At 64.9% G+C, this 55,454-nt stretch carries 56 protein-coding genes and 1 pseudogene (2 of these 57 running past the window's edge); 27 read left to right on the top strand and 30 right to left on the bottom strand.

The window, feature by feature from the left end; all coding sequences use genetic code 11:
* The 7 genes from BDOA9_RS12030 to BDOA9_RS12005 all read left to right on the top strand — a co-directional run.
* On the top strand, positions 1-918 hold the 3' portion of the coding sequence (locus BDOA9_RS12030; protein WP_042336487.1) for an alpha/beta fold hydrolase. 90 nt of this gene lie to the left of the window's left edge; only the last 918 of its 1,008 coding nucleotides appear in the window; its start codon lies off the left edge, out of view; it ends in the stop codon at positions 916-918.
* A gap of 182 nt (positions 919-1,100) precedes the next feature.
* The gene (locus BDOA9_RS12025) at positions 1,101-2,069 is read left to right on the top strand and encodes an MBL fold metallo-hydrolase (protein WP_025034183.1); all 969 of its coding nucleotides are present in this window, start codon (positions 1,101-1,103) and stop codon (positions 2,067-2,069) included.
* Between the two features lie 140 nt (positions 2,070-2,209).
* A complete protein-coding gene (locus BDOA9_RS12020; RefSeq protein ID WP_025034182.1) occupies positions 2,210-3,565 on the top strand; it encodes an esterase-like activity of phytase family protein in 1,356 nt (451 codons plus the stop codon).
* 167 nt (positions 3,566-3,732) lie between these two features.
* Positions 3,733-3,939 carry a hemin uptake protein HemP gene (locus BDOA9_RS39405; protein WP_025034181.1) on the top strand — a complete coding sequence of 69 codons (207 nt, stop codon included), beginning with the start codon at positions 3,733-3,735 and terminating at the stop codon, positions 3,937-3,939.
* Positions 3,940-3,944: 5 nt separating this feature from the next.
* Positions 3,945-4,895 (top strand): heme/hemin ABC transporter substrate-binding protein, encoded by a 951-nt coding sequence (locus BDOA9_RS12010; RefSeq protein ID WP_025034180.1) that lies wholly within the window; start codon positions 3,945-3,947, stop codon positions 4,893-4,895.
* Positions 4,896-5,182: 287 nt separating this feature from the next.
* Positions 5,183-5,347, top strand: a complete 165-nt coding sequence (locus tag BDOA9_RS39400; protein ID WP_244521470.1) for a hypothetical protein — start codon at positions 5,183-5,185, stop codon at positions 5,345-5,347.
* Between the two features lie 9 nt (positions 5,348-5,356).
* Positions 5,357-6,196 (top strand): IS5 family transposase, encoded by an 840-nt coding sequence (locus BDOA9_RS12005; protein ID WP_052363079.1) that lies wholly within the window; start codon positions 5,357-5,359, stop codon positions 6,194-6,196.
* Positions 6,197-6,367: 171 nt separating this feature from the next.
* On the opposite strand, the gene BDOA9_RS12000 is transcribed toward BDOA9_RS12005, so the two are convergent.
* Together BDOA9_RS12000 and BDOA9_RS11995 are read right to left on the bottom strand one after the other, a co-directional pair.
* The gene (locus tag BDOA9_RS12000; protein WP_025034179.1) at positions 6,368-8,047 is read right to left on the bottom strand and encodes a mucoidy inhibitor MuiA family protein; all 1,680 of its coding nucleotides are present in this window, start codon (positions 8,045-8,047) and stop codon (positions 6,368-6,370) included.
* A 180-nt stretch (positions 8,048-8,227) separates the two neighbouring features.
* Positions 8,228-8,836 (bottom strand): response regulator transcription factor, encoded by a 609-nt coding sequence (locus BDOA9_RS11995; RefSeq protein ID WP_042335984.1) that lies wholly within the window; start codon positions 8,834-8,836, stop codon positions 8,228-8,230.
* A gap of 201 nt (positions 8,837-9,037) precedes the next feature.
* Here BDOA9_RS11995 and BDOA9_RS11990 point away from each other — a divergent pair, with 201 nt between their 5' ends.
* Entirely contained in the window at positions 9,038-10,066 is a 1,029-nt protein-coding gene (locus BDOA9_RS11990; RefSeq protein ID WP_025034178.1) for an AraC family transcriptional regulator, read from the top strand.
* A 2-nt stretch (positions 10,067-10,068) separates the two neighbouring features.
* Here the strand turns inward: BDOA9_RS11990 and BDOA9_RS11985 are convergent, their stop codons facing one another.
* The gene (locus BDOA9_RS11985) at positions 10,069-11,280 is read right to left on the bottom strand and encodes an NnrS family protein (RefSeq protein ID WP_025034177.1); all 1,212 of its coding nucleotides are present in this window, start codon (positions 11,278-11,280) and stop codon (positions 10,069-10,071) included.
* 128 nt (positions 11,281-11,408) lie between these two features.
* On the opposite strand from BDOA9_RS11985, the gene BDOA9_RS11980 reads away from it, so the two are divergent.
* Positions 11,409-12,119: a Crp/Fnr family transcriptional regulator gene (locus BDOA9_RS11980; protein WP_025034176.1), complete on the top strand. Its 711-nt coding sequence runs from the start codon at positions 11,409-11,411 to the stop codon at positions 12,117-12,119.
* A 106-nt stretch (positions 12,120-12,225) separates the two neighbouring features.
* Here the strand turns inward: BDOA9_RS11980 and BDOA9_RS11975 are convergent, their stop codons facing one another.
* Positions 12,226-12,423: a DUF1858 domain-containing protein gene (locus BDOA9_RS11975; protein ID WP_025034175.1), complete on the bottom strand. Its 198-nt coding sequence runs from the start codon at positions 12,421-12,423 to the stop codon at positions 12,226-12,228.
* Positions 12,424-12,528: 105 nt separating this feature from the next.
* Positions 12,529-13,881 (bottom strand): oxygen-independent coproporphyrinogen III oxidase, encoded by a 1,353-nt coding sequence (gene hemN / locus BDOA9_RS11970; protein ID WP_025034174.1) that lies wholly within the window; start codon positions 13,879-13,881, stop codon positions 12,529-12,531.
* Positions 13,882-14,043: 162 nt separating this feature from the next.
* On the opposite strand from hemN, the gene BDOA9_RS11965 reads away from it, so the two are divergent.
* The 5 genes from BDOA9_RS11965 (at position 14,044) to BDOA9_RS11945 (ending at position 19,339) form a co-directional block, all read left to right on the top strand.
* Complete coding sequence (locus BDOA9_RS11965; RefSeq protein WP_025034173.1) at positions 14,044-14,244, top strand: hypothetical protein; 201 nt, start codon at positions 14,044-14,046, stop codon at positions 14,242-14,244.
* 166 nt (positions 14,245-14,410) lie between these two features.
* Positions 14,411-15,508: a copper-containing nitrite reductase gene (gene nirK, locus BDOA9_RS11960; RefSeq protein ID WP_025034172.1), complete on the top strand. Its 1,098-nt coding sequence runs from the start codon at positions 14,411-14,413 to the stop codon at positions 15,506-15,508.
* Between the two features lie 55 nt (positions 15,509-15,563).
* Positions 15,564-16,481, top strand: coding sequence for an SUMF1/EgtB/PvdO family nonheme iron enzyme (locus BDOA9_RS11955; protein WP_025034171.1), 918 nt, complete (start codon positions 15,564-15,566; stop codon positions 16,479-16,481).
* A 181-nt stretch (positions 16,482-16,662) separates the two neighbouring features.
* The gene (locus BDOA9_RS11950) at positions 16,663-17,637 is read left to right on the top strand and encodes a Fe(3+) ABC transporter substrate-binding protein (protein ID WP_445291819.1); all 975 of its coding nucleotides are present in this window, start codon (positions 16,663-16,665) and stop codon (positions 17,635-17,637) included.
* 130 nt (positions 17,638-17,767) lie between these two features.
* Complete coding sequence (locus tag BDOA9_RS11945) at positions 17,768-19,339, top strand: ABC transporter permease (protein ID WP_244521469.1); 1,572 nt, start codon at positions 17,768-17,770, stop codon at positions 19,337-19,339.
* A gap of 55 nt (positions 19,340-19,394) precedes the next feature.
* Here BDOA9_RS11945 and BDOA9_RS11940 read toward each other — a convergent pair whose 3' ends face one another.
* The 3 genes from BDOA9_RS11940 to BDOA9_RS11930 are packed head-to-tail and all read right to left on the bottom strand — an operon-like array spanning position 19,395 to position 21,428.
* On the bottom strand, positions 19,395-20,030 hold the full coding sequence (locus tag BDOA9_RS11940; RefSeq protein WP_025034168.1) for a GNAT family N-acetyltransferase: 636 nt from the start codon (positions 20,028-20,030) through the stop codon (positions 19,395-19,397).
* A 21-nt stretch (positions 20,031-20,051) separates the two neighbouring features.
* Entirely contained in the window at positions 20,052-20,702 is a 651-nt protein-coding gene (locus tag BDOA9_RS11935) for a CoA transferase subunit B (RefSeq protein ID WP_025034167.1), read from the bottom strand.
* Between the two features lie 18 nt (positions 20,703-20,720).
* Positions 20,721-21,428 carry a CoA transferase subunit A gene (locus tag BDOA9_RS11930; RefSeq protein WP_025034166.1) on the bottom strand — a complete coding sequence of 236 codons (708 nt, stop codon included), beginning with the start codon at positions 21,426-21,428 and terminating at the stop codon, positions 20,721-20,723.
* A 286-nt stretch (positions 21,429-21,714) separates the two neighbouring features.
* Here BDOA9_RS11930 and BDOA9_RS11925 point away from each other — a divergent pair, with 286 nt between their 5' ends.
* On the top strand, positions 21,715-23,613 hold the full coding sequence (locus BDOA9_RS11925; protein ID WP_025034165.1) for an AsmA family protein: 1,899 nt from the start codon (positions 21,715-21,717) through the stop codon (positions 23,611-23,613).
* A 121-nt stretch (positions 23,614-23,734) separates the two neighbouring features.
* Here BDOA9_RS11925 and dctA read toward each other — a convergent pair whose 3' ends face one another.
* The gene (gene dctA / locus BDOA9_RS11920) at positions 23,735-25,120 is read right to left on the bottom strand and encodes a C4-dicarboxylate transporter DctA (RefSeq protein ID WP_025034164.1); all 1,386 of its coding nucleotides are present in this window, start codon (positions 25,118-25,120) and stop codon (positions 23,735-23,737) included.
* 54 nt (positions 25,121-25,174) lie between these two features.
* The gene (locus BDOA9_RS11915) at positions 25,175-26,248 is read right to left on the bottom strand and encodes a 4-oxalomesaconate tautomerase (protein ID WP_025034163.1); all 1,074 of its coding nucleotides are present in this window, start codon (positions 26,246-26,248) and stop codon (positions 25,175-25,177) included.
* A gap of 118 nt (positions 26,249-26,366) precedes the next feature.
* On the opposite strand from BDOA9_RS11915, the gene BDOA9_RS11910 reads away from it, so the two are divergent.
* The 4 genes from BDOA9_RS11910 to BDOA9_RS11895 all read left to right on the top strand — a co-directional run bounded on the left by BDOA9_RS11910 (position 26,367) and on the right by BDOA9_RS11895 (position 30,724).
* Positions 26,367-27,326 (top strand): LysR family transcriptional regulator, encoded by a 960-nt coding sequence (locus tag BDOA9_RS11910; RefSeq protein ID WP_025034162.1) that lies wholly within the window; start codon positions 26,367-26,369, stop codon positions 27,324-27,326.
* A gap of 194 nt (positions 27,327-27,520) precedes the next feature.
* Positions 27,521-28,906 (top strand): ABC transporter substrate-binding protein, encoded by a 1,386-nt coding sequence (locus BDOA9_RS11905; protein ID WP_025034161.1) that lies wholly within the window; start codon positions 27,521-27,523, stop codon positions 28,904-28,906.
* A 97-nt stretch (positions 28,907-29,003) separates the two neighbouring features.
* Positions 29,004-29,876: a carbohydrate ABC transporter permease gene (locus BDOA9_RS11900; RefSeq protein ID WP_025034160.1), complete on the top strand. Its 873-nt coding sequence runs from the start codon at positions 29,004-29,006 to the stop codon at positions 29,874-29,876.
* The gene (locus tag BDOA9_RS11895; RefSeq protein WP_025034159.1) at positions 29,873-30,724 is read left to right on the top strand and encodes a carbohydrate ABC transporter permease; all 852 of its coding nucleotides are present in this window, start codon (positions 29,873-29,875) and stop codon (positions 30,722-30,724) included. The genes BDOA9_RS11900 and BDOA9_RS11895 overlap by 4 nt, the downstream gene beginning before the upstream one ends.
* A 99-nt stretch (positions 30,725-30,823) precedes the next feature.
* On the opposite strand, the gene BDOA9_RS11890 is transcribed toward BDOA9_RS11895, so the two are convergent.
* From BDOA9_RS11890 to BDOA9_RS11870, 5 genes are read right to left on the bottom strand one after another with little or no spacing between them, the layout of a single operon-like run.
* Positions 30,824-31,636, bottom strand: coding sequence for an ABC transporter permease (locus BDOA9_RS11890; protein ID WP_025034158.1), 813 nt, complete (start codon positions 31,634-31,636; stop codon positions 30,824-30,826).
* 4 nt (positions 31,637-31,640) lie between these two features.
* A complete protein-coding gene (locus BDOA9_RS11885; protein WP_025034157.1) occupies positions 31,641-32,555 on the bottom strand; it encodes an ABC transporter permease in 915 nt (304 codons plus the stop codon).
* Positions 32,552-33,724, bottom strand: a complete 1,173-nt coding sequence (locus BDOA9_RS11880; protein WP_025034156.1) for an ABC transporter ATP-binding protein — start codon at positions 33,722-33,724, stop codon at positions 32,552-32,554. Before BDOA9_RS11880 ends, BDOA9_RS11885 begins: the two co-directional genes overlap by 4 nt.
* 52 nt (positions 33,725-33,776) lie before the next feature.
* Entirely contained in the window at positions 33,777-35,255 is a 1,479-nt protein-coding gene (locus BDOA9_RS11875) for a glycerol-3-phosphate dehydrogenase (RefSeq protein ID WP_025034155.1), read from the bottom strand.
* Positions 35,256-35,288: 33 nt separating this feature from the next.
* Positions 35,289-37,973, bottom strand: a complete 2,685-nt coding sequence (locus BDOA9_RS11870) for a sensor domain-containing protein (RefSeq protein ID WP_025034154.1) — start codon at positions 37,971-37,973, stop codon at positions 35,289-35,291.
* A 202-nt stretch (positions 37,974-38,175) separates the two neighbouring features.
* Between BDOA9_RS11870 and BDOA9_RS11865 the strand changes: the two genes are divergently transcribed.
* Complete coding sequence (locus BDOA9_RS11865; protein ID WP_025034153.1) at positions 38,176-39,300, top strand: NAD(P)/FAD-dependent oxidoreductase; 1,125 nt, start codon at positions 38,176-38,178, stop codon at positions 39,298-39,300.
* Between the two features lie 145 nt (positions 39,301-39,445).
* Here the strand turns inward: BDOA9_RS11865 and BDOA9_RS11860 are convergent, their stop codons facing one another.
* Positions 39,446-39,625, bottom strand: a complete 180-nt coding sequence (locus tag BDOA9_RS11860) for a YdcH family protein (RefSeq protein ID WP_025034152.1) — start codon at positions 39,623-39,625, stop codon at positions 39,446-39,448.
* Between the two features lie 331 nt (positions 39,626-39,956).
* Between BDOA9_RS11860 and BDOA9_RS11855 the strand changes: the two genes are divergently transcribed.
* The 3 genes from BDOA9_RS11855 (at position 39,957) to BDOA9_RS11845 (ending at position 40,783) form a co-directional block, all read left to right on the top strand.
* A complete protein-coding gene (locus BDOA9_RS11855) occupies positions 39,957-40,163 on the top strand; it encodes a YdcH family protein (protein ID WP_008546179.1) in 207 nt (68 codons plus the stop codon).
* A gap of 127 nt (positions 40,164-40,290) precedes the next feature.
* Positions 40,291-40,509 (top strand): hypothetical protein, encoded by a 219-nt coding sequence (locus BDOA9_RS11850; protein WP_025034151.1) that lies wholly within the window; start codon positions 40,291-40,293, stop codon positions 40,507-40,509.
* 22 nt (positions 40,510-40,531) lie between these two features.
* Entirely contained in the window at positions 40,532-40,783 is a 252-nt protein-coding gene (locus BDOA9_RS11845; protein WP_025034150.1) for a hypothetical protein, read from the top strand.
* Positions 40,784-40,864: 81 nt separating this feature from the next.
* Here BDOA9_RS11845 and BDOA9_RS11840 read toward each other — a convergent pair.
* Positions 40,865-41,594, bottom strand: a pseudogene (locus BDOA9_RS11840) (GGDEF domain-containing protein).
* 142 nt (positions 41,595-41,736) lie between these two features.
* Between BDOA9_RS11840 and purE the strand changes: the two are divergent.
* Both purE and BDOA9_RS11830 read left to right on the top strand, forming a co-directional pair.
* The gene (gene purE / locus BDOA9_RS11835) at positions 41,737-42,225 is read left to right on the top strand and encodes a 5-(carboxyamino)imidazole ribonucleotide mutase (RefSeq protein WP_025034149.1); all 489 of its coding nucleotides are present in this window, start codon (positions 41,737-41,739) and stop codon (positions 42,223-42,225) included.
* A complete protein-coding gene (locus BDOA9_RS11830; protein WP_025034148.1) occupies positions 42,222-43,328 on the top strand; it encodes a 5-(carboxyamino)imidazole ribonucleotide synthase in 1,107 nt (368 codons plus the stop codon). The genes purE and BDOA9_RS11830 overlap by 4 nt, the downstream gene beginning before the upstream one ends.
* A 43-nt stretch (positions 43,329-43,371) precedes the next feature.
* Here BDOA9_RS11830 and aqpZ read toward each other — a convergent pair whose 3' ends face one another.
* The gene (gene aqpZ / locus BDOA9_RS11825) at positions 43,372-44,094 is read right to left on the bottom strand and encodes an aquaporin Z (protein ID WP_025034147.1); all 723 of its coding nucleotides are present in this window, start codon (positions 44,092-44,094) and stop codon (positions 43,372-43,374) included.
* A gap of 260 nt (positions 44,095-44,354) precedes the next feature.
* Here aqpZ and rpsU point away from each other — a divergent pair, with 260 nt between their 5' ends.
* Positions 44,355-44,651 (top strand): 30S ribosomal protein S21, encoded by a 297-nt coding sequence (gene rpsU / locus BDOA9_RS11820; protein ID WP_008546194.1) that lies wholly within the window; start codon positions 44,355-44,357, stop codon positions 44,649-44,651.
* 101 nt (positions 44,652-44,752) lie between these two features.
* A complete protein-coding gene (locus BDOA9_RS11815; RefSeq protein WP_025034146.1) occupies positions 44,753-45,403 on the top strand; it encodes a tetratricopeptide repeat protein in 651 nt (216 codons plus the stop codon).
* 26 nt (positions 45,404-45,429) lie between these two features.
* Here the strand turns inward: BDOA9_RS11815 and BDOA9_RS11810 are convergent, their stop codons facing one another.
* From BDOA9_RS11810 to BDOA9_RS11755, 12 genes are all read right to left on the bottom strand, one after another.
* A complete protein-coding gene (locus tag BDOA9_RS11810; protein ID WP_025034145.1) occupies positions 45,430-46,392 on the bottom strand; it encodes a hypothetical protein in 963 nt (320 codons plus the stop codon).
* 93 nt (positions 46,393-46,485) lie between these two features.
* Positions 46,486-46,770, bottom strand: a complete 285-nt coding sequence (locus BDOA9_RS11805) for a cupin domain-containing protein (protein ID WP_025034144.1) — start codon at positions 46,768-46,770, stop codon at positions 46,486-46,488.
* 10 nt (positions 46,771-46,780) lie between these two features.
* Positions 46,781-47,878, bottom strand: coding sequence for a calcium:proton antiporter (locus BDOA9_RS11800; protein WP_025034143.1), 1,098 nt, complete (start codon positions 47,876-47,878; stop codon positions 46,781-46,783).
* A 49-nt stretch (positions 47,879-47,927) separates the two neighbouring features.
* Positions 47,928-49,262: a sodium:proton antiporter gene (locus tag BDOA9_RS11795; protein ID WP_025034142.1), complete on the bottom strand. Its 1,335-nt coding sequence runs from the start codon at positions 49,260-49,262 to the stop codon at positions 47,928-47,930.
* 97 nt (positions 49,263-49,359) lie between these two features.
* Positions 49,360-50,157, bottom strand: coding sequence for an alpha/beta hydrolase (locus BDOA9_RS11790; RefSeq protein ID WP_025034141.1), 798 nt, complete (start codon positions 50,155-50,157; stop codon positions 49,360-49,362).
* 210 nt (positions 50,158-50,367) lie between these two features.
* Positions 50,368-51,765, bottom strand: a complete 1,398-nt coding sequence (locus tag BDOA9_RS11785; protein WP_025034140.1) for an NAD(P)(+) transhydrogenase (Re/Si-specific) subunit beta — start codon at positions 51,763-51,765, stop codon at positions 50,368-50,370.
* A 39-nt stretch (positions 51,766-51,804) separates the two neighbouring features.
* On the bottom strand, positions 51,805-52,122 hold the full coding sequence (locus BDOA9_RS11780; RefSeq protein ID WP_025034139.1) for a proton-translocating transhydrogenase family protein: 318 nt from the start codon (positions 52,120-52,122) through the stop codon (positions 51,805-51,807).
* Between the two features lie 12 nt (positions 52,123-52,134).
* Positions 52,135-53,262, bottom strand: coding sequence for a Re/Si-specific NAD(P)(+) transhydrogenase subunit alpha (locus tag BDOA9_RS11775; RefSeq protein WP_025034138.1), 1,128 nt, complete (start codon positions 53,260-53,262; stop codon positions 52,135-52,137).
* A 137-nt stretch (positions 53,263-53,399) separates the two neighbouring features.
* Positions 53,400-53,552, bottom strand: coding sequence for an aa3-type cytochrome c oxidase subunit IV (locus BDOA9_RS11770; RefSeq protein WP_008136857.1), 153 nt, complete (start codon positions 53,550-53,552; stop codon positions 53,400-53,402).
* 97 nt (positions 53,553-53,649) lie between these two features.
* The gene (locus BDOA9_RS11765; protein ID WP_025034137.1) at positions 53,650-54,045 is read right to left on the bottom strand and encodes a type II toxin-antitoxin system death-on-curing family toxin; all 396 of its coding nucleotides are present in this window, start codon (positions 54,043-54,045) and stop codon (positions 53,650-53,652) included.
* An 11-nt stretch (positions 54,046-54,056) separates the two neighbouring features.
* A complete protein-coding gene (locus BDOA9_RS11760) occupies positions 54,057-54,281 on the bottom strand; it encodes an AbrB family transcriptional regulator (protein ID WP_018641564.1) in 225 nt (74 codons plus the stop codon).
* Positions 54,282-54,380: 99 nt separating this feature from the next.
* Positions 54,381-55,454: the 3' portion of a M3 family oligoendopeptidase gene (locus BDOA9_RS11755; RefSeq protein WP_025034136.1), read on the bottom strand. It continues 864 nt past the right edge of the window; 1,074 of the gene's 1,938 nt are visible here — the last part of the coding sequence; its start codon lies off the right edge, out of view; it ends in the stop codon at positions 54,381-54,383.

Raw genomic sequence — 55,454 nt, 5'->3', positions numbered from 1 at the left:
ACGCCGGCCTCCGCGGCGAAGCCGCAACGCGATCGCTCCGGGACCGGCGCCGCCTATCCGGTCACGTTTCATCGGACCAAGACCATCGACGGGATCAAGATCTTCTACCGCGAGGCAGGGCCGAAGGATGCACCCGTGGTGCTGCTGCTGCACGGCTTTCCGACCTCCTCCCACATGTTCCGCAACCTGATCCCTGCGCTGGCGGATCGGTATCACGTGATCGCTCCCGATTATCCCGGCTACGGCCAGAGCGACATGCCGCCGCGCACGACATTCAAGTACACGTTCGATCGCTTCGGCGAGCTCGTCGACGGCCTGCTGGACCAGCTCGGCGTCAAGCGCTACGCGATGTACGTCATGGACTACGGTGCTCCCGTGGGCTGGCGGCTGGCGCTGAAGCATCCCGAGCGCGTCAGCGGCCTCATCGTCCAGAATGGCAACGCCTACGACGAAGGACTGAAGGAGTTCTGGAATCCGATCAAGCAATACTGGGCCGACGGGTCCGCGACGAGCCGTCAGGCCCTGCTGAAGCTGTTGACGCTGGAGACGACCAAGTTCCAGTACACCGACGGCATGTCCGACGTGAGCCGAATCTCGCCCGACAACTGGATCCACGACCAGGCACTTCTGGACCGGCCGGGCAACAATGACGTCCAGCTCGACATGTTCTACGACTATCGAACCAATCTGCCGCTATATCCGGCGGTGCAGGCCTACTTTCGCAAGCACAAGCCGCCGACGCTGATCGTCTGGGGCAAGAACGATTTCATCTTTCCTGCCGACGGTGCCCATCCCTACAAGCGCGACCTGCCCCAGGCGGAATTTCATCTGATCAATTCCGGTCATTTCCTGCTCGAGGACAGGTTCGACGAGGTCACGCCCCTGATCCGCGATTTCCTGGCCCGCAAAATCGCCTGACCCTGTCGGATTTCGCGAGGGCGCCGCACCTGCGGCTGCCCTCGTGAGATTCGACAGCGTCCGCGCGACCATAATCGTGCCATCCTGGTAGATCGCTTGCCTTCTTTGGTGCTATCCCCCGGTCCTTGCGGCCGGTTCGATCATAGGCGCCGCCAACAAGTATCGAGGAAAGCGAGGATTGCATGGGATCGTCAGAGCTTCCTTCGTTGTCACGACGCGGCTTTTGTCTGTGCTGTATCGGCGGCGCTTTCACTGCCACCGCCGGGTGGCTCACGCCGCGACAGGCCTTCGCAGAGGCGCGAGGCCTCGTCAGCGTGATCAAGGACAGTGCGGCAACGTCCCCGATCACGACCACCAAGCTGCGCAACAATATCAGCGTGCTGGAAGGATCCGGCGGCAACATCGCCGTCCTCACGGGACCTGACGGCAAGCTTCTGGTCGACGCCGGCATCGGCGTCTCGCGCCCTCAGCTCACCAAGGCGCTGGCCGAACTCGGCAAGGAGCCGATCGCGCACCTCATCAATACGCACTGGCACTTCGACCACGCCGACGGCAATGAATGGCTGCAGGCGGCCGGCGCCAAGATCATTGCCCACGAAAATACCCGCAAGCACCTCTCCGTCGTTCAGCGCGTCGAGGACTGGGACTATAATTTCCTCGCCCTGCCCGCCAGCGCCGTCCCGGCCGAGGTGTTCGCCAAGGAGCATCATCTCAAGGTCAACGGCGCATCGATTGCATTGAATTACTATGGGCCGGCACATACCGACGGCGACATCTCGGTGATGTTTACCGAGGCCAACATCCTGCATGCCGGTGACACCTACTGGAACCGCATCTATCCGTTCATCGATTATTCGACCGGCGGCAGCATCAACGGCATGATCGCGGCGTCGGATGCCAATCTGGCGGCGGCCAACAACGACACCATCATCATTCCCGGTCACGGCAAGCCCGTCAGCAACAAGGCGGAGCTGCAGGCATTCCGCGACATGCTGGTCGCGATCAGGGACAATGTCGGCAATCTCAAGAAACAGGGAAAGTCGCGCGACGAGATTGTTGCCGCCAAGCCCACGGCCGCATTCGACGCGATATGGGGGCAGTTCTTGGTGGATCCCGGCTACTTCACCAGGCTGGTCTATGAGGGCGTGTGATGCCGGCTGCGGCGCTTGCGATGCGCTGCGACTCACCCGCGCGATAAAGGAGTAACCGGGCCCTGCGGCCTTTGGCCCGGCTTCACAATACTGCAACATGCGATCCGCATAAGCGTTGCGTCCGCCAACAGGAGACGCACATGCGCGCGACTTTTCTTTGCACCGTCGCCACGATCATTCTCACCGCGAGCACTGCGCTCGCGCAGAGCGAGGGCGAATTCCCCGCCAGGCTCGCCGGCCACGTGGTGATGCCGGCCGAAACGTTCATCGAGGCGCCGGCCGATGCCCCCGCCGATCTGAAGACGGCGGGCAAATATACCACCGGCAAGCGGGTCGACGCGCTCGGCACCGTCATGGGCAAGTCCTTCGAGCGTCCGACCGGCGTGACGCTGCCGTTCAAGGGCCAGCCGCTGCAGGGCCATTCCGGCATCAAGACCATGCCCGACGGCACGTTCTGGGTCCTCACCGACAACGGCATGGGCGCGCGCGCCAACTCGCCGGATTCGATGCTTTACCTCAACCGCTACAAGATGGATTGGGCCGGCGGCAAGATCGAGCGGCTGGAGAGCATCTTCCTGCACGACCCCGACAAGAAGGTCCCCTTCCGCATCCTGCACGAGGACACCCAGAAGCGCTATCTCACCGGCTCCGATTTCGACACCGAAGGTTTCCAGATCATCGGCGATACCTTCTGGATCGGCGACGAGTTCGGCCCCTACATCCTGAAGGCGGACAAGACCGGCAAGGTTCTCGGCGTGTTCGACACGATCGCCGACGGCAAGCCGGTGCGCTCGCCGGACAATTGGGCGGTGGGCACGCCGGCAGCGCCCGGCGCAACCTACACCAATGTCAATCTTCGCCGCTCGAAGGGATACGAGGGCTTTGCCGCGTCGAAGGACGGCAAGTTCCTCTACGGCCTGCTCGAAGGACCGCTGTGGGACGCCGAGAAGAAGGATTGGGAGAAGGTCGACGGCAGGGAAGCCGCCCGCATCCTCGAATTCGACGTCGCCGCGGAAAAATTCACCGGCCGCTTTTGGCACTATGTGTTCGAGCAGAACGGCAACGCCATCGGCGACTTCAACATGATCGACCAGGCCTCCGGCCTGATCATCGAGCGCGACAACGGCGAAGGCACCGCCGACAAGGCCTGCCCGCAGGGCCAGCGCGGCGAGAGCTGCTTCCCCGACCTCGCCAAGTTCAAGCGCGTCTACAAGATCGAGCTCACCGACGCCAATGTCGGCAAGCCCGTGCGCAAGATCGGCTATATCGACCTGATGAAGATCAGGGATCCCGACAAGAAGGCGAAGAAGCCGCTCAACGACGGCGTCTACACCTTCCCGTTCTTCACCATCGAGAACGTCGATCGCGTCGACGACACCCACATCATCGTCGGCAACGACAACAACCTACCGTTCTCTTCCAGCCGCGATCCCAACAAGGCCGACGACAACGAGTTCGTGCTGCTCGAGGTCGCGGATTTCCTGAAGGCGAAGTAGCCGCAGCTCGCTCTCCCTCCCGCTTTTCCGCGGGAGGGAGAGTCATGGCGGTCAATGACATCAGGTTACAGTTTATATCGATTGTAAATTGCGACGGTTGGAATGCGCTTGGCGCCGCCTGTACAAACGGGCGGTACTCCAGCTTTCGAAAGCGCATCGCACCGACAATGTCAGCAACGTCAGGAGACAGCAGCGGCAATGCGGCAGGACCGGCACAAAGCCCTCCTGCGGCAACGCGAACCCTCACCATGCGAGGGAGCCGGATCGACAGCCGGGAGCTGTTTGCAGCCGAACGCGAGATCATCATCGCGCATGGCGAGGACAGCTATCGCCTGCGGCTGACGTCGCAGAACAAGCTGATCCTGACGAAGTAACTGCAATGACATCTTGCAGCACCCTCGCCAGTCTCCTGCTCTCCGGCGGACTCGCGTTCGGGTCTATCGCTCACGCCGCGGGCATCATTGTGCATGACGCGCGCAATCGCGACGTCGCTGTTACCGATTTTGCCCGCACGGTGTCGATCGGCGGCGCCATCACCGAGATCCTCTACGCGCTCGGGCTGGAGAGCCGGCTGGTCGGCGTCGACACCACGAGCCTCTATCCGGCGGCAGCACTGCAAGACAAGCCGAATGTCGGCTATATGCGCCAGATCTCGGCCGAAGGCGTGCTCGGTCTCAACCCGACGCTGATCCTGGCGATCCAGGGCTCGGGCCCGCGCGAGACCATGGACATCCTGGAGAGGGCGAAGGTGCCGCTGGTGCTGGTACCCGAGACCTTTTCCGAGGAAGGCCTGATCGAGAAGATCAAGCTGGTCGGCCACGCCATGGGCGTCGATGCGCGTGCCGGATGTCTCAGCGCCGCGGTCGGCGCCGATCTTGCGCAGCTCCGTGTCCTGCGCGCCAAGGTGACGAAGCCGGTGCGGGTGCTGTTCGTGATGTCGCTCCAGAACGGGCGAGCGATGGTGGCGGGCCACAAGACCGCGGCGGACGAGATCATCCAGCTCGCGCGCGCGGCCAACGCGGTCCACGATTACGACGGCTATAAAGTCATCAGCGACGAGGCGATCGTGGCCGCGAGGCCCGATGTCGTGCTGTCGATCGAGCGCGGCAAGGATTCGCTGCAGGCCGATGCGGTCTACACGCATCCCGCCTTTGCGCTGACGCCGGTCGCGGCCAACAAGAGCTTCATCACCATGGATGGGCTTTATCTGCTCGGCTTCGGGCCGCGCACCGCGGCCGCGGCGCGCGATCTCTCGGTCAAGCTCTATCCGGCCCTGGCCGCGGACGGCGCGTTCACGTCGGCGCTGTCGACGGCGAATTGCCGGCAATGAGCGTGGCCGTCGGGATCGAAGCACGGCGCATCAGGTTGACGGCGTGCCGTATGTGCTGCCGCAGTCGATGCGGGCGGTACAGACTGGAATTTAGCCAATCCTGTTTCTGGCAAAGACGGTGCGCTCCCTCCCCCGCTTTGCGGGGGAGTGTTGGGGAGAGGGTGTCTCCACAACGGGACAATCCCCGAGAGGTGAGAGCCCTCACCCCAGCCCTCTCCCGCAAGCGAGAGCTTTGCACAAGAGGAGGATTTGCGATTCTCTAGGGCCTGTGGTGGAGGCGGATTCGGATGGCATATCGAGAGGTTGGGCAACCGAGCTTCGCGGACGCGCTGGTATCGCGGCAGGGGAAGGGTAATGCGGTGCTGAAGCGGATTGGCGAACTGGTCGACTGGGCGGCTGTGGAAAGAGTGCTGGGTGGTCTTCCGGAGCCGGAGCGCGGCCCTCCGCCCTAACCGCGACTGGTGCTGTTCAAGGCGCTGCTGCTGCAGCAATGGTATGGGCTTTCCGATCCGGCGCTCGAGGAAGCGCTCGACGACCGGGCCTCGTTCCGAGCCTTCTGCGGCTTTGTGCTGAGCGACGAGACGCCTGACCACACGACGATCTGGCGATTCCGCGAGGCTTTGCAGCGAGCCGGTCTGGACGAGAAGCTGTTCGCCGAGATCCTGCATCAGATCGACGCCCGCGGGCTGGTGCTGCGCCGGGGCACATTGATCGATGCGAGCCTGATCTCGGCAGCAGTAAAGCCGCCGAAGCCGCCAGAGGACCCGCAGCCGCCCGGCCCGGACGGTCGTGAACCGAGCAAGCTGGTCAACAGCAAGCGCGATCCAGATGCGCGCTGGACCAAGAAGGGCGGCAAGCGGTACTTCGGCTACAAAGCCCATATCGGCATGGATCAGGGTTCGGCCATCGTCCGCCGCAGCAAGCTGACCGACGCTGCGGTCAACGACACAGTGCCCGCCGACGAACTGGTCTGTGGTGATGAGAAGGCGGTCTATGCCGACCAAGCCTATGACAAGCACAAGCGCCGCAGCGGGCTCGCCGCGCGAGGAATCAAGCCGAGGCTGATGTTCCGGCCGAACAAGCATCATCCGCTCACCGAGCGGCAGAAGCGCTTCAACAATGCCGTGGGAAAGCGCCGCGCACCGGTCGAGCAGGTCTTCGCGCGCCTCAAGGGCAGCTACCGCTGGGCGCGCGCTCGCTATCTGGGTTTGGCGCGCAATCAGACGCATCTGCGCCTGATCTGCCTCGCCATGAACCTCAAACGATGGGCGGTGCTGTGCCCGATAGGAGCCGCAGCGTGACCACCACCCGCCGCTACCCCGCGGCCACGAAAAACAGACGCCCCACCCCTCTGGGGCTACGCGAGGCCGTTCAAAAAAAGCCCCATATCGAACTTCACTCCAGCACAACTCATTACGCAAAGCTCTCGCAAGCGGGAGAGGGAGCGCACCTCCTTTGTGGCGCGACCGGGGCTACCCCGCCGGGACGATCACCATGCTCTTGTCCTTCGGCCAGCGGATGCGCCAGGCGAAGTTGATGTCGCGGGCCTCGCCGGGCTTGGCGTCGAACGACCATTCCAGCACGCCGCGCTTGTCGCGGATATTGGTTGCGGTCGGCTGGGTGCTCGAGGGCAGCATCTCGACGACGATGTCCTCGTTCTCGCTGACCGGCAGCTGATCCTCGATCGCGACACGAATCGGGAAATCGTGGCCGTTGCGGATCGTGGTCTTGAACGCGCGCTCGTCGGTCTTCGACGTCGTCACGAGCAGGCCGGCCGAACCCTCGTTGCGCTTGAGCACCGCGCGCTCGATTCTGACCTTGTCGTCGGCGCCGAAGCCGAGCCGCACGATGTCGTCCTTGGCGGACGCGGTGATCTTGCCGCGGCCGACGAAGGTGCCATCGCGATAGATCGCGACCTTGCCCGGCAGCAGGGTCGCATCGTCGGTCTGCTTGAAGCTGGCTTCGAGGAACGCGGTCGGATCCAGCACCGGCGCGGCGCGCACCGCGAGATCGGCCGGCACGTTCACCGACGCGATGCGAAGGCTCTTGGCGCCCTCGGCGGCGCCGAGGCTGACGCGGCCGGGAATTTTGAAGGTGGCCTGGAAGTCGCCGATCTCGGCAACCGCCTGCTGTTCGTCGGCGCGCTCGCGCGACTCGGCCGCCTCAGCGATCTTGGCCATGGCCGGCGATTGCGCCTGGCGCGTCATTGGCGCAGGCCGCGCCAGATCCGACGCAGTCCCGAGCGCCAGTGGCTTCGGCACGTGGGGGTATTGTGCGACCAGCGAGCCCAGCTCCGGGGCACTGCCGCCGCGGCTGATGCGGACGGTGGAGACGCCGAGCGTCACGTTCGACCAGTCCTCGCCGGTGGATTGCGTCACCTCGGCGCGACGAACCAGCTCGAGCTGCGGCTTGCGGTCCTTGGCGCCGGTGTCGAGCCGGGCGTCGTAGAGCGGCACCCAGCGCGCGTTGCGCACGGCATAGGTCACGCGCAGCGTCGCCTTGGTCGCGGCGGCCGAGGCGACGTCGATCCGTACTTCCAGCTTGCTCGGCGGCTTGGCCGAGCGCTCGGCCTCCAGCTCGGCGATCTGGCGGTCGAGCTCGCGCTGTTTTCGCGTGGCCTCGCGAATGGCGCTGTCGGCGGTCGCGACCTCCTCGGCGACCGCGGCGAAGGCCGCGCGCCATTCGGCGATCGGGCGCGCCTCGCCCTTCTCGCCGAGGCCGGCCGGCGAAGCCTCGGCAAAATGCTGTGCGAACTTGCGCCGGGCATTGGCCGAGTCGATCGCACCCTGCAGATCGGCCCGTTGATCCTTCAGCGCTTCGAGGCGCTTGTCGAGCTCGGGCAGGTTGACCGGCGGCGCGGCCTTCGGCGGGCGCGCATCGATCGTGCCGATGGTGAGCTTGGCGCCCGCCTCGCCTTCGACGCGGAGGGAAGACGGATCAAGCGAGAGCGGAAAGTCCTTGGCGACGAGCGTCGAATCGCCGGAGGCGAGATCCAAGGAAATGATGCGGGTGATGGTGGCGCCGTCGGGATAGACGGTCACCGTGTCGATCGCCGATGTGGCGTCCACGTTGGCCGCCCGTGACGGGGCTGCGAGGGCCGTGGTCACCAGGACCAGGCCCGTGGTTGCCAAATATCTGGCGGTGATGCGCATGAAGTCCCTCCTGCCGGTATCGCCGCGCCGCCAGCCGGACGCGCGCGATGAGATGCCTCGCCATCGTGGTTGGACGCGGCAGGGAAGGAACCGGTTCGATTGAGGTTTCCATGGGGCGTCGCCGCGGCGGCACCGTGGCCGCGGAACGCTGGGCGGGCCGCGGCAGGTTCAGGCCTTAGCCTACGAGCCCTGGCCGAAGATGCGCCGGAGCAGATCGGTGACGTTCTTGGCGCCGGCCTTCTTCAGGACGCTGGCGCGGTAACCTTCAACCGTCCGTGCGCTCAGATGCATCCGCCGGGCGATCTCCTTGTTGGTGAGGCCGGCGGCAAGATGCTCGAGCACGTCGCCTTCGCGCGCCGTCAGAGCTTCGCAGCCCGACAGCCAGCGTTGCCGGATCGGGCCGGGCTGCGCGAATTCATCGATGGCGGCGTCGATCCGGCCGACGACGTCGTGGGTGCGGAACGGCTTTTCGATGAAGTCGGTCGCGCCGCTCTTGATGGCGTCCACCGCCATGGCGATGCTGCCATTCGCCGACGTCACCAGCACCGGCGCCATGCAATTCTCCTCGCGCAGCCGCCTGAGCACGTCGAGAGCGGAACGATCCGGCGGCATCTCCAGCAGCACACAGGCCGGCATCCGGGCCTTGGCTTCCGAGAGCAGAGACGCGCCGTCTGCAAAGCAGATCACATCATAGGCACTCTGTTGGAGCGCGGCGGCAAGTTGTTCGCGGGAGGCGGCGTCAGTGTCGATGACGAATACCTCGCCCTTGGAAAGCATGTTTCCCGGCATAATCCCGATCCAGCAATGTCTTGGTCAAATGGCCCGAGACGGCCGGGGGCCCCGTCGCGCCCCGCCGTCATGTGCACGGCATTCACGCCAGTGCTTCGGTTTCCCTTATGTATGCGCCACCCGGTTCCCGGATTTGACGGATGGAGACAGAAACTTTACATTTCGGGACATCTGCGGGAATGGCTGGCAGGAACGGTTTGCATGACCGACCTCATTCGCAGCGCAGGCTTGAGCTATTACCCCGAGGTCGCCCGGTCGGTCGGGCTCGACCCCAGCCAGATGATGCGCAAGGTCAGGCTGCCGCTGGCCTGTCTCGACAAGCCGGACATCCCCATCGCCGTCACCGGCCTGCGCCGCCTGCTCGAATTGTCGGCCGAGGCGTCCGGTGCCGAGGATTTCGGCCTGCGGCTCGCCGAGCGCGGCGGCCTCACCAATTTCGGCCCGGTCGGCCTGATCGTGCGCGAACAGGCGACCATCGGCGAAGCGATCGAGGCGTTCTCGCGCTTCATCCCCATCCATCATGACGGCATGCGGCTCGACGTCACGCGTGACAAGCGGACCGTCACCATCGCGCTGCGCCTGCGCGGCCGGCAGCCGCGCGCGCCGCGGCAGTCGATCGACATGGCGCTCGGCAGCGTCCATCGCATCATCCAATCGCTGTTCGGCAGCGATTGGCGGCCGCTGGAGGTGCATCTGCATTACCCGCCCCCGCACGACCGCAAGCGCTACCGCGACTTCTTCGGCTGCCGGGTGACCTTCAATGCGGACGACGATGCGATCCTGCTGTCGGCGCACGATTTGGAGCGCCGGATCCCGAGCGCGCATCCTCTGATCGCGAATTACTTGCGCAAGCGGATCGAGGCGATCGAGAGCAGGCCGGCAAGCTGGGAGTCGAAGGTCGACGAGGTGGTACGGACCCTGCTCGCCAGCGGCGATTGCACGGTCGAGCGGGTCGCCGAGCACCTGGCCTGCACCCGCCGCACCATCCACCGCCGCCTCGCCGCATCGGGCACCAGCTTCTCGGCCATTCTGGACGCGCAACGCGCCGATCTCGTGGTGCAGCTGATCGAGGATCCCGCCCGGCCGCTGGCCGACATCGCGGTGCAGCTCGGCTTCTCCGCGCAGAGCGCCATGGCGCGCTGGTTTCGCGGCCGCTTCGGCTGCACCATCACCGATTGGCGCAAGGGCGTGCGGCCTCTGTCAGCGCCGCCCTCGGCGACCGCCGCCTGAATTCAGCGCGCGGCAGCGGGCACGCCCATCGTGGCGAGCGCCCGCCGCCCGCTGCCGGCGAGCAGCGGACCGAACGCGACGGCAAATCCGAGGAAGGCGATGGTCCAGCCGCAGGCGGCGATGTGCAGCAGCACACCATTATGCGCGGGCAACACGACGGCAGCGACGCGGGCCAGGGCCGCGATGACGATCGCAGCATAGATTGCCTGGATCGCCGGCGAAGCCGTCAACGCCTGTCCGCTATGGCCGAGGCAGGCGCGGGTCATCACCGCGAGCGTCATCGTTCCCGCCGCACCGGCCGTCCAGGCATGGATGCCGGCGCTTGGCGGCAGCTCGCCGAAGGCGGCCGCAGCGTTCAGGATGAAGCCGAGCGGCACGAAGACATAACCGACATGAAGGATCAGCAGCAGCCGCTCCCGCGTGGTGCGATCGCCGGCCCAGCGTGCAAGCCGAACCAGATGCAGCACGCCAACCACCGCCATCGCGACCCCGGCGATCCTGTTCAGCGGCGCCGCGATCCATGCGATCAGCGCGAGGGCACTCAAGCCGATCACCGCGCCGTCGAAGCCTCTGAACGGCACCGGCAGGCGGCCGGGATTGAACTTGACCAGCCAGTTGCGGGTGAAGCTCGGAATGATGCGGCCGCCGATCAGGCCGATCAGCAGAATGACCACGCCGATGCCGACGCGGATGCTGATGTCGGCCGCACCTTCGTAATGCGTCTCGGCGTGGAAGGCGACGTTGCCGGCAAGCAGAGCCAGCACCAATCCCACCACGGGCAGGTTGCGCCAGTTGCCGCCTGCGATGATCTCGCGCGTCGCAGCGGCAACGACCAATGCCAGGAACGCCGCATCGATGACCAGCGCGAAAGCCCAGCCGATATTCGCCGACACCGTCACCACGACGCGCCCGGCAAGCCAGACCGCCAGCAAGGCCGCGAGCGGCCCGCCCTGGATCGGCAGCCGCCCCGTCCAGTTCGGGATGGCGGTGAACAGAAACCCGGTGATGACGGCCGGCAGGAAGCCATAGAGCATCTCGTGGATGTGCCAGTCGCGCGCCGCGAATGCGGAACTCACCGACAATTCGCCGTAGAACATCGGCAGCCAGGCCAGGATCGACAGCGCCGCCTGGATTGCAGCGAGCAGGAAAAAGGGGCGAAAGCTGTTCGCAAACAGCGGCCAGCCCGCAAAGTTGCGGGATCGGGCGCCAGCCATGGGATCAACTCCAATCAATTCAGACCGTTACCTGAAAAATACTGCCGCGGGGCCACCCTGTTTTGCGCTAACGCAAACTGGTTGACGATTGCAGGTGCCATCACACTCCCTGATGCCAGGGAGGCAGAATGGCCAAGGTCGACACATCGTTGGTTGCGCATCTGCCGCTGTTTGCGGGGATGACGCCGGAAGCTCTCGACGAGATCCTGCGCGAGGCCCGCTCGGCACGCTATCCCAGGAACAGTGCGATCTTCGAGCAGGGGGCGGACGCGCAGTGCTTCTTCCTGCTGCTGCACGGCCATGTCCGCGCGGCCAAGACCACGCCGGCCGGCGAGCAGATCGTGGTGCGCTATGTCGCGCCCGGCGAGACGTTCGGGCTTGCGATGGCGATCGGAGCCGCGCGCTATCCGGCGACGGCGACCGCGGTCGACGACAGCGTCGTGCTGATCTGGCCGACCTCGGCCTGGCCGCGGCTGGTCGAGCGATTTCCGGCGCTTGCCGCCAACACGCTGCAGACCGTCGGCACGCGGCTGCAGGAAAGTCACACCCGCATCCTGGAAATGTCGACGCAGCAGGTCGAGCAACGCATCGCGCACGCGCTGCTGCGCCTCGCCAAGCAGTCCGGCAAGAAGCTCGACCACGGCATCGAGATCGACTTTCCGATCAGCCGCCAGGACATCGCGCAGATGACCGGCACCACGCTGCACACCGTCAGCCGCATCCTGAGCGGCTGGGAGAGCCAGGGCCTCGTCGAGAGCGGCCGCCAGCGCATCATCCTGCGCGAGCCGCACAGAATCGTGGTGCTGGCGGAGCGGAGCGCCGACAACGGCGCGGCGTGAGGACTGACACTTCTCTGTTCAAGATAGGGATGAGGGGCGCTTCCGCTTACGGCGAAAGCGCGCCTTCATCCGGGAATCCGCGCGGTCGGCGCGATTCCTGACCGTTTCACGCCGGCACGCACTCGCTGAGCGCTGCGAGGAATTTCCCGCGGTCGATGCCATGCTCACGGCAGGCGTCATCGACCGTGTGGAAGGTCGCGATCGGACAGCCGACACAAGCCATCCTGAAGGCGAGAAACACGCGGATCGTGTGCGGCGCCGAATGCATGATGTCATCGACCAGATCGTCGGACCGGAAAGGCATGGACAACTCCATTCCGATCAACGATAGCGGCGCGGGACCGGGCTTCTTTGTTGGAGCGCAATCTCTTGGCTGCTTCGCCTCTGCCCACCAGCGGGAAGAGATGAACTACACCGCCCTGCTGTGCAACTGCCTGCCCGGATCCAGATGCGCGTCGAACGCGGCGGCGACGCTGCGGACCAGGAAGCGCGAATCCCCGGCGACGGCGAGCCGCTCGCCGTCCAGCCTCACGACGCCGTCGGAGATCAGCGGCTTCAGGCGCGACGCCGCTTTCAGCATGGCGCCGGCCTCCGCGCCATGGCGTGCGCAGATGTCGCCGAGATCGGCACCGAACTCGCACATGATGCGTTCGATGATGTCGGCGCGCAGCCGGTCGTCGTCGGTGAGGCCATAGCCCTTCGCGGTGGCGAGGCGGCCGGCAGCGATGCTCTGCGCATAGGTGCCGATCTGCACCTCGTTCTGGACATAGCCCTGCGGCAGATGCCCGATCGCGCTGGCGCCGAAGCCGAGCAGGACTTCGCTCCGGTCGGTGGTGTAGCCCTGAAAGTTGCGCCGCAGCGTGCCCTGCTCGAACGCCACGGCCATGGCATCGTCAGCCTGCGCGAAATGATCGAGCCCGATCTGCACGTAACCGGCCTCCTTCAGCGCATTGGCGATGGCGCAGGCCTGGTCGTGCCGCGCAAGGCTGTCGGGCAACACGCTTTCGTTGATCATGCGCTGGTGCTTCTTGAAGTCCGGCACGTGAGCATAGCCGAACACCGAGAAGCGGCTGGGCGCCAGCGCGAGGCTGCGCCGCACCGTCTCCAGGCACGAGGCCATTGTCTGGTGCGGCAGCCCGTAGATCAGGTCGAAATTGATGCCCTCGATCCCGGCGCCGCGGAGCATCTCGACCACGGACGCCGTCTGCGCGAAGCTCTGCACGCGGTTGATCGCCCGCTGCACCACGGGATCGAAGCTCTGCACGCCGAGGCTCGCGCGGTTGACGCCCGAGAGCCGCATCGCCTCGACCATGTCCGCCGTCAACGTCCGGGGATCGATCTCGACCGCGATTTCGGCCGAAGGCAGCACGAAGAATTCCCGGCGCATCGTCGCCATCAGTTCGACAAAGGCGTCCGGCGCCATGATGGTCGGCGTACCGCCGCCGAAATGGATGTGCTCGACCTTGAGGCGATGGCCGATGGCTTCGGCGGTCAGAGCGATCTCGCTGCACAGCGTCCGCTGGTAGCCGGCGACGAGCTCGTCGCGGCGGACGATCTGGGTATGGCAGCCGCAATACCAGCACATCTCGCGGCAGAACGGCACGTGCAGATAAAGCGAGGCGCTGGCGGCCACCGGCAGCTCTGCCAGCCAGCGGGCATAGGTGTCCCGACCGATCGCGGCCGTGAAATGCGGTGCGGTCGGATAGCTGGTGTAGCGTGGCAGGCGTTCCTCGCCATAGATCGCCGCAAGATCAGCTCTCATAAGTTACCCATTCGTAAATGCCCGCCGCGTGCAGACATCGCGGCAAATCACGGAATGAATTCAAATAACCCGGATCCAGGGCAGCGACTTTGCGCTCGCGCAAAGCGCGGCCGCCGGTTCCCGGCCATGGTGGGACAATCGCGGCCATCCGGATCGTTTGCCATGAGGCTTTTCGCACTCGAACTCATTCTCTCCCTGCTCGACGTCCGCGGCCATATCCCGCGTTTCGACGATTTCCGGCCCACGCCGGCCGCGCCCGCCCCCGCCGGGGTGGTGCGCGCCTTGGCTGCCGCGATCGCCGTCTTCGCCGCGCTGTCGCTGGCGATCTGGGGATTGGTCTGGCTCGCCGTGAACCTGCTCTGACCGGCCGCGTCTTCTCCAAAGCTTGCCTTGCCTGCCCTTTCGCGAAACCAGGTCCTTCTGCCGAGGTGAATCCGGCGAAAGCTTGTCGCAGCACAAACACGCTTGCCGTAACAGGCGCACACTGCACTCCGTCATCAAAAACCATTTCAGATGAAGGATGCTTCCAATGTTCACCCGCAGAGCCGCATTGATCAGCGCCGCCGCGACAGCCCTGATGTTGGCGACCCCGGCTTTCGCCGCCAGCGATCTCAAGCTGCCGCGTCAGAAGGTGGAGCTGGTCGCTCCGCCCTTCGTGCACGCGCACGAGCAGGCCACGACACAGGGCCCCAAGATTGTCGAGTTCAGGATGACGGTCGAGGAGAAGAAGGTCGTCATCGACGACAAGGGCACCACCTTCCAGGCGATGACGTTCAACGGCTCGATGCCGGGCCCGCTCATGGTCGTGCACGAGGGTGACTATGTCGAGCTGACACTGGTCAATCCCGCGACCAACACCATGCCGCACAACATCGACTTCCATTCCGCGACCGGCGCGCTCGGCGGCGGCGAGCTCACGCTCATCAATCCCGGCGAGCAGGTCGTGCTGCGCTGGAAGGCGACCAAGACCGGCGTGTTCGTCTATCACTGCGCACCGGGCGGCCCGATGATCCCCTGGCACGTCGTCTCCGGCATGAACGGTGCCGTGATGGTGCTGCCGCGCGAGGGGCTGAACGACGGCAAGGGCCACGCGCTGAAATACGACAAGGTCTACTATATCGGCGAGCAGGACATGTACGTGCCGCGTGACGAGAAGGGCAATTTCAAGTCCTACGAATCGCCGGGTGAAGCCTATACCGAAACCGAAGAGGTGATGAAGAAGCTGATCCCGACCCATGTCGTGTTCAACGGCAAGGTTGGCGCGCTCACCGGCAAGAACGCGCTCACCGCCAAGGTCGGCGAGAACGTGCTGATCGTGCATTCGCAGGCCAATCGCGACAGCCGCCCGCATCTGATCGGCGGCCATGGCGACTATGTCTGGGAGACCGGCAAGTTCGGCAATGCACCCGAGGTCGGGCTCGAGACCTGGTTCATCCGCGGCGGCTCGGCGGGTGCTGCGCTGTACAAATTCCAGCAGCCCGGCATCTACGCCTATGTCACGCACAACCTGATCGAGGCGGCCAATCTCGGCGCGACCGCGCACTTCAAGGTCGAAGGCAAATGGAACGACGATCTGATGATGCAAGTGAAGGCGCCTGCCGAAATCCCACCTGCCAGCACCAACTAGACGCGAGGGGGCCGGTCATCACCGGCCCCTTTTTTCCTTCTGCGGAGGAATGGCCGTGCTGATCGCATTCAAGCTCAAACTGGCATTCGCGTGCGCGGCCGGGCTTGCGGCGCCGCTGGCCGTTGCGCCTCTGGTCTCGGAGGTGACGACGCCCCATGCCGTCGGCGAGCCGGCTTTGGTCGAGGTCGCCGCGGGCAGCTTCTCCTATCGCGAAGCTGGCGATTTCACCCGCGGCGGACGGCAGGCGGAAGCGCCGCTGCGCATCGTCAGGATCAACCGGCCGCTGCGCATCATGCGAAATCAGGTCGCCTCATCCGACTATCAGCTTTGCGTGCAGGATGGCGCCTGCCGCGCGCTCGACCGCGACGTGGCAATCGCCCCCGATCGTCCCGCAGTGCAGGTGAGCTGGCACGACGCCGAGGCCTATGCGGGCTGGCTGTCGCGCAAGACCGGCCATCATTACCGCCTGCCGGGCGACGAGGAATGGGCTTTTGCCGCCGGCTCCAGATTCCGGGATGACGCGGTACCGGTCGATGCAAGCGACCCTTCGAAGCGCTGGATCAGCCGCTACGAGCGCGAATCCGAGCGCGACATCTCCGACACCGCGGCCCATCGCTTCGGCAAGTTCGGTCCGAACGAGCATGGCGTTGAAGATCTCGCCGGCAACGTCTGGGAGTGGACCGCGACCTGCTTCGTGCGCTCGCGTGTCGATGTCTCAGGCAATCCCGGCCCCGCGACCGTGAACTGCGGCGTGCGTGTCGCCGAGGGTGCACACCGCGCCTATGTCACCGACTTCATCCGCGACGCCCGTGCCGGCGGCTGCGCCCAGGGCGTGCCGCCCGCCAATCTCGGCTTCCGCCTGGTGCGCGAGGAGACGGCGTGGCTGGCAAGTGTGTCGCAACGCCTGGTCAAGGCGTGGCCAGCAAAATCATGGAGGCGCGTGTCGCTTCCCATGATCGCCTCCGCGTACTGATTAGAACGAGTCTAAACTCATATTGGAATCTCTCTAAGTCATGCCTCTTCGCGACATCGCGTCGCTGACTTTGCCCCCGTGCCTGCGCTACTCAATCCGGCATTCAATTGCCCGCCTGGGAGCAGCCCTTATGATTTATCTTCGCGTCCTCGCCGCGTCTGCGGCGGTGTTGAGCCTGACCATGTCTTTCGTGTCGGAGGCAGCCGCCAATGGCGAGGTCAACGTCTATACCTATCGGGAGACCAAGCTGATTCAGCCGCTGTTCGACGCGTTCAGCAAGGACACGGGCATCAAGGTCAATGTCGTCTCCGCGAGCTCCGGCCTGGAGCAGCGCATGAAGGCGGAAGGGGCCAACAGCCCGGCCGACGTGCTGCTGACGGTGGACATCGGCCGCATCGACGAGGCCGTGCAGGCGGGCGTCACCCAGCCGATCAAGTCGGAGGTGATCGACAAGGTCGTGCCGGCGCAGTATCGCGATCCGGACGGACACTGGGCCGGCATCTCCATGCGCGCGCGCGTGATCTATGCCTCGAAGGATCGCGTCAAGCAGGACAAGATTACCTATGAGGAGCTCGCCGATCCCAAGTGGAAGGGCAAGATCTGCATCCGCTCGGGCCAGCACATCTACAACAACGCGCTGTTCGCAGCCTACGCGGCCAAGTACGGCGAGGCCAAGGCCGAGGAATGGCTGCGCGGCCTGAAGGCCAATCTCGCGCAGAAGCCATCGGGCGGCGATCGCGAAGCCGCGCGTGACGTCGCCGCCGGCAAATGCGATATCGGCATTGGCAACACCTATTACTGGGCGCTGATGATGAACAACGATCCCGAGAAGAAGCCGTGGGCGGAGGCGACACGCGTCATCCTGCCGACCTTCGAGGGCGGAGGTACCCACGTCAACCTCTCCGGCGTGCTGCTCGCCAAGAACGCGCCCAACAAGGCCAACGGCATCAAGCTGATCGAGTGGCTCGTCAGCGAGCAGGCGCAGCAGATGTATGCCGACCAGAACTACGAATATCCGGTTCGGAGCGGTGTCGCCGTCAACGCGACCATCGCGGGCTACGGCAAGCTCGGCCCGGATCCGTTGCCGATCGCAAAGATCGCCGCCAACCGCAAGGCTGCGGCCTCGCTGGTGGATAAGGTCGGCTTTGACAACTGATCTCTGGCGGCCCACGTCTGTTAAACTGGGAGAAACTTCGGACGCACGGCCTCGCTCGAGGGGCCGTGCCCAGGCCGGTCGCGCCGCAACCGCCATCGCGATCGCAACCGCGATCCTGGTCGCGGCGCCCGTGATCTCGATCGTGTCGCTGGCTTTGCAGCCGGCATCCGACGTGTGGCACGACCTGATCAACTACGTGCTGCCGGCCGCCCTTCTCGACACTGCCCTTCTGCTCGTCGGGGTCGGCGCGGTCACACTCCTGATCGGTGCCGGCACTGCATGGGTGATATCGCGCCACGATTTTGCCGGCCGGGGCATGCTGCTGTGGCTGATGCCGCTGCCGCTGGCGATTCCGACCTATCTTGCGGCCTACGTCTACGCCGATCTGTTCGAGCCGCTCGGCCTGGTGCATCGCACCCTGGCGATCTGGCTGCCGCTGGGCGATGCCCTCGGCCTTCTGCCCAACCTCCGCTCGCTGCCGGGCGCCGTCTTCGTGATCGGGCTCGTGCTCTACCCTTACGTCTATCTGTCGGCGCGTGCGACGTTCCAGGTTCAGTCGGCCGAATTCGCGGAAGCGGCCACGACGCTGGGCGCCGGCCGATGGACCGTCTTCTGGCGTGTTTCACTGCCGATGGCGCGGCCGGCGCTCGCGGTCGGCGTGGCGCTGGTCGCGCTGGAAACGCTCAACGACATCGGAGCCAGCGAATATCTCGGCATCCGCACATTGACGGTCTCGATCTTCACCACCTGGCTCAACCGCGGCAGCCTTGCCGGTGCAGCGCAGCTCGCATGCCTGATGCTTGCGATCGTCGCCGGCCTGATCGCGATGGAGCGCTATGGCCGCCGCAACGCCAACATCGAATTCTCGGCCGAAAGTCCGCATGTGAGGCAGCGAACCCCGCTGTCGGGCGCAAGAGCGTCGATCGCGTTCGCGGCCTGCATGCTGCCGGTGCTGATCGGCTTCGTGGTCCCGCTGCTCTATCTGGCGCATCAGGCTCTCGGTCGCGGCCTGCTTGCAAATTTCGACCCGCTGCTGTGGCGCCACACCTTCCATTCGTTCGCCTTTGCAGGGCTCGCGACGCTCATCGCGCTGATGCTTGCGCTCGCCACGACGATCGCGCACCGCTTGCGGCGGGATCCTCTGCGATATGTCGCACTGAGCATCGCGCAGGCCGGATACGCGCTGCCGGGTCTCGTCATCGCTCTCGGCCTGCTCACCCCGGTGCTGGCGGTCGACAATGCGCTGAGCGCGGTCGCGACCTGGACCGGACGTTCGCTTCCCGGGCTGGTCCTGGTCGGCTCCGGGATGGCCGTCGTGATCGCCTACACGATTCGCTTTCTGGCTGTGCCGGTCGGCATGATCAAGGCCGGGTTCGACAGCATTCCGAGCGACTATGACGAGAGCGCGCGCGCGGTCGGCGCCGGCCAGGCGGTCATGTTGAGGCAGATCTATCTGCCGTTGCTCCGGCCAGCGATGCTTGGCGCCGTCATCATCATGTTCGTCGACTGCCTGAAGGAGCTGCCGGCAACGCTGCTCCTGCGGCCCCTCAACGTCGAAACACTGTCGACGTCGATCTACCAGTACGCCAGCCGCGGCAATTTCGAGGACGGCGCGCTCGCGGCCCTCCTGATCATCGCGGCCAGCATCGGCCCGGTTGCCTGGCTGACCCGGTTCTCCGAAGTGCCGAGCGGCCCCGCTTGACGGGGCACATCGTCCGCACATTCATGGCGCCTCGACCAATTGAGTCCACACCTGCTCAAATCTTCCGCGCGAACATGCGAAAACCGGGCGCGCCGATGATTGCCTCAAAATTCGGATCGCGCTTCTCTTCCGCGAAGACAAAACCCGCCTTCGCGTAGGCGCGTTCGGCCGCCTCGTTGCCGATCAGGAACGAGATCGTCGCCCGTTTGAATCCGGCCGCCCGCCCCTTCTCCAGCGCATGCGCAATCAGCGCCTGCACCAGCCCGCGGCCGCGATAGGCCGGATCGGTCGCAACGTATTCGATCATCCAGTCGCCCTCGCCGCCCTGAACCCACGAGGCGCGTGTATAGGCAGCGCGTTGACGAATGGCTTCCAGCTCGGGCGCGGCGAGCCCGGTCGCGACCGCGACTTCCTCGATCGCGCGCCAAGCCGCAGGTCCGGTGCCTGCCGCTGGAAAGGCGCCGAGCGCCGCCGCAGGCCTGCCATCGACCTCGGCGACCAGAAATTGCGAGACGTGCCACATCGACACGGTGCGGGCGACTGCGACACGTGCGATGAAATCACGGCACTGCGCATCGGGCCAGCTGAGCGCGACGTCGAACCCGCCGCGCGGCCGATAGCCGCGATGCGATGATTGAATCGTCTGTGCGATGAACTCGGCGTCGTCGGGACGCGCCGACCGTATCGTCATGCGCGCCCCTTTGCGACGACCCTACGTGTTCTTCAGCGCGACGCGGAATTCGGCTTCGGTCTTGGCCTTGATCTCATCGAGCGTTACGCCGTCGGCGAGCTCAATCAGCGCCATGCCGCCATCGCCGTGCTTGTCGATGGTGAAGACGGCAAGATCAGTGACGACCATGTCGACCACGCGCTCGCCGGTCAGCGGCAGGTTGCACCTCTTCAGCAGCTTCGGGCCGTCCTTGGCCGAATGCTCCATCACCACGACGACGCGCTTGACGCCGGCGACGAGATCCATCGCGCCGCCCATGCCCTTGACCATCTTGCCGGGGATCATCCAGTTGGCGAGATCGCCGTTCTGGGCCACCTGCATGGCGCCGAGGATCGACAGATCCATGTGGCCGCCGCGGATCATGCCGAAGGAATCCGCGCTCGAGAAATATGAGGTCGAGGGCAGCTCGCTCACCGTCTGCTTGCCGGCGTTGATGAGGTCGGCGTCTTCCTCACCCTCATAGGGGAAAGGCCCCATGCCGAGCATGCCGTTCTCGCTCTGCAAGGAGACGTCCATGCCATCGGGGATGTAGTTCGAGACCAGCGTCGGGATGCCGATGCCGAGATTGACGTAATAGCCGTCGCGCAATTCCTTCGCGGCGCGCGCGGCCATCTGTTCACGGGTCCAGGCCATATCAGTCTCCTGTTGCGCTTAAGCGGCGGGGCGCGGGCGGGTGTTGCGGAATTCGATGCGCTTCTTGGCCGTGCCGACCTCGACGATGCGCTTCACGAAGATGCCGGGCGTGTGGATGTGGTCGGGATTGAGTTCACCGGCGGGAACCAGATGTTCGACCTCGGCCACCGTGATCTTCGCGGCGGTCGCCATCATCGGGTTAAAGTTGCGCGCGGTCTTGCGGTAGATCAGGTTGCCGGCGGTGTCGCCCTTCCAGGCGTGCACGATGGCGAGGTCGGCGAACAGGCCGCGCTCCATCAGGTACTTCTCGCCGTCGAATTCCTTCACTTCCTTGCCTTCGGCGATCAGCGTGCCGACGCCGGTCTTGGTGTAGAAGGCCGGGATGCCGGCGCCGCCGGCGCGGATGCGCTCGGCCAGCGTGCCCTGCGGATTGAATTCGAGTTCCAGCTCGCCGGCGAGATATTGCTGGGCGAACAGCTTGTTCTCGCCGACATAGGACGAGATCATCTTCTTGATCTGGCGGGTTTCGAGCAGGCGGCTGAGGCCGATGCCGTCGACGCCGGCATTGTTGGAGACCACGGTCAGGCCCTTGACGCCGGAATCCCGGATCGCGTCCGACAGCTCCTCGGCAATGCCGCAGAGGCCGAAGCCGCCCGACATGATCATCATGTTGTCTTTCAGAATGCCTGACAGCGCCGACTTGGCGTCGGGATAGACCTTGTTCATGCAAAAAACCTCAGTGAACCTTGGGCTGGCGGGCGTCGCGCCTCATTGGCGGCGATTATTAGGCGAAATCGTCCGAAGCCGTCAATGATACGGGGTTCTCCGCTCCGCCCCCGGGTGATAGAAGCTGCCCATGCCGTGGGCATAACCGCGCAGCGGCCTTGAAAGCGTCAAGAAAACCCATCAAGTTGCGGTACTTAACACCATAGGATCTGGGCGCTGGCGAGCAGGTTTCGCGGCCCGGCCTTCTGGCTCCAACGACCAACCCGATCAGGACATGCCATTGACCATGGCCCAAGGAATGAAGCGCCTCGGGACGCCGATCGCGGCGCTGCTCGGCCTCGCGCTGATCGCCCTGATCGCGACCTCCTGGCTCATCAACCGCGACGCGCTGCGCAAGGCGGTCGAAGCGCAGATCCGCGACGTCACCGGGCTCGAGCTCAATGTCGCAGGCAGCATCGACATCTCGGTGCTTCCGGCGAGCTACATCTCCTTCCGCGACGTCGGCCTCAAGGGCGGCGGCACCAGCGCTCCCGCGCTCCAGGTCGACGTGCTCACCGCGAATTTGCGGCTGCTGCCGCTCTTGCTGCAACGGTTCGAGATCGCCGACCTGACGCTGCTGCGGCCGCGCATCCATGTCAGCCTGAAGCCGGACGGCGAGAGCAACTGGACGCCCTTCATCCAGACCATCGCGCGCACCATGAAGCCCGGCGCGGAGAACCAGGTCTCGTTCTCCGAAATCCGGATCCAGGACGGCGTGCTCGATTACGAGGACGTTGCCACGCATGCCACCGAGAAGCTGGAGGACATCGACCTGTCGCTGGCCTGGCCTTCGATCTCGCGCTCCTTTGCCGCGACCGGACAGTTCGACTGGCGCGGCGAGCGCGCCGACGGCTCGATCAGCTTTTCCGATTTCGTCGCCGCCCTCTCCGGCGACCGCTCCGGCCTGAAGGCGCGCATCGCCAGCGCGCCGCTCAAGCTCGCCTTCGACGGCAGTGTCGCCAACCGCACCAGCCCGATGATGGAGGGCACGCTCACCGTGGACAGCCCGTCCTTGCGCAACGCGCTGCGCTGGACCGGACAGCCGCAGCCCGGCAGCGGCGGCTTCGGGCGGTTCGTGCTGAAGGCACGCGCCAACGTCGTCGGCGCCTCGATCGCACTCACCAACGTCAATGTCGAGCTCGACGGCAATGCCGCCGAGGGCGTCATGACCTACGCCAATAACGGCCGGCAGACGCTGCAGGCGACGCTCGCCGCCGACGCGCTCGACTTCACGCCTTATATCTCGACGTTCCGCCTGCTCGCGAGCGGGGCGCGCGACTGGAACAGGCAGCTGTTCGATCTCAACGGGTTGTCGACCACCGACCTCGACATGCGCCTGTCGGCGGCCAAGCTGACGGTCGGGCCGACCAAGCTCGGCCGCACCGCGATCGGCGCAAATCTGCGCAACGGCACGCTGGCGCTCTCGGTCGGCGAGGCGCAGGTCTATGGCGGGATCGCGAAGGGCTCGTTCGGCATCGCGCGGTCCGACACCGTCGCCGACATCAAGGCGCAATTCCAGTTCACCGACGTCGATCTGCAGGCCTGCGCCACCGAGCTGTTCGGCCTCAACAAGCTGTCCGGCCGCGGCAACATCAACGTCTCGCTGTTCGCCTCGGGCTCGAGCCCGTTCGGCCTCGTGCAGTCACTCGACGGCAGCGCCACCGTGACGGGACATAACGGCGCGATCTCGGGCTTCAATGCCGAGCAGCTGCTGAAGCGGCTGGAGCGGCGGCCGCTGTCGGGCGGCGGCAATTTCCGCAACGGCTCGACGCCATACGACAAGCTCACGATCTCGGTGAAATTCTCCGACGGCATCGCCACCGCCGAGGACATCCGCATCGAGGGCCCGGCGGCCAAGATCACGCTGACCGGCACCGCCTCGGTGCCGGCGCGCGAATACGACATGAAGGGCGTGGCGAGCCTCAACACGGCGTCCGGCTTCCAATTGCCCTTCATGGTGCAGGGCCCCTGGGATGATCCCCTGATCTTTCCCGATCCCGAAAGCCTGATCCGGCAGTCCCCTGCGGCGTCTCCCTTCCTCGATCTCCTCAAGCAGCGCATCACAGGAGGCGGAAAGCGTCCCGAGGGATCGCCGACGGCGGAGAATGCCAAGGAAAGCCCCAAGGAAAACGCCAAGTCCAACTAAAGCGCGATGAGATCGGGTTGAATCGTCATCGCGCTTTAGCTCTTTGTTTGAGCATGATCTTTTCGAAAAACCGCTTCACACTTTTCCGGATCATGCTCTAAGGCAATATCCGGCGCGGCCGTTACGCGGCCGATTGGGTCGTCGAAATCCAGCCCTTCTCCTCCCGCACCAGGGGCGCCGCAGCGATCGCCGGCGCGGGCGCGGGCGCGGGCGTGCTGCCCTGGCCGAGTTCACGGGCCAGCACCTCGCGGTCACAGGCGTTCTCCCACAGCGAAATGGTGATGGACGCCACGCAATTGCTGACCATGCTGGTCAGCGCCCGCGCCTCCGACATGAAGCGGTCGATGCCGATGAGCAGTGCCACGCCGGTCACGGGCAGATCCGGCATCACCGAAAGCGTCGCGACAAGCGCGACGAAGCCGCTGCCGGTGACGCCGGCCGCCCCTTTGGACGTCAGCAGCATCAGCCCGAGCATCGCGGCGATCTGCCCCCACGACAGGTGAATGTCGCAGGCCTGCGCGATGAAGATGGACGCCAGGGTGAGATAGATGGCGCTTCCGTCCAGATTGAAGGAATAGCCCATCGGCAGCACGAGCCCGGAGACGCCCTTGCGGCATCCGAGCTGCTCCAGCTTGCGCAACGCGCCGGGCAGCGCCGGCTCCGAGGACGAGGTGCCGAGCACGATCAGCAATTCTTCCTTGAAGTAGCGGATGGTCTTCCACAGGCTGAAGCCGTTCAGCCGCGCCAGCGTACCAAGCACGACCACGACGAACACGGAGCAGGCGAGATAGAAGGTGAGGATCAGCAGTCCGAGCGAGCCGATCGAGCGGATGCCGTAGCGGCCCACGGTGAACGCCATGGCGCCGAAGGCACCGAGCGGAGCGAGCTTCATGATGAAGCCGAAGGACACGAACAGCACGTGTGAGAACGAGGCGACTGCGTTGGTCACCATCGCACCCCCGTCCCCGGCGCGGCTGAGGCCAAAGGCGATCAGGATGGAGATCAGCAGGACCGGCAGCACTTCCCCGTCGGCGAACGCGCCAAAGAACGAATGCGGGATGATGTGCAGCATGAAGTCCGTAAATCCGGTCGCGCTGGCCTGCTTGGTGAACTTCGCGGCCACCGACGGATCCAGCGAGCTGACGGAAACATGCATGCCAACGCCCGGCTGGATCAGCAAAACGGCCATCAACCCGGCCAGCAAGGCGAGCACGGTCAGCAGGTAGAACAGCGCCATGGATTTCACCAGCGTACGGCCGACCTCGCGGGAATCGCTGATGCTGGTGATGCCGCTCACGATGGTGCAGAACACGATCGGCGCGATCATCATCTTGACCAGCTTGACGAAGCCGTCGCCGAAGGGTTTTAGCGCGGCACCGAATTCAGGCCAGAAATGCCCGGTGAGGACACCAAGCGCGAGACCAATCAGCACTTGTACGTAGAGAATCCGATAGAAGGGTTTTGCTGCCTCGGTGTTGGCGCGGCCAACCAGCGCTTCCTTGTGCATTCTGATTTCTCCCATGGCTCTGATTTTTTGTGATGGCTTCGGAGGCGGCGGGGCTCAGGCCGCCAGCACCGAATGAGGCACGTGTGATCGGCGGGCGAAGACATGGCCCTCGAAGATTCGCCGGGCTGTTCGCAGCACCCGGGCAACCGGGCCGGGCTCGAGCCTGACCACGAGCTGGCCGGAGGGATGGGCGAGCGTAATCGGCACCGGCGGCGCCAGCTTTCCGACCATCTCAGCGGCGATCGTGCCTGGCGTGACGCATGCGGTCGCGATCGCGACGGCTCCGGTCACCGCCAGCGCGCTATGGCAGTCGTGCGGCATGAAGTACCTGACGTTCAACGTCGCCCCGCTCGCGGGCGCGATCAGAACCGGTTTCGGGATCACCATTGAGGCGGGATTGGGAAAGCCCATCCGGCGTCCAGCCTCGATCCGCAACTCCTCGAGACGTGCGCGAAAACTGCCGTCGGCAAAGTCGGAAGGGGCCTCGCGGCCGCTCCATCCCAGATCCGCGGCACGGACCAGCATGACCGGCATGGCCGCATCGAGACAGGTCACGTCGATTCCCTTGATGGTGTCGACGGCGCGTCCGGTCGGCAGCAGACGACCGGTACGTGCGCCGGCCGCATTGGGGAACGACAGCTCGATCGGCGCGGCCGTTCCCGGCACACCGTCGATCTGCGCCTCGCCGTCATAGGTCACCCGCCCTCCCGGCGTGGCAACCGTCGCGTCGATCAGCTTGCCGGTGTTGACGTTGTGGATGCGTACATGGGTGCGGTCTGCCGCGGCGGCGACGAGGCCGGCCTCGATGGCGAACGGCCCCACCCCCGCCAGCATGTTTCCGCAGTTCGGCGAGGTATCGACGATCCCTTCACGAACCCGCACCTGGGCGAACAGATAGTCGACGTCGGCGCCGGGCACCGATGCCGGTCCAACGATCGCGACCTTGTTGATGACGGCATTGCCGCCGCCGATCCCGTCGATTCCAAGGTCGTGTCCGCCTCCCATCACCGACAGCAGGACCGCGTCACGCGACCTTGCGTCGGCCGGAAGATCGCGGGCCAGGAAGAACGGCCCGCGCGAGGTCCCCCCGCGCATGACCACACAGGGAATGGCAATCTGATCGTTCATGGAGCTGTTCCGTTCGGCGACAACTTCGCGCCGGCCAAAGCATCTCTCGGCAGAACTCTTTTGTGAAATGCAAATATCCGATGTATTATTGCGATTATCGGTATAATTGGAGGCGACCATGAACGCGGAACTGCTCGACCTCAAGGCCTTCATCACCGTGGCGGAGACCGGAAGCTTCGTCCGCACCGCGCGGGCGCTGAACCTGTCACAGCCCGCGCTCAGCCGACGCATTCAGAAGCTGGAAGAAGGCCTCGGTGCGCCGCTGCTCGAGCGCTCGACGCGCCACGTCAATCTCACCATGACGGGCCGCGACTTCCTGCCGAAGGTGCGCCGCCTCATCGACGAGTTCGAGACCTCGGTGCTCGCCATCCAGGATATCGGCGCGCGAAGCTCGGGCCTGGTCTCGGTGGCGGCGGTGCCGACCGCGGTGTTCTACTTCCTGCCGCGGGCGATCGGCCGGTTTGCCGAAGCCTATCCGCGCATTCGCATCCGGATTCTCGACATCGGGGCCAACGAGGGATTGGAGGCGGTCGCGCGCGGCGAGGCCGATTTCGGCATCAATTTCATCGGCGCCTCGCATGCCGAGATCGAGTTCGAGAAGCTGGTGGAGGATCCTTTCGTGCTCGCCTGCCGTCATGATCATCCGCTGGCGTCGCGCAAACAGGTCAGCTGGCCGGAGATCGTGCCGCACCGGGTCATCACCGTCGGCCGCAACAGCGGCAATCGTGCGCTGATCGACAACGCGCTGGCGCGACACGGCCTGCAGCTGAACTGGTCCTATGAAGTCGCTCACCTCTCCGGCTCGCTCGGCCTGGTCGAAGCGGGCCTCGGCATCGCGGTGCTACCGAAGCTCGCGACACCGGCGGCCGGCCATCCGATCATCCACACCATTCGCCTGATCGAGCCGGAAGTGTCGCGGACGATCGGCATCGTGCGGAGACGCGGGGCGACACTGTCCCCTCATGCCAGCCAGTTTCTCAAGATGCTGCTCGAGGCATGGCGCTCGCCTGCTCGGACGAACGGGCAAGGCAGACCGCGCTCCCGTTCCGCTGAAACGAGCTCGAGAGGGAAACGCTGACGAGGCGAGACACCACGCGGCGAATTGATTGGCATCTATCGATGCGGCCTTTGGATCGATGCGCGAATTCGCATCTTCACAGTCTCGCTCCAACCGCGACATAGGTCTGACAAGAAGCTGCTAGATCGGATGACAGCCATGGGCTAGTGTTTTATACGACCGGTTAAAACACCGGCCGTTTGAGGGAGAAAAACGTGAAATCCAAGGTTATTGGCGCAGTTTCATTGGCGGTCGCTGCGGTCGGGCTGTTTGCCGCCACCGCGCCCGCATTTGCGCAACAGAAGACGATCACGGTTTGGTGGGTCAAGGGCTTTTACAAGTCCGAGGACGAAGCGCTCGCCGAGACGATCAAGAAGTTCGAAGCCAAGACCGGCATCAAGGTCGAATTGTCGCAGTACGCGATCCAGGACATGATTCCGAAGACGGTCGCGGCGCTCGATGCCGGCACCGTGCCCGACGTCGCCTATTCCGACAGCTACGACGTGCAGGTGCAGGGCAAGTGGGCCTATGAGGGCAAGCTCGAGGATCTCTCGGACGTCATGGAGCCGATCAAGGATCGGTTCGTGCAGAACACGCTCGACGCCTCGATCCTCCACAACGACGTCACCAAGAAGAAGGCCTATTACGGCTTCCCGCTGAAGCAGCAGAGCATGCACGTCCAGATCTGGAACGACATGCTGGACAAGGCTGGCTTCAAGCTGGCCGATATCCCGAATGACTGGTCAGGCTACTGGACCTTCTGGTGCGACAAGGTGCAGCCGGCGATCCGCAAGGCGACCGGCCAGCGCCTCTACGCCGTCGGCCAGCCGATGGGCGTGGAATCCACCGACTCCTTCCAGTCGTTCTACACCTTCATGGACGCCTATCACGTCAAGCTGGTCGACAACGACGGAAAGCTCCTGGTCGACGATCCCACGGTTCGCGAGAACCTGATCAAGGCGATGAAGGACTATACCGACACCTACATCAAGGGCTGCACCCCGCCCTCCTCCACCACCTGGAAGGATCCCGACAACAACGTCGCGTTCCACAACAAGACCATCGTGATGACCCATAACTTCACGATCTCGATCGCGGCGAAATGGTTCGAGGATTCCCAGAACCAGAACCTCACGCCGGAACAGCGCGAGGCTGGCAAGAAGGCCTACGAACAGGACATCATCACGGCGTCCTTCCCGAAGGCGCCTGATGGCTCGACCATCCGCTACCGCTCCGACGTCAAGACCGGACTGATGTTCACCGCGGCCAAGAACAAGGCCGAGGGCAAGCAGTTCATCAGCTTCCTGCTGCAGGAAGAGAACATCCGTCCCTACATCGAAGGTGCGCTCGGCCGCTGGTTCCCGGTGACGAAGGAAAGTCAGGAAAGCCCGTTCTGGCAGGCTGACAAGCACCGCAAGGCCGTCTACGCCCAGTTCAAGGGCGGCACCGCGGCGTTCGACTTCACCAAGAACTGGAAGTTCACGATTCTCAACAACGAGAACGTGTGGGCGAAGGCGATGAACCGGGTCGTCAGCGAGAAGGTTCCGGTGGACAAGGCCGTCGACGAGTTGATCGCCCGCATCAAGCAGGTCGCGGGCTAAGGTTGATCCCTCTCTCCCCGCGGTTCGCGGGGAGTCGCAAGCGACAAACACCGGCCGCCTCGTGCGGCCGGAAGTCCTTTGAAAGAGTTTCGAAAGAATGGCGATCACGCTCTCTGGCGATCAGGCACTTCCCGGCCCGCCCCTGTCGTCACGGCTGACCCCGGCGCAGGTCTGGGGCATCATCCTGCTCGCGCCCTATCTGCTGGTCTTCCTGGCCTTCGTCGTCTATCCGGTCGGCTACGGGCTATGGCTGGCGCGGGCGCCGTCGAATTATGTCGCGCTGTACAACGACCCGATCTTCGCGCGCGCTGCGATCAACACGCTGATCTTCCTGGTCGTCGGCATCAACATCAAGATGCTGATCGCGCTGTTCCTGTCCGGCTTCTTCGCCGTGCAGCGCACCTGGATCAAATGGCTGTCGGTGATCTTCATCCTGCCCTGGGCGGTGCCCTCGATCCCGACCATCCTGTCGGTGCGCTTCATGCTCAATCCCGAATGGGGCATGATCAACCACTTCATCTTCTCGTTGACCGGCGATGACGGCCCGAACTGGCTCAACGACCCGACCGTCGCGCTCTGCATGGCGATCGCCGTGCACATCTGGAAGTCGCTGCCGTTCTGGACGCTGATCCTGATCACCGGCCGGCTCGCGATCTCGCACGATCTGTTCGAGGCCGCCGAGGTCGACGGCGCGAGCTGGTGGCAGAAATTCCGCTTCATCACCTGGCCGTCGATGCAGACGCTCTACGTCACCTGCACGCTGCTCTCGATGATCTGGACGCTGGGCGATTTCAACAGCGTCTACCTGCTCACCGGCGGCGGCCCGGCCGACCTCACGCACGTGCTGGCAACGCTCGGTATCCGCTATCTCCGGCTCGACCAGCTCTCGCTCGCGATGGCATCGATCGTCTGCGCGATGCCGTTCGTCCTGCCGCTCGTTTACTTCATGATGAAACGGTTGTCGCGATGAAGCTCCCCTCTCTCCGTGACGTCGCGACGGAAGCGCGGCTGCTGCTGATCGGCATTCCCGTCTTCCTGTGGACGATGATCCCGATCTACCACATGTTCCTGTTCGCGATCTCCCCGAAGGAGGACGCGTTCTCGGGCAAGCTGTGGCCGGACCATCCGACGCTGCACAATTTCGAGATCGTGTTCAAGCAGCAGCACTATTTCCTGCGCGACTTCTACGTCCAGTTCTGGAACTCGACGGTGATCGCCGTCTCCGTCGGCGTGCTGACGCTGTTCATCGCGACTGGCGCGGCGTTCTCGATCTCGCGGCTGAAGGTGCCGGGCGGACGCGCCGTGCTGAACCTCGCGCTCTTCACCTATTTCATTCCGGCGGCATTCCTCGCCGTCCCGATGTATCGCACCATGGGCAATTACGGCCTGCTCAACAATCACTGGTCGCTGATCCTGGCCATGGTGACGATCGCGAGCCCCTACGCGATCTGGGTGCTCAAGCAGGCCTCCGACAAGCTGCCGGTCGAGCTTGACGAGGCCGCCGTGATGGACGGCGCGACCACGCTGCAGATCTTCCGCCTGGTCTATTTGCCGCTGATGATGCCCTCGCTGGTCGCGATCGGCACCTATGCGGTGCTGCTGGCCTGGAACGAATATCTCTACGCGTTCCTGCTGCTGTCGAACGACCGCGAGATCACCCTCCCCGTCGCGCTCGGCAACTTCCTCGCCGCCGACGATTCGCCGTGGGAGCTGCTGATGACCACCGGCTTCATCTACGCACTGCCGCCGGCAGCGGTCTATTACGCCTTCCGCCGCTACATGGTGGGCGGGCTCACGGCGGGTGCGGTGAAGTCGTAGGTGCATCCCCGTAGCCCGGATGAGCGCAGCGCAATCCGGAACCTTATCGCCTATCGCACGATTCCCGGATTGCGCTGCGCTCATCCGGGCTACGTGGCTCTACAGCGGCGCCGCGCTCTCGCCCTGCGAGCTCGACAGCTTCGAAGCGAGCGAGGCGATGACGATGACGACCGCGATCAGGGCGATCACCAGCGTGCAGATCGCGTTGATCTCGGGCTTCACGCCGAGGCGCACCTCCGAATAGATGCGGATCGGCAGCGTCGCCGAGCCCGGGCCGGTGGTGAAGCTCGCGATCACGAGATCGTCGAGCGACAGCGTGAACGCCAGCATCCAGCCGGCGACGATCGCGGGGGCGATCAGCGGCAGCGTCACGGCGATGAACGCACCGACGGGATCGCAGCCGAGATCCATCGCTGCCTCCTCCAGCGAGCGATCGAGCGAGCCGAGGCGCGACTGCACCACCACCGCGACGAAGCACATGGTCAGCGTGGTATGGGCGATCGTCACCGTCCAGAAACCGCGCTCGGCGTTCAGCGCGACGAACAGCAAGAGCAGCGACAATCCGGTGATCACCTCCGGCATCACGAGGGGCGCATAGAGCATGCCCGAGAACAGCGTGCGGCCGCGGAACCTCTCGCCGCGCGACAGCGCAACGGCCGCCAGCGTGCCGAGCAGCGTCGCAATCGTCGCCGAGGCGACCGCGACCCGCAGGCTCATCCAGGCCGCCTCGATCATGGCGCGGTCGTTGAAGAACTCGTGATACCAGCGCAGCGACCAGCCGCCCCACACCGTCACCAGGCGCGAGGCGTTGAACGAGTAGAGCACGAGAATGAGGATCGGCAAATAAAGGAATGCCAGCCCGAGCGCCAGCGAGGCGATGTTGAACCGGGACAGGCGGGAGACCTTTTGCATCGTCTCAACGCCCCTGTTCCAGCTGCCGCTTCTGCAGCCGCTCGTAGAGCAACAGCGGCACCAGCAGCACGACGAGCAGGACGATCGCCGCAGCCGAGGCGACCGGCCAGTCCTTGTTGGTGAAGAATTCGAGCCACAGGGTCTGGCCGATCATCAGCGAGTTGGATCCGGCCAGAAGATCCGGAATCACGAATTCGCCGACGATCGGGATGAAGCACAAGAGCACGCCGGCGCCGACACCGGGCAGCGACAGCGGGAAGGTGACGAGCCAGAACACCTGCCAGGGCGGCGCGCCGAGATCGGAGGCCGCCTCCTCCAGCGCCGGCTCCATCTTGGCGAGCGTCGCATAGAGCGGCAGGATCATGAACGGCAGATAGGAATAGACGATGCCGATATACATCGCGGTGTCGGTCGAGAGCCACACCACGGGCTGGCTGACCAGATGCAGTGCCAGCAGGACCTGGTTGAGCAGGCCGTCGTGCTGGAGGATGTTGATCCAGGCATAGATGCGGATCAGGAACGAGGTCCAGAACGGCACGATCACCAGCACCATCGCGATCCCCTGCCAGCGCTTCGGCAGCCGCGCCATGCCGTAGGCGATGGGATAGCCGATCAGGAGCAGCAGCGTCGTTGCGGTGACGGCGACGTTGAGGCTGCGGACATAGGCGAAGACGTAGATATCGTCGGAGCCGAGCAGCTTGAAATTGTCGACCGACAGCGCAGCGAACGCCGCCTTCAGCGCATCCCATCCCGCCGTCAGGTCGAACACCGGCTCGTAGGGCGGCTGCGCGATCGCGGTCTGCGACAGGCTGATCTTGAGCACGAAGCCGAACGGCACCAGGAAGAACAGCACCATCCAGACATAGGGCGCGATCGCGGCGAAGCGCGCCGGCCTTGCGAAGATGCGGCGCGAGCTCATGATTGCAGCACCACGCAATCGTCGGGCGTGAACCAGGCGACGACATGCTGGTTCAGGCTGTAGGCGTCGATGTCGAGCCGCGCGCTGTTGGCGACCGACGCCTGCAGCATCCCGCCGGTGTCGAGCTTCACCTTGTAGGTGGTGGTGCCGCCGAGATAGCAGATGTCGGCGATCACGCCGTCGAGAATGTTGATCGCCGTCTCACGACCGGCCTCGGTCACCGGGCCGCGCCGCGACAGCTTGACCTTCTCGGGGCGGATCGCGACCGCCAGTTTTCCGCTGCCGACGCCTTCGCGCGGCTCGGCCACCACCAGTGCGCCCGCATCGCGCGTCCCGATGACCAGACGATGACCGTCGCGCAACTTGGTCTCACCGTCGAACAGATTGATGTCGCCGACGAACTCAGCGATCCAGCGCGAGTGCGGCGCCTCGTAAAGCTCGCGAGGGGGCGCGACTTGGGCGAGCTTGCCCGATTTCATCACCCCAATTCTATCAGCCATGGTCATCGCCTCTTCCTGATCATGGGTGACGATGATGAAGGTCATGCCGAGCCGCCGCTGCAGCTCCATCAATTCGCCTTGCGTGCTCTCGCGCAGCTTCTTGTCCAGCGCGGCCAGCGGCTCGTCGAGCAGCAGGAGCTTTGGGCGGCGCGCCAGGGCCCGCGCCAGCGCCACGCGCTGACGCTGGCCGCCGGAGAGCTGGTCGGGCTTCCGCTTCTCCAGCCCTTCGAGCTTGACCAGCGCGACCATCTCCGACACGCGCGTCGCGATCTCGGCCCGCGCCATGCCGGCGCGCTTCAGCCCGAACGCGATGTTGTCACGCACCGACAGATGCGGGAACAGCGCATAGTTCTGGAACATCATGTTGATCGGGCGCTCATGCGGCAGCGCCAGCGCGATGTCCTTGCCGCCGAGCAGGATGCGCCCCTCGTCCGGCGCCTCGAAGCCTGCGAGCATGCGCAAGAGCGTGGTCTTGCCGCAGCCGCTCGGCCCCAGCAGCGCGAAGAACTCGCCGGCCTTGATATCGAGCGACACGCCGTCGACGGCGCGGAACGTGCCGAAGGTCTTGGCGACGCCCTCGATGCGCAGCAGCGGCTGGCCGGCGTCCGGACATGCATCTCCGCCAGCCGTTTCAGCCGCAACCTTCGTTCCGGGCGATTCTTCCGCCATGATCCCCGCCAACCCCGATTCCGCCGCACGCTAGCGGCCGATCGTGTTTAGCTCAACCGGGTCGGGATGAAACGCTCTCGCCCGCCATGAATGCCGTCAGCGCGTCGCGGTCCGCCGCGGGCATTGTCAGGCCCAGCTTGGAACGGCGCCACAGCACATCGTCCGGAAAACGCGCCCATTCGCGGGCCATGAGATAGCGCACCTCGGCGCCGGTCAGTTCGGGACCGAAGGCTGGGCCTAGCTCTTCACGTGTCCTTGCTTCGCCGAGCACGGCCGACAATCGCGAGCCGTAGGCCCCGACCAAGCGCTGGGCTTCCGGCTCGGACAGAAAGCGCCAGCGCTCGCGGGCGCGGTCGACCTCGGTATCGAAACGGTCCCAGGCGAAATCTCCACCTGGCAACGCTGCGCCGGCGGTCCAGGGCGGCGACATCGGGTAGAACGGCGTCAGCTTCGTCACTGCCCGCTCGGCGCGTCGGCGCGAGGTGGTGACGTCGCCGCCGAACATCGTGATCAACGGCGCCTTGCGGCGGCGCGCATGGAATAGCGCCGTGCCGTCGCGTCCTCGTGCGGACGCCAGCGTCAGGTTGACGCCGGAGACCGTCCGGACCACGTCAGTCAGCGCGACGCGCTCGCGGAAATAGCGGCTGGCGGCGTCGCAGAGATAGCTGACATCGGCACCCGGCATCGCCACGATCGCGGGATCGCCGGTGAAGGCGTGCGTGACCATGCCGATCAGCGTGAAGTCGCGCTCGAACGGCCGGGCGAAGATCAGCCGTCCGTCATTGTTCTGGAACACATAGACATTGTCGGACTCGAACAATTTCGGCACGACGATCTGGCTCATCTGCATCGCCGCCATCGCGGGCTGCGGCTGCCTCAGTACGGTGTCGGCAACCATCGCGGTCCAGCCGCCGGTGGCATTGGCGAGCGCCCGGGCCGAGATCGTCCGGCGAATGCCGCGATCGACCACCGCAAGCCGCCAGGTGTCGGTGCGATCGGCGCGGACGCAGCGCGCCCCGGTCCGGATCGCGGCGCCCCGTTCGGCCGCATCCAGCGCGGTGAGCACCACCAGGCGGGAATCGTCGACGACGCAGTCCGAATATTCGAACGCCGTGCCGAACGGACGCTTCAGCGCATCACCGACCGGATGATGCGTGATGTCGAGGGTCGTCGATTGCGGCAGGCCGCCGCGGTTCGTCAGGCCGTCATAGACATACAGGCCGGCCCTCAGCAGCCAGGGCGGACGCTCGTCGGAACGGGCGGGAATGACAAAACGCATCGGCCGAACCACGTGCGGCGCGATGGAGAGCCAGGTCCGGCGCTCGGCCAACGCCCGACGTACCCGCCAGAAGCCGCGGCGCTCCAGCACCGAGAGATCACCATGGATCAAACGCGGCGTCGCCGACGAGGCCGCGCCACCGAGATCGCCCTGCTCGAACAGGATCACCCGCAGGCCGCGGTCGGCCGCATCGCGCGCGAGACTGACACCGTTCAGGCCGCCGCCGATGATCGCAAGCTCGTAATCCGCCATGAAACCGTCGAGAGGGAGCGAAGCGCTCCACCATTAGCCGGTCTTGAGCACAAGCTCCATGGACTCCGCACGGCCGACGAGACCGGCATATTTGCCGATCGGCAAGGGCTTGCCGAGCAGATAGCCCTGCACGCCGTCGCAGCCTTCCTCGGCGAGGAAGGCGAGCTGGTCGACCGTCTCGACGCCCTCGGCGATGATCGACATTTCGAGGCCGTGGCCGAGATCGATGACGGCGCGCACGATCGCCGCCGATTGCGGATTGCGGCCGAGATTGATGATGAAGGCGCGGTCGATCTTGATCTTGTCGAACGGGAACGCCTGGAGATAGCTCAGCGAGGAATAGCCGCTGCCGAAATCGTCCATGGAGATGCGCACGCCGAGCGCCTTCAGGCGGCGCAGCAGCGCAAGGCCGCGGTCGAAATCCTCGATCAGCACGCCCTCGGTGATCTCGAGCTCGAGCCGGCCGGGTGCAAGGCCCGTCTCGATCAGGATCGAATGGACGAGGCCGACCACGTCGCCGTGCATGAACTGCGCCGGCGACAGGTTGACCGCGACCTGCAGCGGCTTCGGCCAGGACGCCGCCTCGCGGCAGGCCTCGCGCAGGATCCACTCGCCCATCTCGACGATGAGGCCGCTCTCCTCGGCGATGGGAATGAACTCGGCCGGCGAAACCTGGCCGCGCACCGGATGCTGCCAGCGCGCCAGCGCCTCGAAGCCGATGATCTCGCTCTCGGCGACGCTGTGGCCGGCGGCCCCCTGCGGCTGGAAGGCGAGCGAGAGCTCGCCGTTCTTGACCGCCATGGAGAGATCCTGGTGCAGCACGCGGCGGTCGCGGATCTGCTGGTCCATCTCGGGCTGGTAGAGGCTGATCGTGCCGCGCGACTTCTGCTTGGCGCGGAACAGCGCCGCGCCGGCATTGGCGAGCAGCGAGGCACCATCGGTGCCGTTGTGGGGGAAGACCGACATGCCCGTGGTGATGCCGGCGCGGACCGGGCGGCCGTCGATCTGAAAATCCTTCGCGACGGCTTCGCCGATCTGCTGCGCCAGCGCGAGGCCGGCTTCGGGCTGCTTGCCGTCGATGATCAGGCCGAACTCGTCTCCGGAGAGGCGCGCCACGACGCCGCCGCGCGCGGAATCCAGGAGCCGATGGGCGACCTCGATCAGGAGCTTGTCGCCGAGCGCATGGCCGAAGACGTCGTTGACCTCCTTGAGGCCGTCGAGGTCGACGCAGAGCACGGCGAACTCCTCGCCGGTGCCCTCGCAGGCCTCGATCATCTGGGTCAGCGCCTGCAGGAAGGCGGCGCGATTCGGCAAATCGGTGAGCCCGTCGTGATAGGCCATGTGCGCCATCCGCGACTCGGTCTGCCGGCGATCGGTGACGTCCTCGTGGGTCTTGATCAGATATTGCGGCTCGCCGGCCTCGCTGAGCACGGTGGCGCGGCGGGTGAGGAACAGCCGCAGGCCGTCCTTGGTGGAGATGGGATGCTCCTCGGTGATCATCCCGCGCTTCTTGATCGCGGCCTCGTCGCGCGCGACGATCAGCCTGGCTTCCTTGGCGTTGAAGATGTCGGACGCGGTCAGGCCGGTGGCTTCCTCGCGCCTGCGGTTGAGGATCGTCTCCGCGCTGCGGTTGGCGAGCAGATAGCGGCCGTCCTTGACCTGCTCCACGATCAGCGCAACCGGGATGTTGTCGACCACGAGCTCAAGGAACTTCTTGGTGCTCTCCAGCTCCTGCGACAGCGAGCGGCGGTCGGTGATGTCCTCGAACACCAGCAGCAGGAATCCGGGCCGGTTGCTTTCATTGTGAACCGCGATCCGGATCGAGGCGACCATGCGCCGCTCCCCGCCGCGCTCGACCTCGAATTCGTTGCGGAATTGGCCGTCCGGCGAATTAAGCGCGGCCTGGTCGGTTGCCTCGATCGTGGCCGCCGAGACCGGCGCAAACAGCTCGCGGGCGTTCTTGCCGACGACGTGGTCCCGCGAGAAGCCCCAGAAGCGCTCATAGGCCGTATTGGCGAAGATGTAGCGGCCGTCCTCGATGTTCTTGGCGGCGACGCAGGCCGGCACGTTGTCCAGCACCGTCTCCAGGAACTGCTTGGTCGAGGCGAGCTGTCGCGACAGCCTTCGCTGGTCGCTGACGTCGAGATGGGTCGCCACCGAGCCGCCATTCGGCAGCACGAAATATTTCACCAGGATGGCCCGTCCGTCGGGCAGCTCCGTGATCAGGCCGTTGGCGCTTGATGCCTTCTCGTAAAATTCGTCATCGGTGACGCCGAGCACTCCGCGCTCGCGGCGCAGGCTCAGGATGTCGTGGCCGGTCATATTGGGCCAGAGGTCGGATCGCGCCAGGCCATAGATCTCGAGATAGCGATCGTTGCAGAAGATGATGCGGCGCTGCGCATCCGTCATCACCACGCCCTGGTTGAGATTGTTCATGGCGGAGGAGATGAAGGCGTTGCGCCGCAACTGCAAACGGCTGGACCGGCGCAGTGAGGAATGGATCCACAGCCCGATCGCGGCGAGGAACGCGCAGATCACGATGCCGGCGATCAGGGCTTCCCAGATCACGCCGGGATCAAGCCTGGTGAGATCGCCTGGAACGGCAAGGCTGTCCGATGCCGCAAAGGCGCGCGCAGGCGCGCCCCCACCGGCCAGGCATAGGAGGGCCCGCACAGCAATCGAAAGCGTGCTGCCCACGTGCCAGTTCTTCTCAGCCATCAGCCACCCGCGATTTCAACGTCGGATTGTCTGGTCTCGCGGGTTTGGATCGGGTAAACGCCTGAGGGAACAACAGAATAATGTGACGTGAAATACGGCAATTGCCCTGACATGATAAACGCCTTCTTAACGGAAGCTCCGCCCGCGCCCCCTTGCCTCGGCCACGCGCCACCGGTGCTTCCAACTGGAATCCTGCACAACCATGGATAAGGTCGACTGCGTCGTCATTGGAGCCGGCGTGGTCGGGCTCGCTGTGGCCCGGAAGCTCGCCCGGGCCGGGCGCGAGGTGATCGTGCTCGAGGAAGCCGAGGCGATCGGCACCGTCACCTCCTCGCGCAACAGCGAGGTGATCCATGCCGGCATCTATTACCGCGCCGGGAGCTGGATGGCGCGCATGTGCGTCGCCGGCAAGCAAGCGCTCTACCGCTACTGCGACGAGCGCGGCATCCCGCATAAGAATTGCGGCAAGCTGATCGTCGCGACCAGCCCGACGGAGACCGAGAAGCTGCAATCGATCAAGGCGCACGCCGAGGCCAACGGCGTGCTCGACCTGCAGCTGCTCTCGGGCGAGGCCGCACGCGCGCTGGAGCCGGCGCTCGCCTGCGACGCCGCGCTGCTGTCGCCGTCGACCGGCATCATCGACAGCCACGCCTACATGCTGTCGCTGCGCGGCGAAGCCGAGGAGGCCGGCGCGGCCTTTGCGTTCCACACGCCGCTGATCCGTGCCAGGGCGGCGGCCGGCCTCATCGAGATCGACGCCGGCGGCAAGGCACCGATGACGCTGCAATGCAGCCTCCTCGTCAACGCCGCGGGGCTGTCGGCAACGCATGTGGCGCGCAGCATCGACGGCATGCCGCTGGACCGGATTCCGCCGTCCTATCTCGCCAAGGGAAACTATTTCAGCTGCAACGCCAAGGCGCCGTTCTCGCGCCTGATCTATCCGGTGCCCGAGCCCGGCGGCCTGGGGGTGCACCTGACGCTGGACATGGCAGGACAGGCGCGTTTCGGGCCTGACGTCGAATGGATCGAAACGATCGATTACGAGGTCGATCCCTCACGCGCCGAGCGCTTCTATCCCGCGATCCGCAAATACTGGCCGACGCTGCCGGACGGCGCGCTGATGCCGAGCTATTCCGGCATTCGCCCGAAGATCGTGCCGCCGGCCGTGGCCACGCAGGACTTCTTGATGCAGGGCCCGCGCGATCACGGCGTTGCTGGCCTGATCAATCTGTTCGGCATCGAATCGCCCGGACTGACGTCCTCGCTCGCGATCGCCGATCACGTCGCCGAGCTTGCAGATATCGAGAGCGTTTCGAGAAGCCGATAAGTCCACGCGTCGAGACTACGCGTCCACGCAAATACGAGCGCCGTGCAAACGGGTTGAACGCTGCACACCCTGCAGCAGGGATGAGCACGAATGCTCTCATCCCTGCGTGAAGGATGTGATCAACTCTACACTGTCACGGGGGTTGCTAGTGGAGCGTATCGCCTTGCTTCAAACGCTCGATCTGGTCCTTGACCATCAACTTCCGGCGCTTCAACTCAACAATTTGCAGGTCGTCTGTTGAAAGGTGCACGAGAGCTTCGTGCAATTCGTTTTCGAGAAGTTTGTGCTTCCGTTCCAATTCAACGAGATGTGCCTGAATTGTCATTCGAAACCTCCTCGGTAGGGTTGAACCTTTAGGATTCGATCCGGACGACCAAGTTTACATCACCGATTCGTCCTGTCGATGGGTATCCGTCGTCGCAGCGTCATTTTTGAAAGTTCATATGTAACGAAGCGTGACTAGGGGAACCACGCTGGGAAAAATCCATGATATCAATGCGCCGGCGCAACGCCGCGGCTCCTCGCAGAAATATGTTGCGGGAGATCGGCGGCGAGAGACCGCAGATCGCTTGCGATCACGCGGCGCAAGGACGATAATTTCCACAGGGCATCCACAGCCCAGATCTCACGCCTATCGGTTTTCGGCCACCGCAGACATGACCAATGAAGATGAGCGTGAGCTCGAAGCCGAGCTCACCCGGTTGCAGCAGGAACACCGAGATCTCGATGCGGCGATCGATGCATTGCATCAATCGCCCGCCCCCGACCTGTTGCGGTTACAGCGCCTGAAGAAGCGCAAGCTGTTGTTGCGCGATCGCATCGCGTTCATCGAAGACCAGATCACCCCCGACATCATCGCCTGAGCGTGAGCCGGTCTTGCCGCGCCCAGCCGCTTCCGAATCCGCTTGACTCAATGAGAACAAAAGAGGAACAATCGCGAACGCCCCCGCACCAGAGAACGCTCGAGCACAACACACGAGGACCACGCAGATGTCGACGACCGCCCTTCTCGACAACAGCCACTATGAACAGGCCTGCGATCAGGCGATCGCGATGTGCGACGGCAATCTGCGCAGCACCATCAAGGCGCTGATCATGGCCAACGAATATCTGGAAGCCGAGCTGGAGGAATTGCAGGCGGCGATTTCCGCCGGCTGCATTCCGGAGACTTCGCGCAGCAAGATGCGGAGCAAGAGCAGCGCCGCCTGATTTTCAGCATTGGAGCAACGCCATGTCGGATGTGACCTACTACGTTGCAATGTCCTTTTTGATCGACGACGACGGATCAACCGTTGCCGGCGCGGCAGAGGAGTGTCAGTCCTCGACGGCGGCGCTACGGCGCGCCGAGATTCTGGCGCGCGGCCCCGGCCATATCGGCGCGGTCGCATTCAGCCGCAGCGGCGATCCCATGACCGGCGAGTTCGGCGACGCGACGCTGCTGCGCAAGTTCGGCAACGTGCCGGAAGATCTTGCGACCCTCTAGACCATGATCCGGAAAAGTGCGCAGCGGTTTTCCGAAAAGATCATGCTCAAACAATAATCCAAAGCGCGATGACGATTCATCCTAATCGCATCGCGCTTTAGACGAGCGCTCGCTGCGAACCAGCCTGATCCGCGGCCTCGTGCCGGCGGTGCGCCTTGCGCACATACATGGCGGCATCCGCCTCCTCCAGGGCGCGGGCTGCCGCGGACTGCGGACCGAGCAAGGCGACGCCCGCCGAAGCGCCCGCGGTCACGTGCTGGCCGCGAAAGACGAAGGACAATTCATCGATCGCCTGCTCCAGGGCCGCGGCCTTCGCCTTGGCATCGGTCTCGCTGAGATTCCAGAGCAGCAGCGCGAACTCGTCGCCGCCGAGGCGGCCGACCACGTCGGAGGCGCGGACCTGCCGGGTCAGCGTGGCGACGATCGCCTTGAGCACCTCGTCGCCGGCGGCATGACCGAAGGAATCGTTGATCGGCTTCAGCCGATCGACGTCGAGAACGATCAGGGCCCCGCTGGCGCGGTAGCGCTTCATATAGGCGATGGCGCGCGCGAGCTCTCGCTCGAAACCGCGCCGGTTGGGGATCTCGAGCAGGAAATCGGTGTCGGCGGCCGCTTCGAGTTCCGAGATCCGCAGCAGGGCTGCCTTGAGCTTGCTCCTGAGGCCGCGGATGGTCGCCTTGCTGTCCTCGGCGGCCGGCGCTTTGCGCAAGGCCGGTTTGGCCGCGCGGCTCGAAGCGGCTTTCGATCGGCCGGCGCTGGCGATCCGGCCCTTTCCGGCCTTCGCAGAGCGCGCCCTTTTCGGTTTCTTCATGGGCATCCTGCTCAATGAAGGCTTGCGGGGATTCACCAAGACAGGATAGTGGATTCCCTTCTCCTTGCCACCGCCTTGCGAGCCGCCGGCCGGAACCGTTAATCTGGCCTATCTTTCTGTTTTTCCGGGCACAATTGACGTCATGACCGCGCCGATCGCCATCATCATGGGAAGCCAGTCGGACTGGGACACGATGCGGCATGCCGCCGACACGCTCGACGCGCTCGGCATTGCGGCCGACAGCCTCGTCGTCTCGGCCCACCGCACACCCGACCGGCTGTTCGCTTTCGCCAAGGGCGCCAAGGCCGCGGGTTACAAGGTCATCATCGCCGGGGCGGGTGGCGCGGCACATCTGCCCGGCATGGCGGCGGCGCTGACGGAACTGCCGGTGTTCGGCGTTCCCGTCGAATCCAGGACGCTCAAGGGCGTCGATTCGCTCTATTCGATCGTCCAGATGCCGGCGGGCATCCCGGTCGGCACCCTCGCCATCGGCAAGGCCGGCGCGATCAATGCCGCGCTGCTCGCCGCCGCTGTGCTGGCATTGTCCGACCCGGCCCTGTCGGATCGCCTCGCCGCCTGGCGCAAGGCACAAACCGAGGCGGTCGCCGAGCGCCCGGAGGACAAGGCGTGACGGACACCAGGCAAGTGAAGCTGAAGCCGGGTGACACCATCGGAATCCTCGGCGGCGGACAATTGGGCCGGATGCTGGCCATGGCCGCGGCGCGGCTCGGCCTGCGCTGCCAGGTGTTCTCGCCCGATCCGGATTCGCCGGCCTTCGACGTCGTGCTGAACGCGACGTGCGCCGAATATGCCGACGTCGAGGCGCTCGAATTGTTCGCGCATGATGTCAACGTCATCACCTACGAATTCGAGAACGTGCCGGCGGCAGCCGCGCTGGTATTGGACGCGCGCCGCCCGGTGCTGCCCAACCGCAAGATCCTCGAGACCACCCAGGACCGGCTCGCCGAGAAGGATTTCGTGACGAAGCTCGGCATCGGCACTGCCGCCTATGCCGACGTCACCTCCGTCTCCTCGCTGCGCGAGGCGGTCGCCAGGATCGGCCTTCCGGCGGTGCTGAAAACCCGCCGCTTCGGCTATGACGGCAAGGGCCAGGCCATCATCCGCGAGGGCGACGACATCGCCAAAGTGTGGACCAGCCTCGGCACCAAATCGGCCATCCTGGAAGCCTTCATCCCGTATGAGCGCGAGATCTCCGTGATCGCCGCGCGCTCGGCCACAGGCGAGGTCGAGTGCTTCGATGTCACCGAGAACGAGCACCGCGACCACATCCTGAAGATATCGCGTGCGCCCGCGCCGATCCCTGATGCGCTCGCCCAGGAGGCGCGCAGCATCGCCGGCAAGATCGCAACGGCGCTCGACTATGTCGGCGTGCTCGCCGTCGAGATGTTCGTGCTCGCAGGCGGCACCGGGCCGAAGGTGCTGGTCAACGAGATCGCGCCGCGCGTGCACAATTCCGGGCACTGGACGCTCGATGGCGCCTCCGTCTCGCAGTTCGAGCAGCACATCCGCGCCATCGCCGGCTGGCCGCTCGGCAAGCCGGTGCGCCACGGCGATGTCGTCACCATGACCAACCTGATCGGCGACGAGATCAACGATTACGAGAAGTGGCTCGGCGTACCGGGCGCCACCGTGCACATCTACGGCAAGGGCGCGCCCCGCCCCGGCCGCAAAATGGGCCACGTGACCGAAGTCAGGCCGCCCCGGGACACGTAACGGGATCGCAGCAAAGGCTGCAATCCCGCCGGATAGATCGTGATCACGCCGTCTTCACGCCCGCAACGACGCCGCTGGGCTCCTCACTAAGCCAGCGATAGATCACCCCGCCGAGCGCGCCGCCGATCAGCGGCGCGACCCAGAACAGCCAGAGCTGCGACAGCGCCCAGCCGCCGACGAACAGCGCCGGGCCGGTGCTCCGCGCCGGATTCACCGAGGTGTTGGTGACGGGAATGCTGACGAGATGGATCATCACCAGCGCGAGCCCGATCGCGAGCGGCGCGAAACCCGCCGGGGCGCGGCCATGGGTCGCCCCCATGATGATGAACAGGAACATCATGGTCATCACCACTTCGGTGAGGAAGCACACGATCATGCTGTACTGGCCAGGCGAATGCGCGCCATAGCCGTTCGAGGCAAAGCCCTTGCCGACGTCGAAGCCGGGCGCCCCGCTGGCAATGACATAGAGCAACGATGCGGCGACGATCGCGCCCGCCACCTGGGCGACGATGTAAGGCAGGACCTGCCCCGCCGGAAAACGACCGCCGGCGGCGAGACCCACCGTGACAGCCGGGTTGAGATGGCAGCCGGAGATGTGGCCGATCGCGTAGGCCATGGTGACAACGCTCAACCCGAAGGCGAGGGACACGCCGACCAGCCCGATTCCGACCTGCGGGAAGCCGGCCGCGATCACCGCGCTTCCGCAGCCTGCGAATGTGAGCCAGAAGGTGCCGATGGCTTCGGCAGCGTATTTTTTGATGTCCATTGTGGTCCCCTCATTGCAAAGATTCCGGAACAAAGCTCCGGCGCGGCCCCGTCGCTGGCGCCAAACCGCCCAAATCGGGGCCGCATGGAGGTATTTTCGCCGCATTTAATGGCCGAACTTGGCCCGAAAATCCGCTTGGCCGGTGGACATCTCCGGTTTTGTCTGATACATCCGCGCGCTCAAGGTTAAGGGCTTGCGCGTTTCGCCATCCCCTTGGACTTACCAGAATTCAAATCCGATCCACCTGAAGAGGATGCCGCGTGCAGGTTCTCGTTCGCGATAACAATGTCGATCAAGCCCTCAAGGCGCTGAAGAAGAAGATGCAGCGCGAGGGAATTTTCCGCGAGATGAAGCTCCGCGGTCATTACGAGAAGCCCTCCGAGAAGAAGGCCCGCGAAAAGGCCGAAGCCGTGCGCCGCGCGCGCAAGCTCGCCCGCAAGAAGCTGCAGCGCGAAGGCCTGCTGCCGATGAAGCCGAAGCCGGTGTTCGGCGCCGGCCCGGGCGGTGATCGCGGCGGTCGTGGCGGCCCCGGTGCAGGTCCGCGCGGACCGCGCTGATCCGATTCAGCAAGAGTTCAGTTTTCGATGACGCGGGCCCCAGGCCCGCGTTATTGTTTTGAGGACTTGTCGGATCAAGCTCTAGCGCGAGCGAACCGTAGATGGCCTCCCCTTTCCCTCAGCGCGGCTTTGCGCGACGGCGCCGGATCTGGCAGCCGCCGCTCGCGGCGGCCTTGACGGGAATCGCGCTGTGCGGCTGCTCGTTCGATCTGGGATCGCTGATGCCGGAGAGGGAGAAGCCGCAGGAGGCGCCCAAGGCCGCCGCGCCGGCCGAGAGCGCGGTGAGCGCCGGCAACGTCACCGAAGCCCAGGCCCATACCGCGAAGGCCCAGTCCCTGGCGAAGTCAGGCGAGACCGCGGCAGCGCTCGACGAGTTCAATCGCGCAGTCAGCCTCGATCCCTACAATGCGCAGGCGCTCTATGGCCGCGCCCTGATCTACCAGGGCAAGAACCAGCACGACTTCGCGGTCGCCGATTTCAGCGCCGCCAGCGGTCTCAACCCGCAAAAGGCCGAGCCGCTGCTCGGCCGCGCCAACAGCTATCTCGCGCTCGGCAAGGTCAAGGAGGCCGCAGCCGATCTCGATGAAGCCTCCGAGGCCGATCCGCACAACGCCCAGATCTGGACCGCGCGCGGACAGGCCTATGAGCGGCTGGGCGACAAGGCCAAGGCGGCAGCGTCCTACACCAAGGCGGTCGCGCTTCGTCCACGCGACGAAGCGGCCCGCAGCGGTCTCGCCCGCGTCGGCGGCTGACGGCTCGGCGGAGCCTGAGCGGAGTTCTAATCGGGCGTGGCGCTCTTGGGCAGAACGGCGTTGAACATCGACTTCATGCCCGACAGCATCTCGTCGGCGACATTGGTCTTCTTCGGCCGCGGCAGGGCGGCGCCCGCATCGGCACGCAGGTCGAGCGGTGGCGCGATGACCGGCACGGGAATGTCGGCCGGCGGCGTCACCCGATTCGGATCGTCATTGCCGATCGAGGCCGTGTAGGGTGGATTGGAGCCCCCATTGCCATAGGCCTCCGGTGAGGGCGTCGAGACATTGATCGGCGGCGGCAGTGGACGGACCGGAGACGGCTCCACATTCACGACCCGCGGCGCCTCCGGCGCGCGGGCGGCATCCCGCACCGCAGGCTCAGCCGGCCGCTCGGCCGGCTTGGTATCCGAAGCGCGAGCCTCGGCCGGCTTGGCTTCCGACGATCTGGCCTCGGCAGCCTTGCCCTCAGCGGCCTTGCCTTCAGCAGCCTTGCCTTCAGCAGCCTTGCCTTCAGGCGACTTGCGCAGGCGCTCGATCGCAGCGCGCGCCAGATCGTTGGCGTCGGGGGCGGGCGAAGCCGCCGTCGGGGCCGAATTGGCCTCAACCACGGGAGCAGAGGTAGCCGGTGTGGATTTCGCCGCGGCCTTGTCGCGGGCAGAGGAACGGCCGCGCGGGCCGGTGTCGGCGGGGGTCACGTCTGCGGCCTTGGTCTCGGCGGCCGGCTGGTGATCGGCCGGTTTCTCGGCCGCCGCCTTGTCCGTCACACTCTTCTCCGAGATGCCCTTGGCCTTGACGCCGGGGGCGGGAAGGTTGGCGGTATCGGCCGGCTTGCCGTCGCTGCCGGTCTGGGCAGGCGCGGTCACGGCGGCTGGGGTGTCGGCGGCCGGCTTGGCGTTAATGTAATGATTGACGATGTAGGCCCCGATGATCGTCGCGAGCACCGAGGGGAAAATATCCATCGAAATTTTTGCGAGGTATTTCAGCATTCCGACCACACTCCCCGCGCGACCTGATGCGGGAACTTTAGGGCATTGTGAGGGATCAACTGCGACGGATCGATGGCAAACGGCGGCGCCAACCTACGGTTTCAGCTCGATTTCAAGGAACACGATCTCGGTTGAGGTTTCGTTAAGTACGTCATGCTGGACCCCGGCCTTGCGGAAATAGGATTTCCCGGCGGCAAGCTGCGCCTTGGACCTTTCGCCATTGGGCGCCACGATGGTCATCTCGCCGGCGACGACCGGAACGATCACATAGTCCATCCCATGGGTGTGGTGGCCGGTCGCGCTGCCGGGGGCAAGCCGCCATTCCGTCACCCGGACCTCCTCGTTGTCGACCTGAACCTCGGACTTGGCGGCAAGCATTGGGATCCCTCTAGGGCACGAAAACCATGAACACGTAGACGGCAAATACCACCATATGGACCAGTCCGAACAGGACATTGGTCCTGCCCGTACCGAAGGTCAGCATGCTCAGGAAGAAGGTCAGGAGCAAAAGTACGCTGCCCTGGGCGTTGAGGCCGAGCTCGAGCTCCTTGTCGAGCGCGTAGGTGGCGACGCCGACCGCCGGGATCGTCAGCCCGATGGTCGCCAGCGACGATCCCAGCGCGAGGTTGATGCTCTTCTGGAGGTCGTTCTTGCGGGCCGCCGACACGGCCGCGACGCCTTCCGGCATCAGGATCAGGAGCGCGACCAGAAGTCCGGTAAAGGCCGGCGGCGCGCCGATCTTGATCGCAACGGCGTCCACCACCAGCGAGAACTTCTTGGAGAGCAGCACGACCGCCAGCAGCGCGATCAACAGCAGCACCACCGTGAGCGCGAGTGCCGCGGCCGACAGGTGCGGCGACCCGCCCTCGCCGTCGGCACGTTCATGAACGAAGTAATCCCTGTGCAGGACGGTCTGGGTGTAGAGGAATACCCCGTACAGCGCGAGTGTGACCACGTCGACGAAGCCGAGCTGGACCGCCGAATAGACCGGGCCCGGCGTGGTGGTGGTGTAGTTCGGCAGGATCAGCGTGATGGTCGCGAGCGCGAACAGGACGCTGAGATAGACGTTGGCGCCGGAGAGCTGGAAGCCCTGCTCGCGATAGCGCAGGCCGCCGATGAAGATGCAGAGCCCGACGAGGCCGTTGCAGACGATCATGACCACGGCGAACACGGTGTCGCGCGCCAGTGCCGGGGCGGGCTTGTCGCCCAGCATGATCGTGGTGATCAGCGCGACCTCGATGATGGTCACCGACAGCGTCAGCACCAGCGTGCCGTAGGGTTCGCCGACCCGCTCCGCGATCACCTCGGCGTGATGAACCGCCGCGAACACCGTGCCGAACAGGATGACCAGAAGAACGATGGCGAAGACGAGCCCGCCGAACGACAGCGTGAACACGTAGTTCGTTGCGCTGACGACTGCGAACAACAGCAAGGCCAGCGCCGGAAAGATCCAGGCCGACCGGGGCATCTGATTGTGCGCGCTCATCCACCGCTTCCATTTGCTTGGATCAGCAGTAGCAAATCAGGCGCGAGATTCAATGCCAGTGCAGGATCGGTGCGAGCGGCAGCAACGTCAGCAGCACGAATAGCGGGATCAGCACCGCGCCTGCGCGCAGGAAATAGCCGAAGAAGCTCGGCATCTCGATGCCGTTCTCGCGGGCGATGCTGCTCACCATGAAGTTCGGTGCATTGCCGATATAGGTGAGCGCCCCCATGTAGACCGCTCCCATGGAGATCGAGGCGAGCGTGCCCGATAGCTGATGCATCAGCACCTGCGGGTCGCCGCCGGCGAGCTCGAAGAACAACAGATAGGTCGGCGCATTGTCGAGGAACGCAGACATCAGGCCGGTGAACCAGAAATAGACGACCTCACGCGGCGCGCCGTCCGGCGCCGTCACCGCCGACAGCAGCCAGGCGAACGCGCCGTGATGGCCCGCATTGAGCATGGCAATGACCGGGATGATGGCGACGAAAATGCCCGCGAAGAGTTTTGCGACCTCGCGGATCGGCTCCCAGGTGAAGCCGTTGGCCTGCCTGTGCTCGTCGGGAGTCAGCCACACCGACAGCGCCGCGATGGCCAGCAGCGCCAGATTGCGCGCAACGTCCTCCAGCTCCAGCTTGGTGCCGAAAATGTCGAAGGCAATGCCGGGCTTCCACATCGCCGAAACGAGCAGGCTGGCGACGATGGCCGCGATCAGCGCCAGATTGACGAGGCCACGGATGCGCAACGGCTCCCCACGGCCTGTGTCGGCGGGCGGCGGCTCGCTGCGAAAGCGCCAGACGTCGACGACGGCGAATATCCCGAGCAGCAGGACGGCGACGAGTGCGGTCTGCAACCAGATGGTCCGCGTGGTCCAGAAGAAGTCGACACCATGGAGGAAGCCGACGAAGAGCGGGGGATCGCCGAGCGGGCTCAGCGCGCCGCCGACATTGGCCACCAGGATGATGAAGAAGATGACGACATGGGCGTTGTGGCGCCGCGGCCGGTTGGCGCGGATCAAGGGACGGATCAGGATCATCGCGGCACCGGTGGTACCGACGATGCTGGCTCCTACCGTGCCGAGCGCAAGGATGCCGACATTCGTCGCGGGCGTCGCCCTGATGTCGCCGGTGATGAGGATGCCGCCGGCCACGACATAGAGCGAGAACAGCAGCACGATGAAGCCGAGATATTCGGTGAGCACGGCGTGAACGAGCGCCGCCAGCATCGCCGCGCCACCGGCAAAGACGACGAGCGCAGCAAGTGCCAGCAGCGACCAGGCAGCAGTGATCTTGCCATAGTGATGATGCCAGATCTTCGGGAACAGCAGCGGCCCCAGTGCGATCGACAACAACAGGCCGGCAAACGGCAGCGCGTAGGGCCAGCGCATCGCTGCGCCGTCGAAGCCTGTTGCAGCAAACGCATTCTGCGGCAAAAGCGTCAGGCAGACGACGGCGAGCGCGGATCCGCGGCGTGCAAACAAGCTGTCAACTGCCAATGAAATCTCTCGCCGTTTCGATCGCGCCGTATTGATCGAGATTGTCGTGCCCGCCGCCCTCCATGCGAACGAACCGCTTGGGCTCGCGGGCGAGTGCGAACAGACGCTCTCCGAAGACGATCGAAATGGCAAGGTCATTGGTGCCATGCATGACGAGCAGCGGCACCGTGACGCGCGACATGCGCTGGTCCGAATGGAACGGGTCGCGCATCAGAAGTCGGACCGGAACGAACCAGAACGACGACCCCGCAATGTCGGCCGTCGACGTATAGGGCGCCTCAAGGATGAGTTTTCCCATGCGATGCTCCGAGGCGAGCGCAACCGCGACGCCCGTTCCGAGCGAAAAGCCCCAGGCGACGATTCGTTCCGCCGCGTAGCGCGCGGTCGTGAACGCGTAGGCGGCTGCTGCGTCGCGCAGCAGGCCCTGCTCGCTCGGCATCCCGGTCGAGCCGCCATAGCCGCGATAGGACAGCGCAACGAGGCCGGTGCCGTCGGCGGTCATCGCCTTGAAACGGCTGACGCGGCCGGCGAGAAAATCGCCGTTGCCGTGGAAGTACAGGATCACCGAACGACCGGGCTTGGCCGGCACGTGCCAGACGATGACCTGCTCGCCGTCGGACGTGGTCAGGACGTGCTCTTCCGCCTCGGGCAGGCCTGCAGCATCAGGCGCGGTGCGGCCGACGGGCGGGATCGGAAACAGCATCTCGCGCTGGCGGACGTACAGCACGAGAAGACCGGCGAGATAGACGGTCACGAGCAGGATGGCGATCCACTTGACGATGGTCATCATGTGCGCGGCCGCCCCTCGGTTGTGGCTAGGGCTTGCAACGGCTCCGCAGCAATTTGATGACGTCGGGCCGCAGGCTCGCCGGAACGTCGCGACAGCCGCACGCTGCCTTGTGGGCAGCGTGCCAGGCGATGCGCTGCTCGCGCGTCGCCTTGGGCGGCATGCGATGGGACCGGTGCCATTCCCTGTTGATGGCCACGGCCTCCCGCGTTACATCGCCTTGACGATGTTCTCGGTGACCTTCTTGGCGTCGCCGAGCAGCATCATGGTGTTGTCGCGGTAGAACAGCGGGTTGTCGATGCCGGCATAGCCCGAGGCCAGCGAGCGCTTGATGAACATAACCGTGCCGGCCTTCCAGACCTGGAGCACCGGCATGCCGTAGATCGGCGAGGTCTTGTCCTCTTCGGCCGCCGGGTTGGTGACGTCGTTGGCGCCGATCACGAACGCGATGTCGGCCTGCGCGAACTCGGAGTTGATGTCCTCGAGCTCGAATACCTCGTCATAGGGCACGTTGGCTTCGGCCAGCAGCACGTTCATGTGGCCGGGCATGCGGCCGGCCACCGGGTGAATGGCGTATTTCACCTCGACGCCTTCCTTCTTCAGGATATCGGCCATTTCGCGCAGCGCGTGCTGGGCCTGCGCCACCGCCATGCCGTAACCGGGCACGATGATGACCTTGGAGGCGTTCTTCATGATGAAGGCCGCATCGTCCGCCGAGCCGAGCTTGGCGGGCTTCTGCTCGCCTGTCGCCCCGCCGGCCGCCGCGGTCTCGCCGCCGAAGCCGCCGAGGATGACCGAGATGAAGGACCGGTTCATCGCGTGGCACATGATGTAGGACAGGATCGCACCCGAGGAGCCGACCAGCGCGCCGGTGATGATCAGCGCGGAATTGCCGAGCGTGAAGCCGATGCCGGCGGCCGCCCAACCCGAATAGGAGTTCAGCATCGAGATCACGACCGGCATGTCGGCGCCGCCGATCGGGATGATCATGAGCACGCCGAGCACCAGCGCGATGATGGTGATCAACCAGAAATCGACCGCGCTGCCGGAGCGGACCAGGCCGACGATGAAGAATACCAGCGCCAGCGCCAGCGCGATGTTGATGGCGTGGCGGAACGGCAGGATGATCGGCGCCCCGCTCATGCGGGCGGACAGCTTCAGGAACGCGATCACCGAGCCGGTGAAGGTCAGCGCGCCGATGGCGACGCCGAGCGACATCTCGACCAGGCTGGCGGCATGGATGTTGCCGGGCGTTCCGATGTCGAAGGCCTCGGGCGCGTAGAACGCCCCGGCCGCGACGAGCACCGCGGCCATGCCGACCAGCGAGTGGAAGGCGGCGACCAGTTCCGGCATCGAGGTCATCGGCACGCGGCGCGCGATCACCGCGCCGATCGCAGCGCCGATCGCGATGCCGACGATGACGAGCAGCCAGGCAAGACCGTCCGCCGGCGGATGATTGGCGAGCGTGGTGGCGACGGCGATCGCCATGCCGATCATGCCGAACAGATTGCCCTGACGCGACGAAGCCGGGCTCGACAGCCCACGCAGCGACAGGATGAACAGCACTCCCGCCACGAGATACAAGAATGCAGAGAGGTTGGCGCTCATCTCAGGTCCCCATTGATCCCTTCAGCCCGAGGTGGCCGCTTACTTCGACTTCTTCTTGTACATCGCCAGCATGCGCTGGGTGACAAGGAAGCCCCCGAAGATATTGATGCAGGCAAAGATCAGCGCCACGAAGCCGAAGGCACGGGCCCAGCCCGAGCCGCTCGATACGTTGGCCACCCCGCCTGCGAGCAGCGCGCCGACCACGATCACCGAGGAGATCGCGTTGGTTACGCTCATCAGCGGCGTGTGCAGGGCCGGCGTCACCGACCACACCACGAAGTAGCCGACGAAGACGGCGAGGACGAAGATCGACAGCCGGAAGACGAAAGGGTCGACGACCTGTGCTGCATGCTCCATGGCGGGCCTCCTTTAAACCTTCGGCTGGAAGTTCGGGTGGATGACGGCGCCGTCCTTGGTCAGCGCCGTGGCCTTGACCAGTTCGTCGTCCCAGTTGACGGCGAGCTTCTTCTCCTTCTTGTCGACCATGGTCTCGATGAAGGAGAACAGATTGCGGGCATAGAGGCTGGAGGCCGAGGCCGCGACGCGGCCGGCGACGTTGGTGTAGCCGACGATCTTGATGCCATCGAGGTCGACGACCTCGCCGGCCTTGGCGCCCTCGACATTGCCACCGCGCTCCACGGCGAGATCGACCAGCACCGAACCCGGCTTCATCGACTTGACCATGTCGGCACTGACGAGTTTCGGCGCCGGGCGGCCCGGAATCAGCGCGGTGGTGATGACGATGTCCTGCTTCTTGATGTGCTCGGCGGTGAGCGCGGCCTGCTTGGCCTGGTATTCTTTCGACATTTCCTTGGCGTAGCCGCCGGCGGTCTGCGCGTTCTTGAACTCCTCGTCCTCGACGGCGAGGAATTTCGCGCCGAGCGATTCCACCTGCTCCTTGGTGGCGGGCCGCACGTCGGTCGCGGTCACGACCGCGCCGAGACGGCGCGCGGTCGCGATCGCCTGGAGGCCGGCGACGCCGACGCCCATCACGAACACCTTTGCGGCGGGCACGGTGCCGGCTGCGGTCATCATCATCGGAAAGGCGCGGCCGAAGGCCTCGGCGCCCTCGATCACGGCACGGTAGCCGGCGAGGTTGGCCTGCGAGGACAGCACGTCCATCACCTGCGCGCGGGTGATGCGCGGCATCAATTCCATCGCGAAGGCGGAAACGCCGGCGTCGGCCATCGTCTTCAGCGCGGCCTCGTTGCCGTAAGGGTCCATGATGGCGATGACGAGCGCGCCGCGCTTGTACTGCGCAAGCTCGGACGCCTCGGGACGCTTCACCTTGATGATGATGTCGGCGTCCTTGAGCGCGTCGGTGCTGACGGTGGCCCCGACCGCGGTGAATTCGGAATCCGGAAGGCCCGACTTGATGCCGGCGCCCGGCTCGACGGCGATCTCGGCGCCGAGCGCCTTGAACTTTTTCACCGTATCGGGCGAAGCGGCGACACGCGGCTCCGACGGATCGATTTCCTTGGCAACGGCGATCTTCATAGGCCCTCCGGCGACGCGGGACAAAGCGCGCACGCGAACTTAGCGTTACTCCCGCAACGTTGGATACCGGTTTTAGAACCGGCTTGAATGCAAATTTTGTGGGCACCGACAGCGCTGGCGGTGCGGCAGGCGATGGATCAGGTGAGGAAGATCGCCATCAGGATCACGATGAGCGCGACCGAGGCCGTGCCGTACTTCACCAGCTTGATGAAGCCCTCATAGGTCTGCTCGTGGGCAACGTAGTCGTTGCCGTCGGCGGTGGTGTACGCCACTTCGCTATGGTCAGCCATGGAATGTCCCCAGTCGAAACTCGAATTCTCGGGCTGGGATACCTGAAAGATTTAGACAGGGCAACGGCACCGAGGCGGGGTTTTCCCGCAAATCGGGTCATTTGGAATCCAGATTGTCGCGGATCCAGCGCGTCAGGCTCTCCTCGCTGACTTCACCGGCAGCGAGAGAGAGGATGATGATCGTTGCTTCCGCCGGATCGGGACTGAACGCCACGCCATTCTTGTGCAGCAAAATCATCATCGCCAAGAAGGCAATACGCTTGTTTCCATCCACAAACGCATAATTCTTCGCGAGCCCCACTGCATAGGCTGCGGCAAGCTCGTCCAACGGCGCCTGCTCGTAGCGCCATTTGTTGATCGGGCGATCGAGCGCCGACCGCAACATGCCTTCGTCACGCAGTCCAGGCGCGCCTCCGAAGCGTCGGAGTTGCCGCCCGTGAATGGCCACGGCCTGCTCGTAAGTGATCCAGAGCGGCTCCTGGGGATCGCTCATTGCATGGCCGACTATTTCGCAAGCGCCGCGAGCGTGTCGCGATACTTGTCCATCACCTCGTCGGCGATTTCCATCGTCCGCTCGAAGTCGGGATCGTAAGGCAGCAACTGAAAACCACCGCCGGGTAATTCCACGATGTGCAATTGCTGTCCGCGCTTGAGATCGAGCCGCTGCATCAATTCGCGGGGCAGCAATAGTCCGTCGGAATTGCCAATCTTCTTGATCTCGATCTTCATGGCATGGACTCCCGCGAGTTATACATATGTATAACATCGCCGAAGCCTTAGTTCAACAGATGTTTTACGTGCGCCCATCCCTAAGAGCGCCCGGGCACCTCACCCCATCGCCTCCAGCTCGTCGATCATGCCCGCGATGACACTGAGCCCGCCGTCCCAGAACTTCGGGTCCTTGGCGTCGAGCCCGAACGGACGCAGCAGCTCGGAATAGTGCTTGGTGCCGCCGGCAGCGAGCATGTCGAGATAGCGCTCGGCAAAACCCTCGTTCGCATTCTCGTAGACTGCATAGAGCGAGTTCACGAGACAGTCGCCGAACGCATAGGCGTAGACGTAGAACGGCGAGTGGATGAAATGCGGGATGTACATCCAGTAATTCTCGTAGCCCGCCTTGATCTCGATCGCCGGCCCGAGGCTCTCGCCCTGCACCGACAGCCAGATCTCGCCGAGCCGCGTCGCAGTGAGCTCGCCGTTCTTGCGCTCGGTGTGGACGGCGCGCTCGAAGGAGTAGAACGCGATCTGCCGCACCACGGTGTTGATCATGTCCTCGACCTTGCCGGCGAGCAGCGCCTGGCGCTGCTTCGCGTTCTTGGTCTGGGCCAGCAGCCGCTTGAAGGTGAGCATCTCGCCGAACACGCTCGCGGTCTCCGCCAGCGTCAGCGGCGTCGGCGCCATCAGCGCGCCATTCCTTGCCGCGAGCACCTGATGGACACCATGGCCGAGCTCATGCGCGAGCGTCATTACGTCGCGCGGCTTGCCCTGGTAGTTCATGAGCACGTAAGGGTGCGCCGACGGCGTGGTCGGATGCGAGAACGCCCCCGGCACCTTGCCGGGCCGCACCGGCGCGTCGATCCAGCGGTCGGTGAAGAAGCGCTCGGCGATATCGGCCATTTTGGGCGAGAAGCCGCGATAGGCCGTCAGCACCATACTGCGCGCCTCCGGCCAGGCGATGACGTCGGTCGCCGCAAAAGGCAGCGGCGCGTTGCGGTCCCAATAGGCCAGCCGCTTCTTGCCGAACCATTTCGCCTTCAGCGCATAGTAGCGATGCGACAGTTTCGGATAGGCTGCGCGCACCGAGGCGACCAGCGCGTCGACGACCTCGCGCTCGACACGGTTGTTCAGATGGCGGGAATCCGCGACGTCCTTGAAGCCCCGCCAGCGGTCGGAGATGTCCTT

Source organism: Bradyrhizobium sp. DOA9, from assembly GCF_000617845.2.
Classification (GTDB): Bacteria; Pseudomonadota; Alphaproteobacteria; order Rhizobiales; family Xanthobacteraceae; genus Bradyrhizobium.
This window is presented reverse-complemented; position numbering and strand designations above follow the sequence as displayed.

Excerpts from the sequence above, each read along its gene's own strand:
- nirK (WP_025034172.1), top strand. The coding sequence starts at position 14,411 with ATGTTCACCCGCAGAGCCGCATTGATCAGCGCCGCCGCGACAGCCCTG.
- BDOA9_RS11805 (WP_025034144.1), bottom strand. The coding sequence starts at position 46,770 with ATGCTTGCCGCCAAGTCCGAGGTTCAGGTCGACAACGAGGAGGTCCGG.
- BDOA9_RS11780 (WP_025034139.1), bottom strand. The coding sequence starts at position 52,122 with ATGGAGCATGCAGCACAGGTCGTCGACCCTTTCGTCTTCCGGCTGTCG.
- BDOA9_RS11815 (WP_025034146.1), top strand. The coding sequence starts at position 44,753 with ATGGCCTCCCCTTTCCCTCAGCGCGGCTTTGCGCGACGGCGCCGGATC.
- BDOA9_RS12000 (WP_025034179.1), bottom strand. The coding sequence starts at position 8,047 with ATGCGCATCACCGCCAGATATTTGGCAACCACGGGCCTGGTCCTGGTG.
- BDOA9_RS11875 (WP_025034155.1), bottom strand. The coding sequence starts at position 35,255 with ATGGCGGATTACGAGCTTGCGATCATCGGCGGCGGCCTGAACGGTGTC.
- BDOA9_RS11765 (WP_025034137.1), bottom strand. The coding sequence starts at position 54,045 with ATGAGCGATCCCCAGGAGCCGCTCTGGATCACTTACGAGCAGGCCGTG.
- BDOA9_RS39400 (WP_244521470.1), top strand. The coding sequence starts at position 5,183 with ATGGCATATCGAGAGGTTGGGCAACCGAGCTTCGCGGACGCGCTGGTA.
- BDOA9_RS11990 (WP_025034178.1), top strand. The coding sequence starts at position 9,038 with ATGACCGACCTCATTCGCAGCGCAGGCTTGAGCTATTACCCCGAGGTC.
- BDOA9_RS11925 (WP_025034165.1), top strand. The coding sequence starts at position 21,715 with ATGGCCCAAGGAATGAAGCGCCTCGGGACGCCGATCGCGGCGCTGCTC.
- dctA (WP_025034164.1), bottom strand. The coding sequence starts at position 25,120 with ATGCACAAGGAAGCGCTGGTTGGCCGCGCCAACACCGAGGCAGCAAAA.
- BDOA9_RS11800 (WP_025034143.1), bottom strand. The coding sequence starts at position 47,878 with ATGAGCGCGCACAATCAGATGCCCCGGTCGGCCTGGATCTTTCCGGCG.
- aqpZ (WP_025034147.1), bottom strand. The coding sequence starts at position 44,094 with ATGGACATCAAAAAATACGCTGCCGAAGCCATCGGCACCTTCTGGCTC.
- BDOA9_RS39405 (WP_025034181.1), top strand. The coding sequence starts at position 3,733 with ATGTCAGCAACGTCAGGAGACAGCAGCGGCAATGCGGCAGGACCGGCA.
- BDOA9_RS11845 (WP_025034150.1), top strand. The coding sequence starts at position 40,532 with ATGTCGGATGTGACCTACTACGTTGCAATGTCCTTTTTGATCGACGAC.
- BDOA9_RS11900 (WP_025034160.1), top strand. The coding sequence starts at position 29,004 with ATGGCGATCACGCTCTCTGGCGATCAGGCACTTCCCGGCCCGCCCCTG.
- BDOA9_RS11785 (WP_025034140.1), bottom strand. The coding sequence starts at position 51,765 with ATGAGCGCCAACCTCTCTGCATTCTTGTATCTCGTGGCGGGAGTGCTG.
- BDOA9_RS11760 (WP_018641564.1), bottom strand. The coding sequence starts at position 54,281 with ATGAAGATCGAGATCAAGAAGATTGGCAATTCCGACGGACTATTGCTG.
- BDOA9_RS11865 (WP_025034153.1), top strand. The coding sequence starts at position 38,176 with ATGGATAAGGTCGACTGCGTCGTCATTGGAGCCGGCGTGGTCGGGCTC.
- BDOA9_RS11770 (WP_008136857.1), bottom strand. The coding sequence starts at position 53,552 with ATGGCTGACCATAGCGAAGTGGCGTACACCACCGCCGACGGCAACGAC.
- BDOA9_RS11910 (WP_025034162.1), top strand. The coding sequence starts at position 26,367 with ATGAACGCGGAACTGCTCGACCTCAAGGCCTTCATCACCGTGGCGGAG.
- BDOA9_RS11850 (WP_025034151.1), top strand. The coding sequence starts at position 40,291 with ATGTCGACGACCGCCCTTCTCGACAACAGCCACTATGAACAGGCCTGC.
- hemN (WP_025034174.1), bottom strand. The coding sequence starts at position 13,881 with ATGAGAGCTGATCTTGCGGCGATCTATGGCGAGGAACGCCTGCCACGC.
- BDOA9_RS11795 (WP_025034142.1), bottom strand. The coding sequence starts at position 49,262 with ATGCGCTGGCCCTACGCGCTGCCGTTTGCCGGCCTGTTGTTGTCGATC.
- BDOA9_RS11975 (WP_025034175.1), bottom strand. The coding sequence starts at position 12,423 with ATGCCTTTCCGGTCCGACGATCTGGTCGATGACATCATGCATTCGGCG.
- BDOA9_RS11965 (WP_025034173.1), top strand. The coding sequence starts at position 14,044 with ATGAGGCTTTTCGCACTCGAACTCATTCTCTCCCTGCTCGACGTCCGC.
- BDOA9_RS11810 (WP_025034145.1), bottom strand. The coding sequence starts at position 46,392 with ATGCTGAAATACCTCGCAAAAATTTCGATGGATATTTTCCCCTCGGTG.
- BDOA9_RS12025 (WP_025034183.1), top strand. The coding sequence starts at position 1,101 with ATGGGATCGTCAGAGCTTCCTTCGTTGTCACGACGCGGCTTTTGTCTG.
- BDOA9_RS11980 (WP_025034176.1), top strand. The coding sequence starts at position 11,409 with ATGGCCAAGGTCGACACATCGTTGGTTGCGCATCTGCCGCTGTTTGCG.
- BDOA9_RS11890 (WP_025034158.1), bottom strand. The coding sequence starts at position 31,636 with ATGCAAAAGGTCTCCCGCCTGTCCCGGTTCAACATCGCCTCGCTGGCG.
- BDOA9_RS11790 (WP_025034141.1), bottom strand. The coding sequence starts at position 50,157 with ATGACCATCGTCAAGTGGATCGCCATCCTGCTCGTGACCGTCTATCTC.
- BDOA9_RS11895 (WP_025034159.1), top strand. The coding sequence starts at position 29,873 with ATGAAGCTCCCCTCTCTCCGTGACGTCGCGACGGAAGCGCGGCTGCTG.
- BDOA9_RS11935 (WP_025034167.1), bottom strand. The coding sequence starts at position 20,702 with ATGGCCTGGACCCGTGAACAGATGGCCGCGCGCGCCGCGAAGGAATTG.
- BDOA9_RS11940 (WP_025034168.1), bottom strand. The coding sequence starts at position 20,030 with ATGACGATACGGTCGGCGCGTCCCGACGACGCCGAGTTCATCGCACAG.
- BDOA9_RS11985 (WP_025034177.1), bottom strand. The coding sequence starts at position 11,280 with ATGGCTGGCGCCCGATCCCGCAACTTTGCGGGCTGGCCGCTGTTTGCG.
- purE (WP_025034149.1), top strand. The coding sequence starts at position 41,737 with ATGACCGCGCCGATCGCCATCATCATGGGAAGCCAGTCGGACTGGGAC.
- BDOA9_RS11950 (WP_445291819.1), top strand. The coding sequence starts at position 16,663 with ATGTCTTTCGTGTCGGAGGCAGCCGCCAATGGCGAGGTCAACGTCTAT.
- BDOA9_RS11860 (WP_025034152.1), bottom strand. The coding sequence starts at position 39,625 with ATGACAATTCAGGCACATCTCGTTGAATTGGAACGGAAGCACAAACTT.
- BDOA9_RS11855 (WP_008546179.1), top strand. The coding sequence starts at position 39,957 with ATGACCAATGAAGATGAGCGTGAGCTCGAAGCCGAGCTCACCCGGTTG.
- BDOA9_RS11775 (WP_025034138.1), bottom strand. The coding sequence starts at position 53,262 with ATGAAGATCGCCGTTGCCAAGGAAATCGATCCGTCGGAGCCGCGTGTC.
- BDOA9_RS11880 (WP_025034156.1), bottom strand. The coding sequence starts at position 33,724 with ATGGCGGAAGAATCGCCCGGAACGAAGGTTGCGGCTGAAACGGCTGGC.
- BDOA9_RS11995 (WP_042335984.1), bottom strand. The coding sequence starts at position 8,836 with ATGCCGGGAAACATGCTTTCCAAGGGCGAGGTATTCGTCATCGACACT.
- BDOA9_RS12020 (WP_025034182.1), top strand. The coding sequence starts at position 2,210 with ATGCGCGCGACTTTTCTTTGCACCGTCGCCACGATCATTCTCACCGCG.
- BDOA9_RS11915 (WP_025034163.1), bottom strand. The coding sequence starts at position 26,248 with ATGAACGATCAGATTGCCATTCCCTGTGTGGTCATGCGCGGGGGGACC.
- BDOA9_RS11885 (WP_025034157.1), bottom strand. The coding sequence starts at position 32,555 with ATGAGCTCGCGCCGCATCTTCGCAAGGCCGGCGCGCTTCGCCGCGATC.
- BDOA9_RS11930 (WP_025034166.1), bottom strand. The coding sequence starts at position 21,428 with ATGAACAAGGTCTATCCCGACGCCAAGTCGGCGCTGTCAGGCATTCTG.
- BDOA9_RS11870 (WP_025034154.1), bottom strand. The coding sequence starts at position 37,973 with ATGGCTGAGAAGAACTGGCACGTGGGCAGCACGCTTTCGATTGCTGTG.
- BDOA9_RS12010 (WP_025034180.1), top strand. The coding sequence starts at position 3,945 with ATGACATCTTGCAGCACCCTCGCCAGTCTCCTGCTCTCCGGCGGACTC.